This window comes from Micromonospora sp. MH99 (assembly GCF_021442385.1).
GTDB lineage: Bacteria > Actinomycetota > Actinomycetes > Mycobacteriales > Micromonosporaceae > Micromonospora.
Window position 1 is genome coordinate 1 of sequence record NZ_MUZA01000036.1, and the last position, 57,033, is coordinate 57,033.

52 protein-coding genes and 2 pseudogenes (1 of these 54 only partly in view) are annotated in these 57,033 nt (G+C 72.1%); 26 read left to right on the forward strand and 28 right to left on the reverse strand.

Going from position 1 to position 57,033, the window contains the following annotated elements; genetic code table 11:
* The 3 genes from B0E54_RS19100 to B0E54_RS19110 all read left to right on the forward strand — a co-directional run.
* Positions 1-878: phosphatidylinositol 4-kinase (locus B0E54_RS19100; protein ID WP_234586553.1), on the forward strand; the 878-nt coding region annotated here is incomplete at its 5' end.
* Positions 879-910: 32 nt separating this feature from the next.
* Positions 911-1,198 (forward strand): hypothetical protein, encoded by a 288-nt coding sequence (locus B0E54_RS19105; RefSeq protein WP_234586555.1) that lies wholly within the window; start codon positions 911-913, stop codon positions 1,196-1,198.
* A 138-nt stretch (positions 1,199-1,336) separates the two neighbouring features.
* A complete protein-coding gene (locus tag B0E54_RS19110) occupies positions 1,337-2,620 on the forward strand; it encodes a GAF domain-containing protein (RefSeq protein ID WP_234586558.1) in 1,284 nt (427 codons plus the stop codon).
* 41 nt (positions 2,621-2,661) lie between these two features.
* Here the strand turns inward: B0E54_RS19110 and murQ are convergent, their stop codons facing one another.
* Positions 2,662-3,555 (reverse strand): N-acetylmuramic acid 6-phosphate etherase, encoded by an 894-nt coding sequence (gene murQ, locus B0E54_RS19115; protein ID WP_234586562.1) that lies wholly within the window; start codon positions 3,553-3,555, stop codon positions 2,662-2,664.
* Between the two features lie 188 nt (positions 3,556-3,743).
* Here murQ and B0E54_RS19120 point away from each other — a divergent pair, with 188 nt between their 5' ends.
* From B0E54_RS19120 to B0E54_RS19130, 3 genes are read left to right on the forward strand one after another with little or no spacing between them, the layout of a single operon-like run.
* Positions 3,744-5,312, forward strand: coding sequence for a sodium:solute symporter (locus B0E54_RS19120; protein ID WP_234586564.1), 1,569 nt, complete (start codon positions 3,744-3,746; stop codon positions 5,310-5,312).
* Positions 5,313-5,323: 11 nt separating this feature from the next.
* Complete coding sequence (locus tag B0E54_RS19125; protein WP_234586566.1) at positions 5,324-6,496, forward strand: anhydro-N-acetylmuramic acid kinase; 1,173 nt, start codon at positions 5,324-5,326, stop codon at positions 6,494-6,496.
* 25 nt (positions 6,497-6,521) lie between these two features.
* Positions 6,522-9,389, forward strand: coding sequence for an FAD-binding and (Fe-S)-binding domain-containing protein (locus B0E54_RS19130; protein ID WP_234586568.1), 2,868 nt, complete (start codon positions 6,522-6,524; stop codon positions 9,387-9,389).
* Positions 9,390-9,393: 4 nt separating this feature from the next.
* On the opposite strand, the gene B0E54_RS19135 is transcribed toward B0E54_RS19130, so the two are convergent.
* The 3 genes from B0E54_RS19135 to B0E54_RS19145 are packed head-to-tail and all read right to left on the reverse strand — an operon-like array spanning position 9,394 to position 12,862.
* Complete coding sequence (locus tag B0E54_RS19135) at positions 9,394-10,899, reverse strand: MFS transporter (protein WP_234586571.1); 1,506 nt, start codon at positions 10,897-10,899, stop codon at positions 9,394-9,396.
* Positions 10,896-12,155: an MFS transporter gene (locus tag B0E54_RS19140; RefSeq protein ID WP_234586573.1), complete on the reverse strand. Its 1,260-nt coding sequence runs from the start codon at positions 12,153-12,155 to the stop codon at positions 10,896-10,898. Before B0E54_RS19140 ends, B0E54_RS19135 begins: the two co-directional genes overlap by 4 nt.
* Positions 12,152-12,862, reverse strand: a complete 711-nt coding sequence (locus B0E54_RS19145; RefSeq protein WP_234586575.1) for a siderophore-interacting protein — start codon at positions 12,860-12,862, stop codon at positions 12,152-12,154. Before B0E54_RS19145 ends, B0E54_RS19140 begins: the two co-directional genes overlap by 4 nt.
* Positions 12,863-12,991: 129 nt before the next feature.
* Between B0E54_RS19145 and B0E54_RS19150 the strand changes: the two genes are divergently transcribed.
* Positions 12,992-13,552: a GNAT family N-acetyltransferase gene (locus B0E54_RS19150; RefSeq protein WP_234586578.1), complete on the forward strand. Its 561-nt coding sequence runs from the start codon at positions 12,992-12,994 to the stop codon at positions 13,550-13,552.
* A gap of 16 nt (positions 13,553-13,568) precedes the next feature.
* Here the strand turns inward: B0E54_RS19150 and B0E54_RS19155 are convergent, their stop codons facing one another.
* The 3 genes from B0E54_RS19155 to B0E54_RS19165 form a co-directional block, all read right to left on the reverse strand.
* On the reverse strand, positions 13,569-14,186 hold the full coding sequence (locus tag B0E54_RS19155; protein ID WP_234586580.1) for a DUF305 domain-containing protein: 618 nt from the start codon (positions 14,184-14,186) through the stop codon (positions 13,569-13,571).
* Positions 14,183-16,018, reverse strand: coding sequence for a sigma-70 family RNA polymerase sigma factor (locus B0E54_RS19160; protein ID WP_234586582.1), 1,836 nt, complete (start codon positions 16,016-16,018; stop codon positions 14,183-14,185). The genes B0E54_RS19155 and B0E54_RS19160 overlap by 4 nt, the downstream gene beginning before the upstream one ends.
* Before the next feature lie 82 nt (positions 16,019-16,100).
* Positions 16,101-16,283, reverse strand: a complete 183-nt coding sequence (locus tag B0E54_RS19165) for a hypothetical protein (protein ID WP_234586585.1) — start codon at positions 16,281-16,283, stop codon at positions 16,101-16,103.
* Positions 16,284-16,581: 298 nt separating this feature from the next.
* Between B0E54_RS19165 and B0E54_RS19170 the strand changes: the two genes are divergently transcribed.
* From B0E54_RS19170 to B0E54_RS19190, 5 genes are all read left to right on the forward strand, one after another.
* On the forward strand, positions 16,582-17,370 hold the full coding sequence (locus tag B0E54_RS19170; protein ID WP_234586587.1) for a hypothetical protein: 789 nt from the start codon (positions 16,582-16,584) through the stop codon (positions 17,368-17,370).
* 14 nt (positions 17,371-17,384) lie between these two features.
* Positions 17,385-18,074: a class F sortase gene (locus tag B0E54_RS19175; RefSeq protein WP_234586589.1), complete on the forward strand. Its 690-nt coding sequence runs from the start codon at positions 17,385-17,387 to the stop codon at positions 18,072-18,074.
* Positions 18,075-18,138: 64 nt separating this feature from the next.
* On the forward strand, positions 18,139-18,750 hold the full coding sequence (gene sigK, locus B0E54_RS19180) for an ECF RNA polymerase sigma factor SigK (protein WP_234586592.1): 612 nt from the start codon (positions 18,139-18,141) through the stop codon (positions 18,748-18,750).
* Positions 18,747-19,475, forward strand: coding sequence for an anti-sigma factor domain-containing protein (locus B0E54_RS19185; RefSeq protein ID WP_234586594.1), 729 nt, complete (start codon positions 18,747-18,749; stop codon positions 19,473-19,475). Before sigK ends, B0E54_RS19185 begins: the two co-directional genes overlap by 4 nt.
* Positions 19,476-19,575: 100 nt before the next feature.
* A complete protein-coding gene (locus B0E54_RS19190; RefSeq protein WP_234586596.1) occupies positions 19,576-20,376 on the forward strand; it encodes an SDR family NAD(P)-dependent oxidoreductase in 801 nt (266 codons plus the stop codon).
* Positions 20,377-20,384: 8 nt separating this feature from the next.
* Here the strand turns inward: B0E54_RS19190 and B0E54_RS19195 are convergent, their stop codons facing one another.
* Both B0E54_RS19195 and B0E54_RS19200 read right to left on the reverse strand, forming a co-directional pair.
* The gene (locus B0E54_RS19195) at positions 20,385-21,452 is read right to left on the reverse strand and encodes a DUF2855 family protein (RefSeq protein WP_234586598.1); all 1,068 of its coding nucleotides are present in this window, start codon (positions 21,450-21,452) and stop codon (positions 20,385-20,387) included.
* A 68-nt stretch (positions 21,453-21,520) separates the two neighbouring features.
* Entirely contained in the window at positions 21,521-22,735 is a 1,215-nt protein-coding gene (locus B0E54_RS19200; RefSeq protein WP_234586600.1) for a PP2C family protein-serine/threonine phosphatase, read from the reverse strand.
* Between the two features lie 284 nt (positions 22,736-23,019).
* Here B0E54_RS19200 and B0E54_RS19205 point away from each other — a divergent pair, with 284 nt between their 5' ends.
* Entirely contained in the window at positions 23,020-23,817 is a 798-nt protein-coding gene (locus B0E54_RS19205; RefSeq protein WP_234586602.1) for an RNA polymerase sigma factor SigF, read from the forward strand.
* Between the two features lie 65 nt (positions 23,818-23,882).
* Here the strand turns inward: B0E54_RS19205 and B0E54_RS19210 are convergent, their stop codons facing one another.
* The 6 genes from B0E54_RS19210 to B0E54_RS19235 form a co-directional block, all read right to left on the reverse strand.
* Positions 23,883-24,056 (reverse strand): hypothetical protein, encoded by a 174-nt coding sequence (locus tag B0E54_RS19210; protein ID WP_234586605.1) that lies wholly within the window; start codon positions 24,054-24,056, stop codon positions 23,883-23,885.
* A 284-nt stretch (positions 24,057-24,340) separates the two neighbouring features.
* Positions 24,341-25,372 carry a medium chain dehydrogenase/reductase family protein gene (locus B0E54_RS19215; RefSeq protein WP_234586607.1) on the reverse strand — a complete coding sequence of 344 codons (1,032 nt, stop codon included), beginning with the start codon at positions 25,370-25,372 and terminating at the stop codon, positions 24,341-24,343.
* A 95-nt stretch (positions 25,373-25,467) separates the two neighbouring features.
* Complete coding sequence (locus B0E54_RS19220; protein WP_234586611.1) at positions 25,468-26,010, reverse strand: TetR/AcrR family transcriptional regulator; 543 nt, start codon at positions 26,008-26,010, stop codon at positions 25,468-25,470.
* 118 nt (positions 26,011-26,128) lie between these two features.
* On the reverse strand, positions 26,129-26,563 hold the full coding sequence (locus B0E54_RS19225; RefSeq protein ID WP_234586613.1) for a helix-turn-helix domain-containing protein: 435 nt from the start codon (positions 26,561-26,563) through the stop codon (positions 26,129-26,131).
* 112 nt (positions 26,564-26,675) lie between these two features.
* Entirely contained in the window at positions 26,676-27,542 is an 867-nt protein-coding gene (locus B0E54_RS19230) for an aldo/keto reductase family oxidoreductase (RefSeq protein WP_234586616.1), read from the reverse strand.
* Positions 27,543-27,777: 235 nt separating this feature from the next.
* Positions 27,778-28,659 (reverse strand): helix-turn-helix domain-containing protein, encoded by an 882-nt coding sequence (locus B0E54_RS19235; RefSeq protein ID WP_234586618.1) that lies wholly within the window; start codon positions 28,657-28,659, stop codon positions 27,778-27,780.
* A gap of 137 nt (positions 28,660-28,796) precedes the next feature.
* On the opposite strand from B0E54_RS19235, the pseudogene B0E54_RS19240 reads away from it, so the two are divergent.
* Positions 28,797-29,664: pseudogene (locus tag B0E54_RS19240) on the forward strand (oxidoreductase).
* A 35-nt stretch (positions 29,665-29,699) separates the two neighbouring features.
* On the opposite strand, the gene B0E54_RS19245 reads toward B0E54_RS19240, so the two are convergent.
* Positions 29,700-31,241, reverse strand: a complete 1,542-nt coding sequence (locus B0E54_RS19245) for an MFS transporter (protein WP_234586620.1) — start codon at positions 31,239-31,241, stop codon at positions 29,700-29,702.
* 106 nt (positions 31,242-31,347) lie between these two features.
* On the opposite strand from B0E54_RS19245, the gene B0E54_RS19250 reads away from it, so the two are divergent.
* Positions 31,348-31,827, forward strand: a complete 480-nt coding sequence (locus B0E54_RS19250) for a helix-turn-helix domain-containing protein (protein ID WP_234586622.1) — start codon at positions 31,348-31,350, stop codon at positions 31,825-31,827.
* Positions 31,828-31,861: 34 nt separating this feature from the next.
* On the opposite strand, the gene B0E54_RS19255 is transcribed toward B0E54_RS19250, so the two are convergent.
* From B0E54_RS19255 to B0E54_RS19280, 6 genes are all read right to left on the reverse strand, one after another.
* Positions 31,862-32,392 carry a GNAT family N-acetyltransferase gene (locus B0E54_RS19255; RefSeq protein ID WP_234586625.1) on the reverse strand — a complete coding sequence of 177 codons (531 nt, stop codon included), beginning with the start codon at positions 32,390-32,392 and terminating at the stop codon, positions 31,862-31,864.
* A gap of 65 nt (positions 32,393-32,457) precedes the next feature.
* A complete protein-coding gene (locus tag B0E54_RS19260) occupies positions 32,458-34,716 on the reverse strand; it encodes a glycoside hydrolase family 27 protein (protein WP_234586627.1) in 2,259 nt (752 codons plus the stop codon).
* 46 nt (positions 34,717-34,762) lie between these two features.
* Positions 34,763-36,850: an alpha-galactosidase gene (locus tag B0E54_RS19265; protein WP_234586629.1), complete on the reverse strand. Its 2,088-nt coding sequence runs from the start codon at positions 36,848-36,850 to the stop codon at positions 34,763-34,765.
* Positions 36,847-37,668: a carbohydrate ABC transporter permease gene (locus B0E54_RS19270; RefSeq protein WP_234586631.1), complete on the reverse strand. Its 822-nt coding sequence runs from the start codon at positions 37,666-37,668 to the stop codon at positions 36,847-36,849. Before B0E54_RS19270 ends, B0E54_RS19265 begins: the two co-directional genes overlap by 4 nt.
* A complete protein-coding gene (locus tag B0E54_RS19275; protein WP_234586633.1) occupies positions 37,668-38,585 on the reverse strand; it encodes a carbohydrate ABC transporter permease in 918 nt (305 codons plus the stop codon). The genes B0E54_RS19270 and B0E54_RS19275 overlap by 1 nt, the downstream gene beginning before the upstream one ends.
* A 1-nt stretch (position 38,586) precedes the next feature.
* Entirely contained in the window at positions 38,587-39,882 is a 1,296-nt protein-coding gene (locus B0E54_RS19280) for an extracellular solute-binding protein (protein ID WP_234586635.1), read from the reverse strand.
* A 159-nt stretch (positions 39,883-40,041) separates the two neighbouring features.
* Here B0E54_RS19280 and B0E54_RS19285 point away from each other — a divergent pair, with 159 nt between their 5' ends.
* From B0E54_RS19285 to B0E54_RS19325, 9 genes are all read left to right on the forward strand, one after another.
* The gene (locus B0E54_RS19285) at positions 40,042-40,788 is read left to right on the forward strand and encodes an SDR family NAD(P)-dependent oxidoreductase (RefSeq protein ID WP_234586637.1); all 747 of its coding nucleotides are present in this window, start codon (positions 40,042-40,044) and stop codon (positions 40,786-40,788) included.
* Between the two features lie 37 nt (positions 40,789-40,825).
* Positions 40,826-41,536, forward strand: coding sequence for a FadR/GntR family transcriptional regulator (locus B0E54_RS19290; RefSeq protein WP_234586640.1), 711 nt, complete (start codon positions 40,826-40,828; stop codon positions 41,534-41,536).
* On the forward strand, positions 41,533-42,678 hold the full coding sequence (dgoD, locus tag B0E54_RS19295) for a galactonate dehydratase (RefSeq protein WP_234586642.1): 1,146 nt from the start codon (positions 41,533-41,535) through the stop codon (positions 42,676-42,678). The genes B0E54_RS19290 and dgoD overlap by 4 nt, the downstream gene beginning before the upstream one ends.
* Positions 42,672-43,505 carry a hypothetical protein gene (locus B0E54_RS19300; RefSeq protein ID WP_234586644.1) on the forward strand — a complete coding sequence of 278 codons (834 nt, stop codon included), beginning with the start codon at positions 42,672-42,674 and terminating at the stop codon, positions 43,503-43,505. The genes dgoD and B0E54_RS19300 overlap by 7 nt, the downstream gene beginning before the upstream one ends.
* Before the next feature lie 11 nt (positions 43,506-43,516).
* Complete coding sequence (locus tag B0E54_RS19305) at positions 43,517-44,137, forward strand: bifunctional 4-hydroxy-2-oxoglutarate aldolase/2-dehydro-3-deoxy-phosphogluconate aldolase (RefSeq protein WP_234586648.1); 621 nt, start codon at positions 43,517-43,519, stop codon at positions 44,135-44,137.
* On the forward strand, positions 44,134-45,075 hold the full coding sequence (locus tag B0E54_RS19310) for a sugar kinase (protein ID WP_234586650.1): 942 nt from the start codon (positions 44,134-44,136) through the stop codon (positions 45,073-45,075). The genes B0E54_RS19305 and B0E54_RS19310 overlap by 4 nt, the downstream gene beginning before the upstream one ends.
* A gap of 21 nt (positions 45,076-45,096) precedes the next feature.
* On the forward strand, positions 45,097-45,978 hold the full coding sequence (locus B0E54_RS19315) for an SMP-30/gluconolactonase/LRE family protein (RefSeq protein ID WP_234586652.1): 882 nt from the start codon (positions 45,097-45,099) through the stop codon (positions 45,976-45,978).
* A gap of 100 nt (positions 45,979-46,078) precedes the next feature.
* Positions 46,079-47,185: a major royal jelly family protein gene (locus B0E54_RS19320; protein ID WP_234586676.1), complete on the forward strand. Its 1,107-nt coding sequence runs from the start codon at positions 46,079-46,081 to the stop codon at positions 47,183-47,185.
* 33 nt (positions 47,186-47,218) lie between these two features.
* On the forward strand, positions 47,219-47,737 hold the full coding sequence (locus B0E54_RS19325; protein WP_234586654.1) for a DUF421 domain-containing protein: 519 nt from the start codon (positions 47,219-47,221) through the stop codon (positions 47,735-47,737).
* 24 nt (positions 47,738-47,761) lie between these two features.
* On the opposite strand, the gene B0E54_RS19330 is transcribed toward B0E54_RS19325, so the two are convergent.
* A complete protein-coding gene (locus B0E54_RS19330; protein ID WP_234586657.1) occupies positions 47,762-48,517 on the reverse strand; it encodes a dienelactone hydrolase family protein in 756 nt (251 codons plus the stop codon).
* Between the two features lie 152 nt (positions 48,518-48,669).
* Here B0E54_RS19330 and B0E54_RS32630 point away from each other — a divergent pair.
* Positions 48,670-48,948: pseudogene (locus B0E54_RS32630) on the forward strand (SDR family NAD(P)-dependent oxidoreductase); the annotation flags it as partial.
* Between the two features lie 52 nt (positions 48,949-49,000).
* A complete protein-coding gene (locus B0E54_RS19335; protein ID WP_305076139.1) occupies positions 49,001-49,633 on the forward strand; it encodes an SDR family oxidoreductase in 633 nt (210 codons plus the stop codon).
* A 53-nt stretch (positions 49,634-49,686) separates the two neighbouring features.
* Here B0E54_RS19335 and B0E54_RS19340 read toward each other — a convergent pair whose 3' ends face one another.
* From B0E54_RS19340 to kdpA, 5 genes are all read right to left on the reverse strand, one after another.
* Positions 49,687-50,367, reverse strand: coding sequence for a response regulator (locus B0E54_RS19340; protein WP_234586659.1), 681 nt, complete (start codon positions 50,365-50,367; stop codon positions 49,687-49,689).
* Positions 50,364-52,916: a DUF4118 domain-containing protein gene (locus B0E54_RS19345; RefSeq protein ID WP_234586661.1), complete on the reverse strand. Its 2,553-nt coding sequence runs from the start codon at positions 52,914-52,916 to the stop codon at positions 50,364-50,366. The genes B0E54_RS19340 and B0E54_RS19345 overlap by 4 nt, the downstream gene beginning before the upstream one ends.
* Positions 52,917-52,989: 73 nt before the next feature.
* Positions 52,990-53,871 (reverse strand): potassium-transporting ATPase subunit C, encoded by an 882-nt coding sequence (locus tag B0E54_RS19350; RefSeq protein WP_234586664.1) that lies wholly within the window; start codon positions 53,869-53,871, stop codon positions 52,990-52,992.
* Complete coding sequence (kdpB, locus tag B0E54_RS19355; RefSeq protein ID WP_234586666.1) at positions 53,871-56,066, reverse strand: potassium-transporting ATPase subunit KdpB; 2,196 nt, start codon at positions 56,064-56,066, stop codon at positions 53,871-53,873. The genes B0E54_RS19350 and kdpB overlap by 1 nt, the downstream gene beginning before the upstream one ends.
* 20 nt (positions 56,067-56,086) lie before the next feature.
* On the reverse strand, positions 56,087-57,033 hold the 3' portion of the coding sequence (kdpA, locus tag B0E54_RS19360; protein WP_234586669.1) for a potassium-transporting ATPase subunit KdpA. Its footprint extends 709 nt past the window's final position; 947 of the gene's 1,656 nt are visible here — the last part of the coding sequence; the start codon falls outside the window, past its right edge; it ends in the stop codon at positions 56,087-56,089.

Below are 57,033 nucleotides of genomic sequence, written 5' to 3' on the forward strand. Positions count from 1 at the left end.
GCGGCGGCCCGGCGCACGGCGGCCCGCCCGGGCCGGCCGGAGGGCCACCGCACGACGCCGGGCCACCGCACGACGGCGGTACGGCGCACGGCGCCGACGATCCGCCGGACACCGACGGGTCCGACGCGGCGGAGCCCGGGTCCACAGCCGATCCGCTGGTGCCCGATCATGCGAGCGAGGCCGAGTTGCGGCTGCTCGGCAGGGAGGTGCACAGCATGACCGAGCTCGACCCCGGTGGGCACGTCAACGACGCGTACGACGTGACGTTCACCGACGGCACGCACGGTGTCTACAAGCCGAATGTGCCGGAGAACGAGTTCGTCCAGGTGCGCTCCACCATCCCGGAGAATCAACTGGCCGCCCGGGAGGTCGCCGCCTCGCGCCTGGACGAGGATCTGGGCTTCGGCCTGGTGCCCACGACGGCACGGTGGGACGGTCCGCACGGGGCCGGGTCGATGCAGGAGTTCGTGGAGAACGCGAGCCCTGGTCGTCCCGCCGGCGACTACCCCGTCGCGGAGCGCGAGCGGATGGCGGTGCTCGACTACGTCAGCGGCAACACCGACCGGCACATGGGTAACTACCTGACCGGCCCGGACGGCCGCCTGGTCGCCATCGATCACGGCTACTCGTTCCCGGAGTCGAACGGCGAGTCGCTGCGGTCGGACTTCGTTGCGCAGCAGATGAACCAGCCGCTCAGTCCGGACACGATCGCCCGGATCCAGGCCACCGACCCGGCCGTGCTGGCCGACCGGCTGCGCGGCACCGGCCTGAGCGAGCAGGCGCTGTCCGGTGCGATGGACCGTTTCAACGAGATCCGCAGCCGAGGCACGATCACGGGCGAGGCGTGGAACGCGTTCCGTCCGCCGAGCCCGTGGTGAGCGAAGGAGCCGTGGTGAACCAGGAGGCAGGCATGACCGAGCAGGCAGGCATGACCGAGCAGGCGGCGACTCGCGTGGCGCTGTACACGTTCGCCCAGCACACGAACCGGCGGGTGGCCGAGTTCCGTTGGCAGCCGGGCCAGGCGGTGTCGCTGACCATCCTCGACCCCGAGTGGGGTGCGCTCGCACAGGACTTCTACGACAACGGTGTGCCGGTCGGCGCGGAGCGGGTGCCGCCGGAGGCCGGCCCCGACTTCATGCGCGCCCTGCTGCAACGCTTCCGGATGAGCTACTACAAATTCGTGGACGAGAGCGGCTGAGCCGCCACCGCCCCGGTACAGCAGCCATCGGTACGCTGCACGGCGGCCTCGCGGTCTCCCCCGTACTCTGGCGACCGTCAGCGGGCGGTGGACCATGAGCCATCCGACGAAGTCGTACGTGAGAGGGGCGACCACGGCATGACGGCGGTATCGGACCAGCGGTCGACTGCGGTGAGTGCCGGGGAGTCGGCCGAGGAGGACCTGCGGGCGCTGTTCGGGCAGTCCATCGCCGTTTTCGCGTCGCTCGTGGGGCCCACGCACGTGGTGGAGACGGCGAACCCGGCGTTCTTCGCCACCATCGGTGAGGATCGGGCGCGTACCGGGGTCCCGCTCTCCGAGCTGATGCCGGAGTTGGCCGGTCAGGGCTTCGTCGCCCTGCTGGACGAGGTCTACCGCACGGGTGAGCCCTACACCGGTCGGGACGCCCGGATCGTGCTGGGGACCGGCCCGCAGGCGCGGGAGGTGTTCTTCGACTTCACCTACGAGCCCCGCCGTGACGCCAGTGGCACCGTGACCGGGATCCGCGTGATCGGTGTGGAGACCACGCAGGTCAAGCACGCCCAGCGGCTCATGGTCGAGCACCGCGCCATGCTGGAGCAGATCGCCCGCCAGGCGCCCCTGGCCGAGGTGCTCGACGGGATGGCCCGCTGCATCGAGAATCTGGCGCCGGAGCAGGTGCTCGTCTCCGTGCTGCTCGCCGACCCGGACGGCCGGCACCTGCGCCACGGCGCGGCACCGAGCCTGCCCGAGTTCTACAACCAGGCCATCGACGGGATCGCCACCGGCGAGGGTGTCGGCTCGTGCGGCACCGCCGCGCACCGGCGCGAACCGGTGATCGTCACCGACATCGCCACCGACCCGTTCTGGGACGACTTCCGCGACCTGGCCGAGCGGGCCGGGCTCGCCGCCTGCTGGTCGATGCCGGTTCTGGCCCGCGACGGCAGCCTGTTGGGCACCTTCGCCATGTACCACCGCACCCCGCGCGTCCCGCAGGACACCGACCTCGCCCTGGCCCGGGTCTTCGCCGACACCGCGGCCCTGGCCATCGAACGCCACCACGTCGAGCAGGCGAAGATCGCCGCCGAAGCCCGCGCCAAGGCCGCGCACGAGGAGCTGGCCAAGGCGGTACGCGCCGAGCGGCAGCTGCGCGCCGAGGCCGAGCAGCGCGCCGCCGCGGCGGCGGAACTCGCCGACCGGATGCGCGCCGCGGCGGCCGCACAGGCCGCCCGACCGCATCCCGAGCACTGCCAGCTCGGCGGTGCCCAGGGGTGCGCCGCACCGGCGAAGGTCAAGATCGCCGATTCGTGGGGTGACGCGGCGTGGGGCTGTGAGTCCCACGTCGAGGAGGCCATCCTCAACGTGCGGTCGGTGTTCATCGCGAGCGAGGAGCTCGGCGGCCTGGCCGCCTACGTCAACCGCTGACCCACCGGAGCACCGCAGCGTCGACTGGCGGCGCCTCGTGGTCAGGCCGCGACGGCCGCCCGGACGTCGTCGTCGGCGGCGCGCAGCCGGGCGGCGGCCTCCTCGGCGGTGCAGTGGGCCAGCAGCAGCACGATTGCCGTCTTGGCGTGCCCGTGCGCCGCCGCGAGCGCCCGCTCGGCCGTGTCGAGGTCGGTGTCGGCGGCCTCGGCGACGATCCGGCGTGCCCGGTCGACGAGCTTGGCGTTGGTGGCGTTCATGTCCACCATGAGGTTGCCGTAGACCTTGCCGAGCCGGGCCATCGCGGCGGTCGAGAGCATGTTGCAGACGAGCTTCTCGGCGGTGCCGGCCTTGAGCCGGGTGGAGCCGGTGAGCACCTCGGGGCCGGTCGGCACCTCGATGGCGACATCGGCGTGCCGGCTGATCACGGCGTCGGTGTTGCAGGCCACGGAGACGGTCGCCGCGCCGCGCGCGCGGGCGTGATCCAACCCGCCGACCACGTACGGGGTACGGCCGCTGGCGGCGAGCCCGACCACCGTGTCGCGGGCGGTCAGGCCTACCGCGTCGAGGTCGGCGACGGCGCGGTTCGGGTCGTCCTCGGCACCCTCGACGGCGACGCCGAAGGCTCGTGCCCCGCCGGCGAGCAGACCGACGACCCGGTCGGGCGTCGTACCGAAGGTGGGTGGGATCTCGACGGCGTCGAGCATGCCGATCCGACCGCTGGTGCCCGCGCCGACGTAGATCAGCCGTCCGCCCTGGCGGAGCGAGGCCACGATGACGTCGACGGCGGCGGCGATGTCCGGCACGGCTCGACGAACGGCGTCCGCGACGGAGCGGTCCTCGTCGTTCATCGCGAGAAGCAACTCGGTGGGAGACATCCGGTCGAGGTCGCTGGTCTTGTCGTTGCGGGTCTCGGTGCCGAGGGTGCTGAGGTCCATCAGGTGTTCGTTCCTCTCGCTGATGTTCAGCCGCCGAGCGCCGACGGGCGCGTCCTGCTGGGCCGACGCGCCCTCTATCAGCAGGCTGAAACCACAGCGTAACCAGCCCGGACGGGCGCTGGCAAAAAGTTTCGCGTTACTGTGGGCCAACGTCACTTATTGACAACCCGCTGCGTGGGGAGTGAACCGTGCGCCAACTCGACCTTGTCGTGATCGTGCTGTACCTCGTGGTGATCGCCTTCGTCGGTCTACGCCTGTCCGGCAAGCAGAAATCCGCCAAGGACTACTTCGTGGGCGAGGGTCGCCTGCCGTGGTGGACCGTCTCGTTCTCCGTGGTGGCCACCGAGACCAGCGTCCTGACCGTGATCAGCGTGCCCGGTGGCGCCTACAGCGGTCAGGGGTTCGGCAACGTCGAGCTGGCCCTGGGTTACGTCATCGGTCGCGTGGTCGTGGCGACGGTGCTCATCCCGCTCTACAAACGGGGTGGGTTCGTCAGCGCCTACCAGTACCTCGGTGAGCGGTTTGGCCTGAAACTTCAGGGTCTGGCGTCGGTCACGTTCGTCTTCACCCGCCTGCTCGCCGAGGGCGTACGCCTGTTCGCCTCGGCCATCCCCATCAAGCTGCTCCTCGACGAGTTCGGCCTGCACGTCGGCTACCAGGCCATCATCGTGGTCCTCACGCTCATCACCGTGGTCTACACCTACCTCGGTGGCATCAAGGCGGTCATCTGGACCGACGCCATCCAGATGGGGTTGTACCTGGGCGGGGCCATCCTGGCCATCGCGGTGCTCAGCCACGCCGTCGGCTTCGACGGCTACTCGCAGGCGCTGGACGCCGGCAAGTTCCAGCTCTTCGACACCAACTTCGCCCTCGCGCACGTGCTCACCAGCCCGTTCGCCCTGCCGACCGCCATCATCGGTGGTGCGATCTTCGCGATGGCCAGCCACGGCTCGGACCAGCTGATCGTCCAGCGCATCCTGTCCACCCGCACGCTGCGCGACGGGCAGAAGGCGATGATCTCCTCGGGCGTCTTCGTGGTCATCCAGTTCGCCGCGTTCTCCCTGGTCGGCGCGCTGCTGTGGTCGTACAACAAGGGTCAGACCTTCAAGGAACTCGGCCTGGCCAGCAGCGACAACCTCTACCCGAGCTTCATCCTGCACGCCCTGCCGGTCGGCATCTCGGGCCTGCTGGTGGCCGGCATCCTCGGCGCCGCGATGGGTTCGCTGTCGTCGGCGCTGAACTCGATGTCGAACTCCACGGTCGCCGACTTCATCCACAGCTTCTTCCGCAAGGTCCCGTCCGACGACGCGATGCTCCGGCTCGCTCGGGTGATGACCCTGGTCTGGGCGGTGTTGATGGCGGTCTTCGCCTGCGCGTTCAGCTCCAGCACCGGAAACGTCTACCTGACCGGCCTGACCATCGCGGGCTACACCTACGGCGCACTGCTCGGGGCCTTCCTGCTCGGCCGCCTGGTCAAGCGGGCCAACCAGGTCGACGCGTTCATCGCCTTCCTCGTCACCGTGGCGGTGATGACCTACATCGTCCGCTTCGTCAAGATCGACGTGACGACGGCCGGCACCACCACCGCCACCGCCATCGCCGCGCAGTGGCTGGTGCCGATCGGCGTCCTGATCACCCTGGTCGTCGGCGCGGTGTCGAGCCGGTTCCACCCGGCCCCGGAGACGCCGTACGACCATGGACGACGCGACGACGAGATCGACGACGACGCCGCGGCGACGCCCGCCGGCCGGGCGTGAAGGAGAACGCGATGCGCGTGATCGGCCTGATGTCCGGAACCTCCTACGACGGCATCGAAGCCGCCGCAGCCGAGTTCGACAGGAGCGACGACACCCTGCGGATGCGACCGCTGGGCCGGCTCAGCCACCCGTACCCCGAGTGGTTGCGCGCCCGGATCGCCGCGGCCCTGCCACCCGCGGCGACCACCACCGAGGCGATCTGCGTGCTGGACACCGGCATCGGTCAGACCTTCGCCGAGGCGGGCGTGCGGGCCGTCGCGGAACTGTGCGACGGCAACGCCGACCTGGTCGTCTCGCACGGCCAGACGATGCACCACTGGGTCGAGGCGGGTACGGTCCGCGGCACCCTCCAGCTCGGTCAGCCGGCCTGGATCGCGGAGGCCACCGGCCTTCCGGTCGTGGCCGACCTGCGCAGCCGCGACGTCGCCGCCGGTGGCCAGGGCGCTCCCCTGGTCGCCCTGTTCGACGCGCTGCTGCTGCGGGGCCTGCCCGGCGTCCCCGCCGCACTCAACCTGGGCGGCATCGCCAACATCACAGTCGTCGCACCGGACGCGGATCCCCTCGCGTTCGACACCGGGCCGGCCAACGCGCTCCTCGACGCCGCCGTCCGCCACTTCAGCGGTGGCGCCGAGGAGTACGACCGGGACGGGCGCGGCGCGGCGGCCGGGCAGGTCAACCCGACCCTGCTGCGGCGGCTGCTCGACGAGCCGTACTACCGGCAGCCCGGCCCGAAGAGCACCGGCAAGGAGCTGTTCCACCTGCCGTACCTGCTCGCCGCCCTCGCCGACGCCCCCACGCCGGAGCCGAACGACGTGCTGGCCACGCTCACCCGGCTGACGGCGGTCACGGTGGCCGACGCCTGCCGGGCGCACGGCGTCACCCGGCTCGTCGTCTCCGGCGGCGGGGCACACAACCCGACCCTGATGGGCCTGCTCGTCGACGAGCTGCCCGACGTCGACCTGACGTCGAGCGACGAGGTAGGTGTCGCCTCGGACGCCAAGGAGGCGCTGGCCTTCGCGCTGCTGGGCTACCTGACCGTGCACGGGCTGCCGGGCGCCCTGCCCTCGGGCACCGGCGCGCGGCACGCCTCGGTGCTCGGCAGCATCACCCCCGGCCGCCAACCGCTGCGGCTGCCGGCACCTGTCGACACCGCACCCGAGCGGATGCTGATCATCGCCGACTGACCACCTTTCCCGGGAGGATCCGCCCATGAGCACCGTCGTTCCCGCGCCGAACGCCGCAGGCGTCCGTGCCCGCGAGGTGGCCGACCTGCTGCGCCCGCACCTCGACGATCCGACCCGGGTCAGCGCCGAGCTGCCCCGGAGGCTGGCGGCGGCGCACGACGCCTCGCCGTACCTGTTCGAGCCGCAGGCAGTGGTCCGCGCGGCCTCGGCTGCCGAGGTGGGCGCGCTGATGGTCGGCGCCCGGGAGGCCGGCGTGCCGCTGACCCTGCGCGGTGGCGGCACCAGCCTCGCCGGGCAGGCCGGCGGCGCGGGCGTGCTAGTTGACGTCCGCACCGACTGGCGGCACGCCGAGGTGCTCGACGACGGCCGCCGCATCCGGCTCCAGCCGGGACTGACGATCCGGCAGGCCAACGCCCGGCTGGCCCGCTACGGCCGCCGGCTCGGACCGGACCCGGCCAGCGAGGCCGCCTGCACGGTCGGCGGCATGGTGGCCAACAACTCCAGCGGGATGACCTGCGGCACCACCGACAACGCGTACCGCACCATGGAGTCGCTGCGCTTCGTCCTCCCGTCCGGCACCGTCGTCGACTCCGCCGCCCGCGACGCCGACGACCGGCTGCGCGCCACCGAGCCCGAACTGCACGCCGGGCTGCTGCGCCTGCGCGACCGGGTGCGCGCGACGCCGGGGTCGCGCGCAACCATCGAGCGGCTGTTCGCCATGAAGAACACCATGGGGTACGGACTGAACTCGCTGCTCGACCACGACAGCCCGGTCGACATGCTGGCCCACCTGATGATCGGCAGCGAGGGCACGCTCGGGTTCGTGGCCGAGGCCGTCTTCCGGACCGTCGAGATCCACCAACACGCCGCCACCGGCCTGCTGATCCTGCCCGGTCTCAGCGCCGCCACCGACGCGTTGCCGGCCCTGCTCGCCGCCGGCGCGCGTACCGCCGAACTGCTCGACGCCGCCGCGCTGCGGGTCAGCCAGCGCGACCCCGACGCGAGCCCGGCCCTGCGCGGGCTGGCTGTCGTCGGGCACGCCGCGTTGCTTGTGGAGTTCGCCGAGGACAGCGCGGAGCGGCTGGCCGCGACGCTTGCCGACGCCCAGCCCGTGCTCGACCGGCTGCCCGCCGTCGCCGGCACCGAACTGACCCACGACCCGCGCGAGCGGGCCCGGCTCTGGCACCTGCGCAAGGGCCTCTACACGGCGGTCGCCGGCGCCCGCCCGCCCGGCACCACGGCCCTGCTGGAGGACGTCGCCGTGCCGATGCCGCGCCTGACCGGCACCTGCGACGGCCTGATCGGCCTGTTCGAGCGGCACGGCTATCCCGACGCGGTGATCTTCGGACACGCCCGCGACGGCAACCTGCACTTCATGTTGACCCAGTCCTTCGACACACCGGCCGAGATCGACCGCTACGCCCGGTTCACCGAGGACATGGTCGACCTCGTGCTCGCCGAGGGGGGCACACTCAAGGCCGAGCACGGCACCGGTCGCGCCATGGCGCCCTTCGTCCGGCGACAGTACGGCGACGAGCTGTACGACGTGATGCGCGAGCTGAAGCGGCTGTGCGACCCGAGCGAGCTGCTCAACCCCGGCGTGCTGCTCAACGACGACCCGACGGTGCACCTGCGGCAGCTCAAGGCCGTCCCGACCGTCGACGCGGAGCTGGACGCCTGCGTGGAGTGTGGCTACTGCGAGCCGGTCTGCCCCACCGCCGACGTCACCACCACGCCCCGACAGCGCATCGTCCTGCAACGACAGATCGCCCTCGCCACGGCCGCCGGGGACGAGGAACGCCGCCGGGAGCTGACCGCCGACTACGAGTACGCCGCGGTGGACAGCTGCGCCGCCGACAGCCTCTGCGTCACCGCCTGCCCGGTCGGCATCGACACCGGTGCGGCGATGAAGCGGCTGCGCGCCGAGCGGCACAGCCCACTCGCCCAGCGCACCGCCCGCGGTGTCGCCCGGCACTGGAAGGGCGCCGTGGCCGGCGTCCGGGTCGGGCTGAAGGCCGCGCACGCCGTGCCGACACCGCTGACCCGCGCCGCCACCGGGGTGATCCGTTCCCTCGGCGCCACCGAACTCGTACCACAGTGGAGCGACGACATGCCGCGCGGCGGCGGGCCCCGGCCCGAGCGGCGCAGCGCGCCGGACGCCCGGGCGGTGTTCTTCGCGGCGTGCATCGGCAGCGTCTTCGCGCCGGAGGACGGCCCGTCCGGCGGCTCGGCGGCGGCGTTCCTGCGCCTGTGCGAGCTGGCGCGGGTGCCTGTCGTCGTGCCGGCCGGGACCGCGGGCCTGTGCTGCGGGACGCCCTGGCAGTCCAAGGGCTACCCCGCCGGCCACCGGGAGATGGCCGAGCGGACCCTGGCGGCGCTGTGGACGGCCAGCGACCATGGCCGGCTGCCCATCGTGTGCGACGCGTCCTCCTGCACCCACGGGCTGACCCAGCTGACCGCCGCGCTGGCCGAGAAGGACCGGGCACGGTACGACACGCTGCGCTTCGTCGACAGCGTGACCTTCACCGCCGAACACCTCCTGCCGGCGCTGCCCGAACCCCGGCGGCTGGGCTCGCTGGCCCTGCACCCCACGTGCTCCACCGTCCACCTCGACGGCATCGAAGACCTGCACACCGTGGCCCGGGCGGTGGCCGACACCGTGACCGTGCCGGACAGCTGGGGATGCTGCGCGTTCGCCGGTGACCGGGGGCTGCTGCATCCCGAGGTCACCAGCGGCGCCACCGCCGCCCAGGCCGCCGAGGTCAACCAACGCGACCACGACGCGTACGCCTCCTGCAACCGCACCTGCGAGATGGGCATGAGCCGGGCCACCGGGCAGCCGTACCGCCACGTGCTCCAGGTGCTCGTCGAGGCGGTCGAGCCGCCGGCCTAGCCGGTCACCGCCACCCGGCCGAGGGGGTACCAGCGCGGCGCAGCAGCGCGGCGGCGAGCAGACCACCGGCCAGGACCGCGGCGGCGCCCACCAACTGGCCGGTCTCCAGTGCGGAGGCGAAGGCGCTTGTCACGGCCTGCCGTTGCGGCCCCTCGTCGGCGGCGGCGAGGGCTGCGGGGAACGAGTCCGCGCCGGCCAGCCCGGCGGGCAGGAGCGCCGCGAACCGGGCGTTCAACACGGCACCGAGCACCGCGATGCCGAGACTGCTGCCGACCTCGGTCATGGTTCCGTCCACCCCGGCTCCGGCACCTGCCTTCTCGGCCGGGATCGCGCTCATCACCGCCTCGACGATCGCCGGGTTGGCCAGGGCGCAACCAACGCCCATGACGAACAGGCCGCCGAGGAGCACCCCGTACCCGTCGGAGGACAGAAGGGTCACCGCCGCGAGGCCGGCGGCGAGCAGCGCCATGCCGAGGGCGATGGCGGCAGCCAGCCCGATGCGGCGGATCACGGCGGCGGCGACGCCGCTGACGTTGAGCAGCACGATGGACAGGGCGAAGGGCGCCATGCGTAGGCCGGCCTCCCAGGCCGGGTAGCCGCGGACGAACTGCAGGTGCTGGGTCAGCAGGAACAGCGCGCCGGTGGCCCCGAAGGTGATCAGGACGACGCCGGAGACCGCGCCGACGAACCGACGGTCCCGGAAGAAGTGCATGTCCAGCATGGGGTGGCTGATCCGTCGCTCCCAGCTGACGAACATCCCGAGCAGGACCACGCCGACGACGGCCGCGCCGACGACCTCGGCCGAGGCCCAGCCCCGCTCCGGCCCGGCGATGATCGAGAAGACGACCGCGGTGAGCCCGGCGGTGGAGAGCGTGGCGCCCCACACGTCGAGTCGGCCACCGGCCGGACCACGGGACTCCGGCACGAGCGCCCGGCCCACGAGCAGGCAGGCCAGAACGATGGGGACATTCAGCAGGAAGATGGCGCCCCACGGCAGGTGGGCCAGGATGGTGCCGCCGATCGGCGGCCCGACGGCGAAGCCCAACGCGCTGGTGGCCGCCCAGATGCCTATCGCGCGGGACCGTTCGGCGCCGTCGAACACCTGCATCGCCACCGCGAGCGTCGAGGTGACAAGCAGCGCCCCGCCGACGCCCATCCCCGCCCGCGCGGCGATCAACTGACCGCTGGTGCTCGCGAGGCCCGCCACCAGCGAGCCGAGTCCGAACAGGACGAGGCCGGCGAGCAGCATCCGCCGGCGGCCGTACCGGTCGGCGGCGGCACCCGCCGTGAGCAGCAGCCCGGAGAGGACCAGGGCGTACGAGTTGATCATCCACTGCACGTCGGCGGTGCTGGCGTCCAGCTCGGTGGTGAGCACCGGCACCGCGACGGTCAGGATCGTGTTGTCCAGCACGACGACGAGTTGGGCGACGCAGAGCACGGCCAGGATGAGCCAGCGGTGCGGCAGTCGGGCCGCCGCCGCCGGGACGGCGACCGCCCTGACGGCTGTCACACCGCCGCCCGTACGACGTCTGCCGACGAACTCTCGGTGGTCGGCTCGCGGACGGTACCGGGCGTACCGGGGAACCGCCGCTGGTGCGCGAGGCCAAGAGCGACCCCGGCGGCCACCAGCACGATGGCGGCGACCGCGACCGGCGGGTAGCCGAACCGGTCGGCCGCCGCCAGACCCACCGAGGCGGCCACGAACGAGCAGACCAGGCCGAACGACGACAGGACTGTGAAGTCCGTGCCGCCGGTGCCCGGTCGTGAGTAGTCCATGTTGATCGTGTAGAGCACGACGTTGGCGATCGTGTAGGCCACCATGAAGCAGCAGAGCGCGGCGACCGTCCCGCCCAGCGGCGCGCGGCCGTTCAACAACGGCAGCAGCATCGTCGTCGACACCGCGAGGGTCACGCCGCCCACCACGAGCACCCGACCGCGCCCGAACCGCCCGATGCCGACCCCGGCGACCAGACCCGCCACGATGGCCGGCGCGCTGGTCACCACGCCGGTCACCACGCCGATCCGGCCCAGTGACCACCCCGCGTCGACCAGCGCGGGCGTCACCAGGGCGTACGCCATGCCCGCGCCGACGTAGACCAGCGGCACGACGCCGAAGGTCCACCACCGGCAGCCGGGCTGGCCGAACACCGACAGCAGCGCCCGGTAGGCCGTGCCGACGCGGTCCACCCGATCGGTCCGCGCGGGCTCGGAGAACCGCCACACCACCAGCAGCCCGACAGCTGTCAACGCGGCCAGCAGGCCGACCGCCGACGCCCAGCCGAACCTGTCGTAGACCAGCACACAGGCGCCGCCGCCAAGCAGGTTGCCGAGGTAACTCGCCGCGACCTGGATGCCGTTGCCGGTCCCCCGGTCCGCCTCGCCGAGCATCCGCACCGCGATGGCGTCCACGGCGATGTCCTGCGTGGCGGAGAAGAAGACGTACGCGGCGCAGATGGCGATGACCGGGCCGAGCGCGTCGGCCGGACGGGAGAACGGCAGCAGCGCCAGCAGGGCCAGCACCAACGCGCTCTGCAGGATGAGGAGCCAGGATCGGTAGTGGCCGCGACGCTGGGAGCCGTACCTGTCGAGGAGCGGTGCCCAGAGGAACTTGATGGGCCAGATCAGGCCGACGACCTGCAACAGCGCGAGGGTGTCCAGGGACGTACCGCCGTCGCGCAGGATGGCGGCCAACCCGACGGTGATGAAGCCGATGCCGAGGTACTGGGTGACGTACAGCGCGGTCAGGGTGCCGAGTCGGCCTCTCACGGGGCTCTCCAGTAGCCGAGCGAGGTCAGCCGGTCCTTGTCGACGCCCAGCGTCTTGCGGATGTGCCGGGTGATGCCGCGGGTGGTGGCAGCCTCGCAAGCCACCCAGTAGTGGGCCGCGTCGTTGGCCGGCAGGTCGGAGCGGAGGGTGTCGACGAGGTGTTGACCGTCGGCGTCCCGGGGCACCCAGGTGACGTCGTGGTGCGCCCGGGCGCGCGGTGCGAGGGCCTTCTCGCCCTCGTGGGCGTACTCGAGCCAGATGGTTGCCGGGATGTCGGCGCCGGCGTCGAGCAGGCTGTTCACCGCCGGCAGGGACGCCGCGTCGCCGACGAGGTAGAGGTGCTCCGGTGCCGGGTCGGGCAGTTCGAAGGCGCTGCCCTGCACGGTGGCGACGATGGTGTCGCCGACCTGCGCGGTGGTGGCCCAGCGCGCGGCGCAGCCGTCGTGGATGGCGAATTCGAGGCTGAACCGGCCGGCGGCCGGGTCGGGGTCGACGAGTGTGTACGCCCGCTGGTGCGCCCGGCCGTCGTTGTCGAACCACAGTCGGACCCACATCGTGGGGTGGACCCCGCACGCCTCCAGCAGGCCGCCGTCGTCCAGGAGCAGCCGCTGGTAGTGCCCGTCCACCGACTCCGTGGCCCGCACCGTCAACTGAAAGTCCCGGCCTCCCATGGCCTTGAGGACCAGGGCTTCCCAGTTCCGTTTCACGCACCCCTCCAGGTAAGGCAAGCCTTTGTTAGGGGAGGGTAACCTAAGTACCTCGCAGCCGGAACGCGTGTCCTCCTCACGTCACCTCGGGCGCGATCACCCCGACCAGACCAGCAAAGGACCCGCGACATGACATACCAGGAGAAGATCACCGGACTCGGCGAGCTGACGCTGACACCAGTCGTGCCCGACCGGGACGCCGCGCTCCTGCACGGCTGGGTCACCCTGCCCCGCAACTCGTTCTGGGGAATGGGGTCACACACCCCCGACCAGGTTCGCGAGGTCTACACCTTCGTCGACGGCCTGCCCACGCACCACGCGTACCTGATCACGATCGACGAGGAGCCGGTCGGCCTGTTCCAGACCTACCAGCCCGAGGCCGACCCGGTCGGCGAGCGGTACGCCGTGCAGCCCGGCGACATCGGGATGCACCTGCTGCTCAACCCCGCCCGCCACCTCGCCCGCGGCCTGACGAATGCCATCGGCCCTGCCCTCGCCCGTTTCCTGTTCCGCGACCCGGCCGCTCAGCGGATCGTCGTCGAGCCGGACGTCCGCAACCACCTCGCGCTACGTCGACTCCAGATCGAGGGCTTCACCTTCGATGCCGAGATCGACATGCCGGACAAGCGCGCCCAACTGGCCTTCCTCACCCGCTCCCGGTTCGAGTCAGACCACCCGACGCCCGCCTGACCGGGCCCACGCCAGCTCAGTTGGCCGGGGCGCCGGTCCCACCGGGCTGACCTGCCAGAGCGTTCAGCTCGGCAGCCCGCGCCGCCTGGATCCGGCCGGCGAGGGTCTTCACCTCCGTGCTGCCCCCGGCGGTCTGCTCACCCCGGCACAGCACGACCGTCTGCGCGAGGTGCGCCCGGATCAGACCGACCGCGCGGGACCGCACCTCGGCCTCGGGAGCGGCGCGCAGCTCGGCGAGGGCGGCGTCGGTGACCATGCCGGGCATCTGATGCCCCGCGTGGATGTTCTGTTCCGGAATGTTGCCGGCGGCCAGCAGCCTGCGCAGTTCCACCGACTCGGCCCGGTGCGCCGCCCGGATGTCACCGAGGACGGCGCGCAGCGCGGGGTCGGCGGCCGACTGACGATCCTCGACGTCGGCGATCAACGCGAGCGCACCCTCGTTCATCGGGAGCAGCAGCTGGATGAAGGCGTCGTCGGTGCCGTTGAGCAGCACGGACGGAGTCGGCGCGGGAGCGGCTGACGCGGGCGCGGCGGTCTGGTCGGTGCGGCCCGCATCCCGGGTCAGCCCGACGGCCAGCGCCGTCGCGGCCAGTGTCGCGACGACGCCGACGATCCGCCCGACCCGCCCGTTCACCGCGCGGCCTGGAACGCGCGGCCGATCGCTGTCGCCGTGGTGCCGTCGCTGAACAACCCGGATCGGTCCTTGTCCGTGGCCGGGAGGCCGAACCAGGCGTAACGCTGCACATAGGAGAGTTCGCCGAGCATGCCGGCGGCCGCGGTGAGGAAGGCCGCCTGCTGCTCCTGGCTCGGGAACTGCTGACGCCCGCCGTCGTAGCGGATCAGAGCGAACTCGGTCAGCCAGATCGGCTTCTGGTACCGCTGGTGGACGGCCTGCAGGTACTGCCGAAGCTGGTCGACCGCCGCAGCGGTCGTGAAGTCGCCGCCGTACCAGTGCAGGGTGATGAAGTCCACCCGGTGACCCCGGGCCTTCGCGCCGGTCATGAACCGGTCCAGCCAACCCCGCGGGTCCGCGCCGCCCCAGGCGACCGCCGGGCTGCCCAGCTTGCTGCCCGTCGCCATCAGTTGCGGCCACAGGTCCAGTGCCTGCTCGACTGTCATGTTCGCCTGTTCGGGCAGGTCGGGCTCGTTGAAGGTGAGCAGGTGCGGCCCGGCGGCCCGGGCCCGGGCCAGCTCCGCGGCGGTGACGTTCTCCGCGCTGCGGATCATGGGTACGAATGTCGCGCCGCGCGGAGTGCTGATCCCCGGGTGCTGGGTGCCCCAGGTGTAGTACCAACCGGCCTTCGAGCTGGCCAACGCCTGGCTCGCTCCGGCGAAGTTCCACACCCCGACGCCCTTGCGCGCGGAGCTGATCGCCGGTGCGACAGGCGCCTTCGACGTCGGGCGCGCGCTCGGTGACGGCGCGCTGCTCGGGGAGGCGGACGCGGAGGCGATCTTGGTGGGCGCGACGGGCGGCGGGACGGCCCAGGAGGGCTCGGCGGCCGGATCGTCCGGCAGCGCCACCACCAACGTGGTGATCGCGAGGACCGCGGCAACCACTGCGGCGGCCAGGTAGGGAACCACAGCACGGGGCGCGTGCCCCGCGAGCTCGGCGACGCCCGGGGGATGCGGTCCGACGGCCGGCGCGGCGGCGGCCGGGGGCACCGTCGCACTCGGGACGTGGGCGCTGAGGCCGGCCGGCAGCGGCAGCATCGGCATCCCGGCGAGCAGCCTGTCGATCGGCAGGAACGTGGCGCCCGGGCGCCCGCAGAACGCGCAGTCCCGGATGTGTCGGGCCAGCCGCTTGCGCCACAGCGGGCTGGGAGTGCCGTCCCACTCGGCCGCCACCGCGCCCAGGTCCGGGCAGCCGGGGCGGGCATGCAGGGCGCGGACGACGCCCCGGGCGCTCTGGATCTGCTCCTTCATCCGGTGGATGCGCACCGCGACGTGCCCCGGCGACAGGCTCGCGGCCTCGGCGATCTCGGCCCGCGTCAGCTCACCGGTCTCCTCCAGCCACCAGAGCGAGAGCAGTTCCTGGTCGTCCGGGTCGAGCCAGCGGGTCGCTTCGGCGACCTCACGCCGTTGGTCGGTGAGGCCGAGCCGGAGGATCGTCATCCCGGCGAAGTCGGAGGCGGGATCGGGCACGTCGTGGATCGCGTCGAGCCCGGCGTCGCGGTTGAGGGCGACACGGCGACGCTGATCCCAGTCGCGCACCTGGCGGATGGTGATCGCCACGAGCCAGGACCGGTACGCCGTCGGATCGTTGAGCGCGGGCAGGTGCCGGATCACCCGTACCAGGGTCTCCTGGACCACGTCGTCGACGTCGGCATGGCCGCGCAGCGCCCGCCCGACGATGTTGTAGACCAGCGGAAGCGAGGCCGCCACGACGTCGTCGAGAGCGCGCCGGTCGCCCTGTCGAGCCGCGACGACCAGCCCGGGATCGGGTGCTGCCCGACCGGTTGACGACATGGATCCCACTCCTTGTGCGCTCGGTCCGGTCGGCGCGCGTGAGCGCTGACCGCCTCCTGAATCGGAGACGAGCGGCGGCGGGTCAGATTACGGTTTTCTCCTCCGGTCCGTCGGGCCGGTCGGCCGACGCGCCGGCCTCGGTCCCGGCCGCGAACGGAGTACGCAGGCGGGTCATGGACGCGGCGCTGACGTCCGCGGCCGGACTGCGCTCGTCGTCGACGACCCGGCCCCCCTCGATGGTGAAGGGGTTCCGGGCGGAGGTCATATCGGGCACAAGGTGCTCCAGGAGATGTGCACGGCAGCGCTCGACTCAGTCATCGGCAGCTTCGAAGCCGTGGGGAGGCGGAGGGGCGGGCCCGGCGATGGGCCATCGGTGCCCGCACCCACAGCCTAGCGCCCCGGGCGTCGTCAGGGCGCGGCGAAGCGGACCTGCGGTCACCGAGACAGGTCAGAGCTGCGCGGAAACATTTCTGGCCAGCACCAATCCGGCCGGGCGCCGGCGACGAATCCCTCTCGACAGCACCTGAGCATCAACGCCGTTACGGCGGAGACGGAGATCTGTTGTGAGACTGTCCCGAGCCCTGCTCACCGTGCCCGCGGCCGCGCTGGTACTCGCGTTCCCGGGCGTCGCGCACGCCGACGAGAGCGTGCAGGTCCAGTTGCAGGACCTCAACGAGACCGGTGCCACCGGGACCGCGACCCTGACCGCGACCAGCGGCGGTGACCTCAAGGTCATGATCAGGTCCAAGGGCATGACGCCGAACTCGCCGCACGCCCAGCACGTGCACGGCGCGGCCAACGGCATGGACTTCCACTGCCCGGACAAGTCCGCCGACACCAACGGCAACGGCTACGTCAGCACCGAGGAGGGACTGAAGATGTACGGGGACATCTTCATCTCGCTGACCACCACGGGCGACACGACGAAGGCCAGTGGCCTGGCGGTCGACCGGATGCCGAAGGCCGACGCGCAGGGCAACCTCAGCTACGAGCGCACCATCCCCGCCGCCGAGCTGCCCACCGGCACGATCGAGCACCTGAAGGACCTGCACCTGGTGCAGCACGGCATCGACGCGAACGACAACGGCGAGTACGACATGGAGGCGCTCGGCGAGTCGACGTTCGCCAAGTCCGTCGGCGTCAACGGCATCCCGGCCGAGGCCACCGACCCCGCGACGTGCGGCATGGTCAGTGGCGCGGCCGCCGGCTCCGTACCCGCCGGGGGTGTCGCCACCGGGGATGGAAGCACCTCCGGGACGTCCCCGATCGCCCTGTACGCCGTCGGCGGCCTCGCGCTGCTCGGCGCGGCGGGTGCGGTTGTCGCCCGCCGCCGCGTCGCCGGCCAGCGCTGAGCCGGGGCGCAGTCGTGTTGGACACCGGCGACACGCCGCTGCCGGCCGGCCACCGTCGGGGGCGTTTCACGCTCCTGGCGGTGGCCGGCGTCCTCACCGTCACCGCGGCCGTGACGATCGGCGCCGCCGTCGTGGGTCAGCGTTCGCAGCCACCCCGACCGGGTACGTCGGCGGCCGCACCCGCGGCGACGGCCCCCGCGGTGCCGGCCACACAACCGGGTGAGCTGACCACCGGTCCGTTGATGGCCAGCTCACCGCCGGTCCGGGTGTCGATTCCGTCGCTCAGGGCCACCGCGGCGACTGTCGCTCTCGGGCTTGCGCCGGACGGCGCCATGCAGGTGCCCGACAGCGCCACCGACGTCGGCTGGTTCACCCGGGCGCCGGTGCCGGGTGCCCTCGGGCCGGCGGTGCTGGCCGGTCACGTGAACTGGAAAGGCCGCCGGGGCGCGTTCTTCGACCTGGGCAGGTTGACGCCCGGCGCGGGGATAACCGTCGACCGCCAGGACGGCAGCACCGCGATGTTCACCGTGACGAAGGTCGAGCAGTATCCCAAGGACCGGTTCCCCACCGACGAGGTCTACGGGGCCACGGACCACGCGGCGCTGCGCCTCATCACCTGCGGTGGCGAGTTCGACGGCACCACCCGGCACTACCGCGACAATGTCATCGTCTACGCGCGCCTCGCTCACGCTCATCCCGCCTGACGCCCCGTGTACGCCCTCGACGGCACAGCGGACCGTCATCAGCACCCGAGAGGAGCTGCCGAGAATGAGCGACCCGGAGAAGGCGCGACGACTGCGTTCCGTACCTGACGGGACAGGCCCACCGGACGCCGACGAACTGCTGTCCCGAGTGGCGCGCGGCGACGAGACGGCGTTCGCCGCCCTGTACGACACCGTGGCGGGTCGGGTCCACGGGCTGGTCCGCCGGGTGCTCCGGGATCCGGCGCAGGCGGAGGAGGTGACGCAGGAGGTGCTGGTCGAGGTGTGGCGTACCGCCGCCAGGTTCGACGCCGCTCGCGGCTCGGCCTCGGCGTGGATCCTGACCATGGCGCACCGGCGTTCGGTGGACCGGGTGCGTGCCGAGCAGGCCCGCACCAACCGCGCCGCGCAGGTCGCCGCGGCCGAGAACCACGTCCCGTACGACGAGGTGGTCGAGCACGTCACCGCCCGGTTGGAGCGGGAGCAGGTCCGTCGCTGCCTGGGCCGGTTGACGCCGGTGCAGCGGGAGGCGGTGACCCTGGCCTACTACGGCGGCCACACCTACCGTGAGGTCGCGGACCAGCTGGGGACGCCGTTGCCGACGGTGAAGACGCGAATGCGGGACGGGCTGATCCGGATGCGGGACTGCCTGGGCATCGATCTGGAGGGGCGGGCATGAGCGGCGACATCCACACCCTCGCCGGCGCGTACGCCCTCGACGCGGTCGACGAGGTGGAGGGCGCGGCGTTCGAGCGGCACCTCACCGAGTGTGCGGCGTGCAGGTCGGAGGTCGCCGAGTTGCGGGAGACGGCCGCACGCCTCGCTGACGACACCGTGCTCGAGGCGCCCTCCCCCGGGTTGCGGGAGCGGACCCTGGCACAGGCCGCCCGAACGCCTCAACTGCGGCCCGGTGCCGGCGCCGAGGACCGGCCGGCGGCGCGACGGTGGCGGCGGGTGGCAGTGGCGGCGGCCGCGGCCGTCGTCGTGGCCGGCGGCGCGAGTGCGGTGACGTGGTCGGTGGGTAGTGACCGGATCAGCGACGAGCGGGCCGACAGCGACCAGGCCCGGCAGGTGGCCGCGGTGCTGAACGCCCCGGACGCCCGGGTCTTCGACGAGCCGTTGTCGCCAGTTGGCGCCGCGACCGTTGTCGTGTCCCGCGACCGTGACCGAGGCGTGGTGCTGCTGCGTGACCTGCCCGACCCCGGTCCGGGACGGGCCTACCAACTGTGGCTCATCCGGGGTGCCGAGCCGGCCCGCTCGGTGGGCCTGCTGACCGCCGGCGCCCGGGAGTCGACGACGGTCATCGGTCCGGTCGCTGCCGCCGGCACGTTCGGGGTGTCGAACGAACCCGCGGCCGGTTCCTCCGCCCCGACCCGGATCGTGGGACTCGTGACGCTGAGCTGACCGACTCGTCCTGCCGGGTCGGGTCGGCGCGGCTACGGTCGAGGCTGCGGAAGCCGTCCCCCGACCAGGGTTCGGTGTGGTGCGGACGGACAGGACAGACATGACGGTTCAGATCGATCTCGCCGGCAGGACCGCGCTGGTGACCGGCTCGACCCAGGGCATCGGCGCCGCCATCACGGTCGGGCTCGCCCGCGCGGGGGCTCGGGTGGCAGTGAACGGCCGTACCGCCGCCTCGGTCGGGCGCGCGGCCACGGCGCTGCGCGACGAGGTCCCCGGCGCCGAGGTCGTCGAGGTGGACGCCGACGTGTCGACCGACGATGGCACGGCCCGCGCCCTCGACCTCCTGCCCGACGTCGACATCCTGGTCAACAATCTCGGCGTCTTCGGCCCCACCCCGGCGTTGGAGATCTCGGACGACGAGTGGCGTCGCTACTTCGAGGTGAACGTGCTGGCCGGCGTCCGGCTGACCCGCGCCTACCTGCCCGGGATGATGGAACGCGGTTGGGGTCGGGTGCAGTACATCGCCAGTGACTCGGCGGTCGCCATCCCCGCCGAGATGATCCACTATGGCGTCTCGAAGACGGCTCTGCTCGGCGTTTCGCGCGGGTTCGCGAAGGCCGCCGCCGGCACCGGCGTGACAGTCAACTCGGTGCTGGCCGGGCCGACCCACACCGGGGGCGTGGAGGACTTCGTGGCCGAACTCGTCGGCGACAGCCTGCCGTGGGACGAGGCGCAGCGGGAGTTCATGCGGCTGCACCGGCCGCAGTCGCTGCTCCAGCGGCTCATCGAGCCCGAGGAGATCGCCAACATGGTCACCTACCTCGCCTCTCCGCTCGCCTCCGCGACGACGGGCGCGGCGGTCCGGGTCGACGGCGGCTACGTGGACGCGATCGTCCCGTAGCGGCCGGCTCAGAGCTGGACGACGTGACCGACCCGGGGCGGCGTACGACCGGCGAGGACGTCGAGCCACGCGTCCCGCAGGGCCTCGGGACCGTTGCCGACCCGCACGTCGAGCCACCCGCTCGCCGCCGGGACGAACCGCTGCCAGGCTTCGGTGAACCGCCTGTCGAGCCCGTCGCGGCCCCAGTCCCGGCCGCGCTTGCGCATCTGCACCGGCGCGAAGAAGACCTCCCCGGCGGCTTCCGCGTTGGGCGTCTGGTTGGTGAGTCCCACCGCGATGTCCCGGACGAGCCGGTCGCCGAGGTGAGCGCGCAGCGCGGCCCGGGTCGCGGGCGCTCCGGACAGGTCGAGGTACACGGTGGCGACCGCGTCGAGGGCGTCGATGTCGTCGTACGCGACGACGTCGTCGTAGCAGCCGAGTGACCGCGTGAAGGCGACGTTGCCGGGCGAGGTGAGCCCGACCAGCCGCGGGCCACGGCCGTACAGTTCGGACGCGGCGGCGTACGCCGTCTTGCTGGACGCCGACGACAGGACTATCGACCGCGCGCCGTAGAAGTCGTTGTCGACGACCTGGTCGGCCAGCATGAACGAGGTGAAGAACAGCGGCCGGAACAGGATCAGCAGGTCCTCCTGATCGGCCTGGTAGACCGGGTCCCCGGTGATCGACCGGTACGCGTTGTACGGCGAGGGCAGTTCGGCCCGGTGCGGGCTCGCGTCGCGGAAGCCGGACGCGTCCACCCGGTCCGGGCGGACCACCAGGTGGCCGGCGGGCGGCAGGTAACCGTAGACCCGTTGGCCGACCTCGACCCCGGTGACCGTCGAGGCGACCACGTCGGCGAAGCCCCACAGCGGCGGAAGCCCCCACTGCGGCCCGAGCCCTCGGGGGCCGGGCGGGAAGAACTCCCAGTAGCGCATCGCGTCGCCGAGCACCGCGTAGGTCACGTTGTTGGCGGTGAGACCGACGCGGTCGACGCGCAGCAGCGCCGCACCGTCGGGCAGCGCGGGCTCCGCGGAGTCGGCGAGGGTGGTGTGGCGCAGGTCGGCACGGGCCACGGCGAAGGTCCACGAGTCAGCCATGGTGTGACGCTAGACAGCCTCGAATTCTAAAGACAAGTGCACTGGGAGTGCAAAATCCCACTCGACGGTCAGGGCTGGGGCGCGGTGACGTGCCGCAGGTGCCCCAACGGCAGGTGCGGGGGCTGCCACTCCAGGAACAGGGCAGTGGCGTCGTCGTCGAGCTGCTCGTCCTGGTACGCGAGGACGGCGCGCACGAGCCGGCGCATCGTCTCCGGGCTGGGCAGCCTGTCGTTGAGGGCACGGTTGACGAAGTCGACGAGCCGGTCCAGACCGAACCGCTCCCCGTCGATGCTCTTCGCGTCGGTGATGCCGTCGGTGTAGGCGAGGATGCGGTCGCCGGGGTGCAGCTCCTCCTCGTACACCTGGGGTCTTGCCTCGGAAAGGTGACCCAGACCGAGCGGCAGCGCGGTGGGCCCCGGCAGCTCCCGGATGGCCTTGCCGTCGCGCAGCAGCATGGCGCCGGGGTGCCCCGCGTTGATGATCCGGAGCTGACCGGTACGCCGGTCCAGTTCGGCGAGCAGCGCTGTCGCGAAGTAGCTGGGGTGCTCGGAGCGCACCCACCGGTCGATGCTGATGGCCGTGTCGACGAGGTCGAGGCCGGACCGGCGGGCGTTGCGGTACGCGCTGACCACCAGCGAGGCCAGGGTGCTCGCCTTGATGCCGTGCCCGCAGGTGTCGAAGAGCCCGAGGCTGAGCACGTCGCCGTTCAACGCGTAGTCGAAGATGTCGCCGCCGACGTCGTAGCACGGTTCGAGGATCGCGGTGATCACCAGGTCGTCGGTCGCAAAGGTGAGCGGCGGCAGCAGCCCCCACACGATTTCGGCGGCGACCTGCATCGGCAGGCGTCGCCGCATCCGCTCGACGACATCGCCGTAGAGCCGACGGTTCACCAGGACCTGGGCGACGTTGACCGCCAACTCCCAGGCCGGCCCGTCCAACGCCGTGTCGGCGGCCGCCGGCGACACGACCTCCAGCACACCCAGCCGCTCGCAGCCGAGCAGCAGGGGCACCCAGAGCCGGTCCGGATTGTCGGCGGCACGCTGCACGTCGAGGGTGGTGAACGCCCGACCGGCCAGGGTCGTCTCGATCGTCAGCTCGTCCCGGGCGATACCGGCGCCCAGCAGAGGCACGAGACAGGACTGGTTGTAGTCGGCCAGATAGATCACGATCTCGGTGGCGCCGACTGCCGGCGCGGCCCGGGTGACCAGAAGCGACAACTCGTCCGGCCCGCCCCGAGGTGCGTTGAGCTGCAACCAACGCGACGCATCGCCGGCGTCGACCAAGCTCCACCTCCCGTGTCCTGACCACCGTAGAAGCCCGACGGCGAACTGCCAACGTACGAAGGGCGCAGGAGACGAGGGACTCCCCGAATCGCCTCACCGCAGCGCCTTCAGCTGCCTAAGCTCATACTTTCGGCTAGTAATGGCTGGGACTTTCGGGTAACGTGCACACCACACCTGGAACGACATGACGCGGCGGCGAGGCCCGTGGTCGTGGTCCTGTCGACAGCACATCGGAGTCTCTCCGGTCGTCCTGGTCGACGGGCGGACACGGAGAGGACCAGCCCATGCTCACGACTGTCGCACCCACGGTCAGCACCGCTGCCAGCCGACGGAACGCCGGCACCGAGGAACTGATTGTCGAGTTGGCCACCACCGCGGCCGACGACCCGCGCCGACCGGCCCTGCGGGACCGCGCCATCGAGGCATGGATGCCGCTCGCCCGTCATCTGGCACGCCGCTACTCGGGACGCGGCGCCCCCGATGAGGATCTGATGCAGACCGCAATGGTCGGGCTCATCAAGGCCGTCGACCACTTCGACGCCACCCGGGGCGTCGACTTCAGCGGATACGCCATCCCGACGATCGTCGGCGAGATCAAGCGATACTTCCGGGACCGCACCTGGGCGGTGCGGGTGCCGCGCCGCCTTCAGGAACTCCGGCTGTCGATCAGCGCCGCCAACAGCACGCTGACGCACACCCTGGGCCGCTCGCCGACGGTCGCCGACATCGCGAGCTACCTCGACGTCTCCGAGGAGACCGTGCTGGAAGGGCTGGAGGGAGCCCGGGCGTACCGGGCGACCTCACTGTCCACACCCACCGGCATCGACGGGAGCATGGAGCTCGGCGACACCCTCGGGGAGCGGGACCACGAGTTCGAGCTCGTCGACCTCCGCGTCGCCCTCGGCCCGGCGCTCGCCACGCTGCCCGAGCGCGAACGCCAGATCCTCAGCCTGCGGTTCCACGGCAACCTGACCCAGGCCCAGATCGCCGAGCGGATCGGCGTCTCCCAGATGCACGTCTCCCGGCTGATCACCCGATCGTTGGCCACCCTGCGCGGGCACCTCTCCGAGGACTTCGCCTGATCCGCCCGGCCGCCGCGGCCGACCACCTCGTGCCGCCCGGGTCGGGCGGCACGAGTGGCACAGCCCTACGAGGCCGGCGCGTCGGCGAGGTCGGCGGGGTCGAGATTCAGGGTGGCGAGCAGCCCGGAGTGCTTGGCCGGATCGACCCGCTCCGGCAGCTCACGCTCGACCCAGTCGGCTCTGGCCTGCTGGCCCCGGTCGCGTAGCGCGCTGACGATTCGGTGCTTGGCGATCCTCATCTGGTGCTCCCCTGGTTGAGCCGTCCGAATTGCTGGTGGACGGCGGTGCGAAAGCGCGGGTGGGATGCCTGACGCTGTGCGGTGGAATCCGACCGGCGGGGACGTGGCTGGCGACAACGACCAGCACGCCGCAGCAACGGCTCGGGACGTTCGGTAATGCCCGGACGGGCTGGTGGCGGCGACATCCGGCGGCCACCGGGGGCCCCGGGCGACATGCCCAGCGTACGCCCTGGCCAGTGCGGCTGCACGCGCACGGCACCCAGGACCCCTGGCACGCTGCCCGGTCAGGGCTCCAGCACGACCTTGCCCGGCCGGCTGCGGGCCTCGGCGAAGACCAGCGCGGCGGAGACCTCGGTGAGCGGGTAGCGGGCGGCGATCTGCGGCACGATCACGCCCTGACGGAGGAGGTCGAGCACGATGCCGAGGTCGGTACTCAGTCGACGCCGGAACGCCGCGGCCCGGGTGCGACGGCCGGCCCAGAAGTTGTAGAACCGGACCCGGTGACCGTTCGGCAGGGCGTTCCAGGTGTAGAGCCGGGCCAGCAGCTTCACGAAGACCCAGACGATCGAGCGCGCGGAGCCCGTGGCCGAGGCGGTGCCGTAGACGACAAGCGTGCCGCCGGGGGCGAGCAGCCGGTACGAGGTGCGTACGCCCGGGCCGGCGACCGGGTCGAAGACGGCGTCGACGCCTCCGGGGGACAGCGCGCGCACCCGCGCGGCCAAGTCGGGGTCTCGGTAGTCCAGCGGTTCGACGCCGAGTTCGCGCAGCGCCGCGTGGTGTCGCGGAGCTGCGGTGCCGATGACCCGCAGCCCGAGGTGGCGTCCGAGTTGGACGAGCACGGTTCCGACGCCGCCGTTCGCGCCGTGCACCAGGATCGTCTGCCCAGCCCGCAGGCGCGCGCCGTGCAGCATCTGCCAGGCGGTCACCCCGTTGACGACTACTGTCTCGGCCGCGGCCGGGTCCAGACCCGGCGGCACCGGGGTGAGGTCGTCGACGCCCACCACGGCGTGCGTGGTCCAGGCGCCGGTCTTGGTGACCGCCGCGACCCGGGTGCCGACCAGCGAGCCGTCGCCTCCCGGTCCCACCGCCCGGACGGTGCCGACGAGGTCGTAGCCGGGCACGAACGGAAAGGCCGGCTGGCCGGGGTAGAGGTCGCGGAGCATGCTCTGTTCGGCGTACGAGATGCCGGTGGCCTCGACCTCGACGAGCGCCTGATCTGCGGCGGGAACGGGCATCGGGCGTCGGTTGACCTGGAGCCCGTCCGGCTCCACCACGCCGGGCAGGACCACTTCGGTGATCATCCTGTCGGTTGTCATTGCACTCTCCTCTTGTTCGTAAGTGTGCACTCACACACATGTCGGATCGAAAAAGTGGGCCGCCCGGAAGCGGCCCGGTGGTGCGGACGTCGGGATCAGGGGTGACGGATGCCTGCGGTCAGCGCACGGGCCCACGGCTCGGGCACCTGCTCCAATCCGGCGGTCACGATCAGGTGGCAGAGCTGGCCGTACGCGAAGAACTGCTGGACCTGCACGTCGCTGGCGCCGGACCGACTCGCCACGAAGGTGGCGACCCGCCGGTAGCCGGCGCGCACCGCCTCGGCGACCTCCGGGACGTCGGTGACGGCCTGCGCCTGCACCTGGAACAGCAGGAGATCACGGTCGGCGATCAGCTCGGCGTAGGCGTCGCCCATCGCCTCCAGGACCCCCTCCGGGCCGACGTCTCCGGCACGCTCCGCCCCGGCCTCCAGCGCCACGACGATCCGCTCGAAGCACGCCCCGGCGGCGGCCACGAACAACCCGAGCTTTCCGGCGAAGAGCCGGAAGACGTACGCCTCGGAGATGCCGGCGGCGGCTGCCACGGCGGTGACCGGGGTGGCGTGGAAGCCGGTGCGCGCGAACGCCGAAACGGCGGCGTTCAGGACTGTGGCCCGGCGGGCCTCGGCGGTGGATCGCATGTTTGTAAGTGTGCACTCACAAACATTGCTCGTCAACCCCGCTGGGCCGAGCGTGGCCGCGTCTCGCGGCAACGCCCTTGTGGGGCTCGGTGCTCGGCTGCCCCCCGTGCGTCCCTGTTCAGTTCACGGCAGTGGCGTGGTCATATGCCGCGCGACTGGTGTCGACGTCGTCCATGTGTGCTTCCGCCCACACCTTGAGGCCACGCATCATGTGGTGCAGGGAGAGGCCCAGCTCGGTCAGCTCGTAGGAGACCGTGACGGGCACTGTTGGTGTCACGGTGCGGCTGACGAGACCATCGCGTTCGAGGGAGCGCAGGGTCTGGGTGAGCATTTTCTGGCTGACGCCGGCCAGGATGCGAGACAGCTCCGAGTAGCGCATCGGTCTGGGCTCACCGGTGCAGTCGGGGCCGCTGCCGAGTGCGGAGAGGATCAGCGTGACCCATTTGCCGGAGATGCGTTCCAGCATCTTGTGGCTCGGGCAGGCGGCCAGGAAGGCGTTGTAGTTGTCCCTGTTCTGGGTTCGTTGCTGGGCCGCCGTCGTCGGTGCTGCCATCACGCCCTCCTCGGACCGCAGGGTGCGTCACATCCCCTTGTAGTCCTAGCTTCCCATCGGGAAGTTGCCCCTTGATGGAGCGGGTCCCGCGGTCAGCCGGAGACGCTCTTCCTCATCGGTTGATCCGATCCAGTTCGGCGAGGTCCGCGGCGGACAGGGAGAGGCCGGCGCCCGCGACGTTGTCCCGCAGGTGGGCGACCTTCGAGGTGCCCGCGATCAGCAGGATGTTGGGCGATCTCTGCAGCAGCCAGGCGAGCGCGACGGACATGGGCGTGCTCCGCAACCGCTCCGCCACCGCCGAGAGCGCCTCGGACTGCAGCGGCGAGAAGCCGCCCAGCGGGAAGAACGGCACGTATGCGATGTTCTCGGCCGCGAGCCGGTCGATGAGCTCGTCGTCGTGGCGGTGAGCGAGGTTGTACATGTTCTGCACGCCCACGATCGGCGCGATGGCCTGCGCCTCGGCGACCTGCTCGGCGGTGACGTTGCTGACGCCCAAGTGGCGGATCAGGCCTTCCCGCTGCAGTTCGACGAGCGTGCCGAACGCGTCGGCCAGCGATCCGGGCTGGGGGCCTTCGGCGTTGCCCATACGCATGTTCACCAGGTCGAGCGTCTCGACACCGAGGACTTCGAGGTCCTCGTGGACCTGCTTACGGAGGTCTTCGGGCTGCCGGGCGACGGGCCAGCCACCCTGAGCGTCGCGGGTAGCTCCGACCTTGGTGGCGATGAACAGCCCTTCCGGGTAGGGGTGCAACGCCTCCCGGATCAGCTCGTTTGTCACTCGCGGCCCGTAGGCGCCGCTGGTGTCGATGTGGTTGATACCGCGCTCGACCACCTCGCGGAGTACGGCCACAGCGCCGTCATGGTCCGCGGGAGGTCCCATGACCCAGGGGCCGGCCAGCTGCATGGCGCCGTAACCGAATCGGGTCACCGTCGAGTCTCCCAGCTTCCACGTACCACCGGGGAGGGAAGCAGTCGACATGTCGTACCTCGTTCTCGTAAAAAGGCCAGGTGAATCGGCTCCCTGGCCGGGTGTTTCTCTATCGTGGCTCGGTAGCTCTCCGCTGGGAAGTAGGCACCTTGAAGTGCGTAAGTAACCTGCCGACAGCCTGGTCGCGTCGAGTTCCGGGGCCTGTCATCGCGGGGCCACGACACCGCGGAACGCGCAAAGGGCGCCGCCATCCCGCGTGTACACCCTGGCGGCCGTTCGCTGTTCCTCAGGGGCCGGGGTACAGGCGTGCCGGATCGCCGGGCCGCAGGCTGTCCACGCCGTCGTCAGGCGTGCTTGCCGCAACCGAGCCGAGCAGCGCCAACGAACGTGCCGACTCCGTGCCGGGCTCGGCGTGGTAGATCACCAGGAGTTGCCCCTCGGCGCCGGCAACCGCGAGCTTGTCGCAGTACAGGTCGAGATCGCCCACCTCGGGGTGGTGCAGCCGGCTCACCACACCCTCGCGCCGCCGCACCTCGTGCCGGGCCCACAACTGGCGGAAACAGTCGCTCTTGAGCGACAACTCCCCCACCAGCGCCGTCAGTCGCGGGTCGTCGGCGTCCGCGGCCGAGTCGGCGCGCAGCTGCCCCACGACGCTCTGCATCGCCTGCCGCCAGTCGCGGAACAACTCCCGCTCAGCCGCGTCCAGGAACACCGCGCGAAGCCGGTTGGCGCCCGGGGCGAGATTCGGCGACAGCGCCCGCGCCATCCGGTTCGACGCCAGGATGTCCAGATAGCGGTTCTGCACGAAGGCCGGCATCGGGAGCTCCCGCACCAGGTGCAGGACACTGGCCGGCACCCGCTCGACGGCCGGCCGGACCGCCCGGCGCGACCGCGGCCGGGTCAACCCGATCATGTACGCGGTGGCCTCCGGGTCCAGCCGCAGCACCCCGGCGAGCGCGTCGAGGACCTGCACCGAGGGATGCCGCTCACGCCCCTGCTCCAACCGCAGGTAGTAGTCCGCGCTGATGCCGGCCAGCATCGCCACCTCCTCACGCCGCAGCCCGGGCACCCGGCGCAGCCCGACTCCCGGGCCGAGGCCCACGTCCTCGGGTCGGATCCGCTCCCGGCGGGCACGCAGGAACTCGCCGAGCTGGTTGGTGGCGTCCATGCCATCGACGGTAGATCGCCCGGCGACCGGGTGACTGGCTGTGTCACTACCAGGAACACCTCGCCCTACCGGCCGGGCGGAGACCGACGGACAGTCGTGGTGCGCATATTCGCGACGACGATGGATAGAGGAACGACATGAGCGACAACCTTCCTGGCGGCGCCCTGACCCCCGCCGACGGCCTCACCCTGAGCCGGATGGGCTACGGCGCGATGCAGCTCGCCGGCCCGCACGTCTTCGGCCCCCCGCGCGATCGTGCGCAGGCGCTCGCGGTGCTCCGCGAGGCGGTCGACCGGGGGCGTGCGCCACATCGACACCAGCGACTTCTACGGCCCCAAGGTGGTGAACGAGCTGATCCGCGAGGCGCTGCACCCGTACCCCGAGGATCTGCACCTGGTCACCAAGGTCGGCGCGCGCCGCGGCGACGACGCCTCCTGGCTCCCGGCGCTCCAGCCGGACGAGCTGAAGGCCCAGGTCCACGACAACCTCCGGCACCTCGGCCTGGAGGTCCTCGACGTGGTCAACCTGCGGGTCGGCGTGGCGGAGGGCACCGGCGACGATCCCCTCTCCGAGCAGTTCGGCGCCCTCGCGGAGCTGCGGCAGCAGGGACTGATCCGGCATCTCGGGCTCAGCAACGTCACGCTCGACCAGCTCACCGAGGCCCAGGCCATCGCACCGGTGGTCACGGTGCAGAACCTCTACAACCTCGCCAATCGGCAGGACGACGCGCTCGTCGACCGCTGCGCGGCGGAGAACATCGCGTTCGCCGCGTTCTTCCCGCTCGGCGGGTTCACCCCGTTGCAGTCCGACACGCTCAACGCCGTGGCCGCCCGGGTGGGCTCCTCGCCACAGCAGGTCGCCCTGGCCTGGCTGCTGCAACGCTCCCCCACCATGGCGCTGATCCCGGGCACGTCGACGCTGGAACACCTGCGGGAGAACCTCGCCGCGGCCGACCTGACGCTGCCGGCCGACGCGATCGAGGATCTGAACACGATCGGCGCCTGATTACGGAGTCGGACGCTCGCCGGCCCCGGGCCTCGCTAGTGCTGGTGGGGGCGGTTACGGATGAGGGTGAGCGCGAGCACGGCCGTGATCAGGAAGACGATGCCGCTGACCCGCAGACCGGCCTGGACCCCGGAGGTCATCGCCTCGGCGAGCGCCGACCGGACCGGTTCGGGCAGCGGCTGGTCGCCTGTCGCGCCGGAGGCCACCGCCGCCTGCACGGCGCTGCGGGCGGGCTCGCCGACCTGGTGGGCGGCGAGGCGGTCGGGCAGGTCGGCCACCATCGTGGTGGTGAGCAACGTGCCCAGCAGGGACGAGCCCAGCACCGAGCCGACCTGACGGGAGGCGTTGACCGCGCCGGAGGCCATGCCGGCCTGGGCGGGCGCCACGCTGGCCAGCGCCGCCGCCGTCGCGGGGGCCACCACCAGCCCGCTCGCGGCGCCGAACAACGCGAACAACGCCCAGCGGTGCCCGAACGCCGTCGTCGGCCCCTGCGTCGCGAGCCCGAAGCTGGCCACCGCGCCGAGCACCAGACCGACTGTGAGTGGCGCCTTGAACCCGGTGCGCCGGATGGCCCGACCGGCGCCGAAGGCCACGAGCACGTACGCGCCGAAGAGCACCAGCATGCGCCAGCCGGTGTCCAGCGGGCTGAGCGACTGGGCACGCTCGTGGAAGAGGACGAGCAGGATCGCCACGCCGGTGAACCCGAACAGCGACACCGCGGCGACGACCATGACGGCGCTGAACGACGGCGAGCGGAACAGGCGTACGTCCAGCATCGGTGTGCTGGTGCGCAGTTCGACCAGCACGAACGTGACAAGCGCGACGGCCGAGACGACCCACGCGGTCGCCACGACACCGCTGGTGTAGCCGTCGCGCCCGCCCTGGATCATGGCGTAGACGGCGGCGGCGATGGCGACGGTGCCGAGCAGCAGACCGGGCAGGTCGAGCCGTCCGGCGCTGGGCCGGGACTCGGCCACCCCGATCGCGGCGACGACGAGGGTGACCACGCCCAGCACGATCACCGACAGGTAGACGCTGTGCCAGGAGTGCTGGCGCAGCAGCGTACCGGCGATGAGCGGGCCGATCGCCAGCCCGATGCCGGAGGCCGCCGACCAGGCGGTGATGACCTCGGTGCGGCGGTGCGGGTCGGTGAAGGTGGCACCGAGGATCGCCAGGCTGTTCGGCAGGATCAGGGCACCGCCGAGGCCCGCTACCAACTGACCGGCGATCACCCAGGCCACGGTCGGGGCGCTGGCCACCACGGCACCGCCGGCGATCATCGCGACGACTCCGGCGCCGAACATGCGCCTGCGTCCGTACCGGTTGCCGAGCGGGGCGGCGGACATCACCAGGCTCGCCACGACCAGGGTGTAGGCGCTGGGGATCCAGATCACGGTGGTCGGATCGACCCGGAGGTCGGCCTGGATGGTGGTCAGGGCGGAGACCGTCGCGGTGATCTGCAGGAAGGTGATCATCGCGCCCAGGCACATGGCGATCAGGGTCACCGGCCGGGAGCCGCGGACGGACGTACGGGTGGTGACGGCCGGCCCGGTCGGGACCGTGCTGCTGGTGGTCACAAGGTGTCCTCGGGTTGGAGTCCTGCTGACTTGCTTATGCAAAAGTCAGCAGTGTCCCAGTGAATCACCTGGCTAGCTTTGGCGCAAGCCAGGTAGGCTGGGCGGCATGGAGGACCTACGGGACGACCGCGAATCCTGGTCGATGGAGAACTGCTCCGTCGCACGGGCGATGGACATCGTGGGCAGCCGTTCGACGATCCTGATCATGCGCGAGGCACTGCTCGGCACGCGCCGTTTCGACGACTTCGTCCGCCGTGTCGGAGTCGGCGAGCCCGCCATGGCGGCCCGCCTCAAGGAGATGGTCGCCGCCGGTCTGCTCGAACGGATCCCCTACCGGGAGCCGGGGCAGCGCACCCGCCACGAGTACCAACTGACCCGCAAGGGCCAGGAACTGCTGCCGGTCATCACCGCGCTGCGCAACTGGGGCGACACCTGGAGCGCCGACGAAGCCGGCCCTGGCATCCTCGCCACCCACCACGACTGCGGCGAGCCAGTCCGTGCGGTGCTCCGCTGCGCAGCCGGACACGAGGTCGGAAGCGGCGACATCGACATCACCGCCGGGCCGGGCCTGATCCGCCGCGACTGACGCCCCGGCCAGGCCGCCGGCCAGCGGGTACCGGTCAGTCGACCCGTTGGGCCAGCACCTGCCCCGGCCAGTCGCCCGAGCGGAAGGTCTCGGTGCGGGTGAACCCGTGCCGTTCGTAGAAGGCCACCAACTCGCCACCGCCGCCCGCCCAGCAGTCGACCCGCAGCAACCGCACGCCGGCTCGTCGGGTCTCCCGCACGGCGTGTGCCAGCAGGGCCGACCCGAGGTGTCGGCCGGCGAATCGTCGGTCGGAGACCAGGAGACGGACGTACCGCTCGGGCTCCTCGGCGGGCGTGATCGGCGACTGCGCAGGAGGCCCGGAGTCCAACACCAGGGCGCCGGCAGGCGTTCCGTCCAGTTCCGCGATGTACGGAAGGTTCTCGGTCAGGTACCGGTCGACCAGCTCGACCCCGCCGGGCTTCTCCGAGAACGGGGTCGTGCCCCACTGCTCGGTGTTGCCCCGCGCGTTCATCCAGACCACCGCGGAATCGAGCATGGCCAGTAGGGCGGCGGCGTCCGCCGGGCCACCGCGTCTGATCCGTACGCCACGGGTGGTGTCGTCCATGGCGAAACTGTAATCGTGGCCGTAGGAGGTGGCGGGCCGCCGGTCGGCGGCCCGCCACCGTCGGATCAGAGGACGATCTGGTGCACCCGGTCGTCCCCGCCGCGCACCGCCAGCCAGGCGCTGCCGTTGGCGCCCGCGGCGGCCCCCGGGGCGCCCCGGAACGCGTCGGTGGCGAACTCGCCACGACGGAACCAGCCGCCCCACGCCCCGTCGGTCAGGTTGCGCTGCCAGAGCCGGTTGTCGGCGGCCAGCGCGAACAGATAGACCCGCCCGGAGGTGGCGAGCAGCGTCGGGCTGCCGCTGGTGGTGCCGCCGAGGTTGGTCCAGGCCGACCAGGTGGCGCCGGTCCGGCTGCGCCACCACACCTCGTCGGTACGGCTGCGCACGGCCACGTGCAGCACGCCCGCGTCGTCGACGACAGCGCTCGGCCGGCCGTAGACCGGCCGGTCGTCGGGAGCGCCGACGCCGGTCCAGCCGCTGGTCGGGGTACGCGTCCACAGCTTGCCGTCGGCGCCACGGACGACGAGCGTCCACTGTGTCGGGCTGGTCCACGCCACCGTCGGCCCGTCGGTAAGCGTGCCCCCGAGGCTCTGCCACGGCCCCCACGCGCCGCCGACGTAACTACGCTGCCAGGCGGCGTTGTCGGTGCCCCGGACGAACACGTCGATCCGACCGTTCGCCGAAGCGTACGCGGCCGGCTGGCCGAGGATCCGGCCACCGACCGGGCCGCCGAGCGACGTCCACGCGGTCCCCCACGTCGTACCGGAGCGGGTGTTGACGGCCAACGCGCCCTGCGCGTCGCGGACGAAGGCTGTGGCGTGCGTGTCGTCCACCCGCACCAGCGCGGGGCTGGCGCTGGCGGTGCCGCCGAGGTTGGCGCCGGCGACCTGCTCGGTGCCGGTGAGGCCCAGCATGGCCACCCCGTGCGCCGGGACGTCGACGGTGTACGAGCCGGTGAACGGCTGGACGCCAGCGGTGCCGGGCTGGGCGTCCACGTCGGCGCGGGCCCACAGGTCACGGACCCGGACGGCGCCGCCGAGCGCGACATCCGCGAAGGTCACCGTAATCTTCTGGGCGGTGTCGTGCCGGTTGAGCAGCGCGACCGCCCGCTTGCCGGGCCCGGTGAGCACCTTGCTCCACACCTGCGCGTCGGTGCCGGTGTCGGCGACCTTGACGCCCTGTCGGACCAGCGGGTCCTGGTCCACCGCGACGATCTCCGGGTTGGTCAGCGCCGAGATCATCTCGCTCGGCAGACCACGCGGGTCGGAGCCGATCACCAGCGGCGCGGCCATGATGGCCCACATGCCGAGCTGCGTCTTGGACTCCTCCAGGCTCAGCTCGTACCCGCCGTCGGGCAGCGGGCGCATCGGCAGCAGGTAGTCCGGGTCGTTGTAGTGCCCCGGCCCGGTGGCCGCCGGGTGGTACGCGTTGACGTCCATGTTGCGCAGCACCCACGGGAACGCCCACTGCGGCGTCGGGTCGGTGAGCCCCACATCCGTGTACGTCCGCCAGGAGTCGGCGATGGTCGGCGCGTACGTGTAGCTCCAGGTGGAGAGCTGCTCCGGGGTGTAGGGGCCGCCGCCCCAGTCCGAGCTGACCGGGTTGCAGATGTTGAGCAGCATCGGCCGCGGCGACTGGCGTACCGCGTCGGCCAGCTCGCGGAACGTGGCCTCCGGGTCGAGACCAGCGGCCCGGCCACAGAGCCAGTCAGCCTTGAGGGCGTCGAAGCCCCAGCCGGCGAACTGGGCGACGTCGGCCTGGTAGTGGCCGTTGCTGCCGAGCCCACACTGCCCCGGCAGGTACGGCCCGGCGTCGGTGTAGATGCCGGCCTTCATGCCCTTGCTGTGGATGTACGCGGCCAGCGCGGCCATCCCGCCCGGGAAACGGGCCGGGTCGGCGACCAGTTTGCCGGCCTCGTCGCGCGGGGTGGGCGCGGCCCAGTTCCCGTCGATCCAGACGTACGTGTACCCGGCGTCGCGCAGGCCGCTGTTGACCATGTGGTCGGTGACCGACCTGACTTCGGCCTCGGTGGGATCGCCACCGAGGCCGAAGTAGGTGTTCCAGCCCTGGTAGGGCGTCGGGGCGAGCCCACTGTCGAAGAACGTGGGTGCGCCCTGGTCCTCGGTCCCGGCGCTGGCCGGCGTGTGGCCGGGGCGACCGGGACCGTGACCAGCCTGCGGCCGGCCGGCCTGCGAAGGGTCGGCCAGCGGAGAGGTAGCGAGCGAAGAGCCGGCCTGCGGTGGGCCGGCCATGGCCGGCATGGGGCTGGCCAGGCCCAGGCCGAACACGGCCAGGGCCGCGGTCAGCTGTCGGTTCAGGCGCATGGAGGTACTCCTGTCCCTCGGGGGTGGGGGTGGTGGTGCTCCGAGCTCAGTCGCGGGTCAGCACGATGAGGCCGGCGTCGTGGGTCGCGCTCCACTGCACGGGCAGGCCGACCGCGCCGAGGTGGCTGCCCGAGTAGTGCCGCTCGCCGTCGGAATAGCGGGCCGCCGGATCGAGGCCGTGCAGCGGCAGCCGCACCGGGCGCGACGGCAGCAGGCCGGCGCCGTCGAGCCGGCCGGTGTGCCAGGCGAGGACGACCACCCGCCGCTGGTCCGGCGCGGTGTACTGCACGGCGCAGCGGGCCTGGTCGGGGCCGCCGATCAGGTGCACCTCGCCGGTCGTGACGACGTCCCGGATCTCCTTGTAGCGCCTGATCCAGCCGCCCGCCTCGGCCCGCTCGGCGGGGGTCCACGCCCGGATGTCCGCGCCGATGCCGAGCACCCCGGCCATCGCCAGCACGAACCGGAACGCCAGCGTTCGCGGCCGCGGGTCGAACAGGCCGGGCGCGTCGGTGACCCAGGAGCTGAGCAGGTGCGGGGCGTTGGCGTGCAGGAAGCCGTACTGGATGGCCAGCCGGTCGAGTGGGCCGGTGTTGTCGCTGGGCCAGAAGACGTCGGCCCGGGCGGCCATCGCCAGGTCGGTCCGCCCGCCGCCACCGGCGCACGCCTCGATCAGCACGCCGGGATGGTCCCGGCGCAGCCGCTCGTAGATCTGGTGCAGGTTGGCGACGTGCGCGCCGTCCAGGTCGACAGGGCCCACCCCGCCCGGCCGTCCCGGCTCGGTACGCGGACGGTTGAAGTCCCACTTCAGGTAGTCGATGTCGTACCGGCGCAGCAGACCGTCCACCGTGGAGTGCACGAACTCGGCGACCTCCGGCCGGCCCAGGTCGAGCAGGTACTGGTTGCGGACCGGGGTGAGCGGACGACCGTCGACGGCGTACACCCAGTCGGGGTGCTGGGCGTAGAGCGCGGACTTCGGGTTGACGCACTCCGGCTCGACCCAGAGCCCGAAGTTCAGCCCGAGCGCCCGGACCTCGGCGATGAACGCGTCGAACCCGGCCGGGAACTTCGCCGGGTCGGGGGTCCAGTCGCCCAGCCCGGCCGTGTCGTCGTTGCGGCCGACGAACCAGCCGTCGTCCACCACGAACGTCTCCACGCCCAGCTCGACGGCGATCCGGGCGAGCGCCAACTGGCTCTGCGCCTCGACGGCGAAGTAGGTGGCCTCCCACGAGTTGTAGAGCACCGGGCGCGGGGTGAGCCGGTCGGCGGCGAGCAACCGCTGGTGGGTGTGCCAGACCCGGGCCAGCCCGTCCAGGCCGTCCGGGCTGTACGCGCCGGTGACCACCGGCAGCGTCAGCGACTCGCCGGCGGCCAGCTCCAGCGGGCCGTCGACCAGCTGGCGGCCGGCACGCACCCGGGTCAGCCCTCCGGTGTCCCGCTCGGCGCTGATCTCCCACGACCCGGTCCAGGCCAGTGCCATCCCCCAGGCCGGGCCGGCCGACTCGGCGGTGTCCCGCACAGCCAGCCAGGGCACGTGCAGGTGCCCGGGTACGCCCTGGGAGCTGCCGATGGTGAAGGTGCCGTGGCCCAGCTCGACGTGGGAGAGCTGGAACTCCTGCGCCCACTGCCCCCACTGGTGGCTGAGCAGCGCGCCGTGCGGCGTGGGTACGCAGAAGCCGCCCGACCCGGCGCGGATGACCCGCAGCGGGTTGGTGCCGTCGTTGCTCAGCTCGACCCACCGCTGCACCACGTCGGTGCCGGAGGGCACCCGGTAGTGCACCGTGGCGCGCAGCCCGGTGACCGGGTCGGCGAACCCGACGGCCAGCTCCCGCTGGTCGGCGTCGGCCACCGCGTCGGTGTGGCGAAAGCCCACCCGACGAGCCCCGGCGGAGGTCTCCACCACCAGGTCGGCGCCCGTGAACGGGCGGTCGGCGTCGGTGGCGTACTCGATGGCTGCGGCGTCCCCGGCGGTGAGGAACGGCACCGGGCCGTCGTAGGCGACCGGCGACGGGCCGTCGGAGACGCCGTGCGGCCCCCACGCGACAAGCTCCAGCCAACGGCCGTGCGCGGGCACGACGACCGTGTACTCGGTGTGCGCGCCGCGCAGCGTCCAGCGCTGCCCGGTCGCGGCGGTCACTTGACCGCTCCGAGCGCCAGGCCGGACACGAAGTGCCGCTGGAAGCGCAGGAACACCGCGACGGTGGGGACGGCCGCGATGACCGTGCCGGCCGCGATGACGTTCCAGGACGAGACGAACTGGCCCTGGAGGCCGAGCAGCGCCGGGGTGACAGGCATGTTGTCGTCGGTACGCAGCACGGTGATCGCCCAGAGCAGGTCGTTGAAGATCCAGGTGAAGGAGAGCGCGCCGAGAGCTGCCAGCGCGGGCCGCGTCAACGGCAGCATCACCTTCGTGAAGATCTGCGCGGTGCCGGCGCCGTCGATCGTGGCCGCCTCCTGGATCTCGCCCGGCAGGTCGCGCATGAACCCGTGCAGGACGAACGTGTAGAAGCCGAGCCCGAAGCCGACCTGCACCGCGATCAGCGCCCAGAGCGTGTCGTACAGGCCGGTCAGCTCGCTGAACTTGGCCACCGGGATCAGCAGGATCTGCGGTGGCAGCAGGTTGCCGGCGAGCATCAACAGCAGGATCGTCCGCCGGCCGGGGATCCGGAACCGACTCAGCGCGAACGCGGCCATCGCCGCGAGGCCGAGGCTCAACAGCACCGACGGGACGGTGACCACCATGCTGTTGATCAGGGCCCGCAGCTCGCCGCCGTCGGTCCACGCCTGCCGGTAGGTGTCCAGGGTGAACGACCGGGGCAGGCTGCCCACCCCGTGCGCGGCGATGTCGTCGAAGGACCGGGTGGACATCACCACGACCCAGAGCACCGGCCCGAGCCAGAGCAGCGACAGCAGGATCATGCCGGTGTGGAAGGCCCCGGTGCGCAGCTTGTTCATCACGCTTCCTCCCGGAACGCGCGGACCAGGTAGCCGAGGATGACCGCCAGCGCGAGCACGAAGATCACGACGGCGATCGCGGAGGCGTAGCCCAGCCGCAGGCTCTGGAACGCGGTCGAGTACATGTAGGTGCTCAGCAGCTCCGACGAGTGGTACGGGCCGCCCTTGGTGAGCGACCAGACGATGTCGAAGGAACGCAGCGAGTCGATCACGATGACCGAGAGCACCACCGCGTTGACCCCCTTGAGCTGGGGAATTGTCACGTGCCGCAGCCGCTGCCAGGAGTTGGCGCCGTCCATCCGGGCCGCCTCGTGCAGCGCCGGGTCGATGGCCTTGAGCCCGGCCAGGAACAGCACCATGACGTACCCGATCTGCCGCCACAGGGCGGGCAGGATCACCGCGTACAGGGCGGTCTGCGGGTCGGCGAGCCAGGGCCGGATCAGGCTCTCCAGCCCGACGGCCCGCAGCAGCGTGTCGGCGATGCCGTCGGGCTGGTAGAAGACCCGCCAGACCAGCGCGGTCACCACCAGCGAGAACACCACGGGAGTGAACAGCGCGGCCCGGTAGAAGCCGACCCCGCGCCGCTCCTTCTGCAGGACCAGCGCCATGCCGAAGCCGCCGAGCACGGACAGGCCACCGAAGAGCACCAGCCAGATCACCGTGTTGACCAGCGCGCCCCGGAAGGTGGCGTCGCCGGCCAGCTCGACGTAGTTGTCGGTGCCCACGAAGGCGGGCGGCGACATGCCGTCCCAGCGGGTGAGCGAGAACCAGAAGCCCTGGAGCGCCGGCCAGAACACCCAGATGCTCTCGACCAGGAACGGCACCAGGACGAACGCCACCAGCAGCGGCGACAGTCGCGCCGACCGTCGCCGCCGCCGGATGGGGGTGACCGAAGTCGTGGAGATCGTTGCTGTCACGTCAGCCCTTGAAGACCTTCTCGGCGCCGGCCTGCCACTCCCGCAGGATCGCGTCGATCCGGTCCGGCTTGTCGATGAACTTGGTCAGCGCGGTGTCCGCGGTCGGCTGGAGCGCGTCGCTGGAGTCGCGGTTGAAGAACTGGGTCAGCTCCTTGGCCTCGTCGAGCATCGCCTTGCCCTTGACCACAAGCGGCGAGTCGGACGCCTTGGCCTTCGGGTTGGCCGGCAGGACGATGCCGGAGCTGGCCTTGACGTACGCCTCCTGCGCCTCGGTCGAGGCCAGGTAGGTGAGCAGGGCCCTGGTGCCGGTCGGGTTGGCGGTCTTCGCGCTGGCGAAGAAGCCGTCCGTCGGCGCCTCCTCGGCCAGTGGGACCGCCGGGTCGATGATCGGGAACCGGAAGAAGTCCAGGTCGCCGAGGGCGTCCTTGGGGGCGGCGTCGGCGAAGAACGTGCCGATCAGGAACATCCCCGTCTTGCCGGCCAGCAGGGCTGTGGTCGCCTCCTGGAACGGGTACGCCTTGCCCTTGGGGTCGAAGTAGGGCAGGACCTCGCGCCAGCGGGTGAAGACCGCCTTGACCTTCGGGTCGTCGAAGCGCTGCTTGCCGGCGAGCAGCTCACGGTGGAACTGAGCGCCGTTGATGCGGATGTTGAGGTAGTCGAACCAGGCCGAGGCGACCCACGGGGTGTCGCCGAGACCGATGCCGATCGGGGGGACGCCCTTGCTCTTCAACGTCTCGCAGAGAGCCAGGAAATCGGTCCAGGTCTTCGGCTCCTGCACGCCCCACTTGGCGAAGTTGGACTTGCGGTAGAAGAAGCCCCACCAGTAGTTGTTCATCGGCACGAAGATCTGCTTGCCGCTGGCGTCGGTGGAGAGCGTACGCAGCGACTGCGGGTAGTCGCCCAGTGACTTCCAGACGTCGGAGACGTCCAGCAGCAGGTTGCGGCTCGCGTAGTCGTTGGCTACCGAACCGGCGTACCAGGTGTAGAGGTCCGGCGGGTTCGCCGAGGTGAGGTACGTCGGGAGCTGGGTCCGGAAGGTCTCCGAGGCGATCGTGTTGAGGCTCGCCGTGCCCTTGCCCTGCGCGTTGAAGTTCGCAATCAGCTTCTCCATCGCCGCCTTGGCCTGCGGCGAGGAGAGGTTCGACTGGATGGTGACCGCGCCCGAGCCGTTGCCCGCCGCCGGCCCGCTGGCGGAGCTGGCGCACGCGGTGAGGAACGAGCTCGCGCCGAGCGCACCCAGGCCGGCGAGCCCGAGGTGGCCAAGGAATCGCCGGCGACCGGGGTCGAAGTCGCTCACGGTGGTGTCCTTCCTCTACGACACGCAGCGTTACGACGCGATGTGTCGGCCAGGTGAATGTGTGTGACCAGAAGGTTGCATCGGCCGTCGCCGGCTGTCAAGATATCTTCGTAATTAATGATTAGACGAGACCAAGGCGAGGGTCAGGTGGATCAGCCTATGCGCCGGCTTGAGGGCAAGAACGCGCTGGTCACCGGTGCGATGGGTGGGATCGGCGCGGCCATCGCCCGACGGCTCGCCAGCGAGGGGGCGGCCGTCGCACTGCTCGACGTGGCCGACCCGACCCCGCTGGCGGAGGAACTGGCCGCCCGTGGCGACCGCGCACTGTCCGTAGTGGGCGATGTCAGCGACGAGGCCGACTGGGCAGCTGCGGTGACCGCCGTGCGGGCCGACCTCGGCCCGGTCGACATCCTCGTCAGCACCGCCTACGCCGTGCGAGTCGCCCCGGCCCACGAAACCAGCCGGGAGTCCTGGGACCACCAGCTCGGCGTCAGCCTCACCGGCTCGTTCCTCGGCGTCCGCGCCTGCCTGGACGACCTGCGGGAACGCGCGGGCGCGGTGGTGCTGATCTCCTCGGTGCACGCGCTGGTCGGGTTGCCCGGCCGGCCCGCGTACGCCGCCGCCAAGGGTGGCCTGGTCGCGCTCGGCCGCCAGCTCGCCGTCGAGTACGGCCCGCAGGTGCGGGTCAACACGGTGCTGCCCGGCCCGATCCTCACCGCCGCCTGGGCCGACGTGTCCGAAGAGGACCGTGCGCGCAGCGTCGCCGAGACCGTGGCGAAACGCTTCGGCACCCCGGACGAGGTGGCCGCGACCGTCGCCTTCCTCGCCTCGCCGGACGCCGCCTACGTCACCGGCGCGAGCCTCGTGGTGGACGGTGGATGGACTGCGGTGAAAGCCTCGGCCTGAGAGATCGATACCGACCAGCGAGAAGGCCAGGAGAGCATTGGCACAGTACGCACGCCGCGGTGTCCACGGACAGACCGTCGAGGCGATCGCCCGTCGCATCCTCACCGGCGAGATCGCCGCCGGCGCGACCCTGAACATCGTCGCGCTCCAGGAGGAGTTCGACGTCAGCCTGACGGCGCTGCGCGAGGCGCTGAAGGTCCTCTCCGCCAAGGGCATCGTCGACGCCCGACAGAAGCGCGGCACCTTCGTCCGGCCTCGGGCGGACTGGAACCTGCTCGACGGCGACGTGATCCGCTGGCAGTTCGCCGAGGGCGCCGACCAGCGGTTGCTCGACCAGCTCCACGAGGTACGCGCCATCATCGAGCCCGCCGCCGCCCGGCTGGCCGCCAGCCGCGCGACCGAGGACGACGTGGCAGCCCTCGACCAGGCGCTGACCGAGATGGCCGAGGCCGACGGCGACCCCGCCGCCGCCGTCGCCGCCGACCTCGCCTTCCACCGCGCGCTGCTCGCCGCCACCCACAACGAGCTGCTGGAACGCATGGAGGTCGTGATGGAGACGGGTCTCGCCGAACGGGACCGGCTGGTGCACGGCGGCGCCGCGCACGACGACCCGGTGCCGAGTCACCGTGCCGTGGTCGACGCGCTGCGCGAGCGGGACGAGTCGGCGGCCGAGACCGCCATGCGTGAGTTGCTGGACAAGGCCGTCCGCGACGTCGAGAAGGCACGGGGACGAAGGGGCAGTCAGTGAAGATCGAGCGGATCGAGACGTTCCTGGTCGCGCCACGGTGGTTGTTCTGCCGGGTGGAGACCGACGACGGGCTCGTCGGCTGGGGTGAACCCGTCGTCGAGGGCCGCGCCGAGGTGGTGCGCAGCGCGGTCGAGGTGCTCTCCGAATACCTGATCGGTGCGGATCCGCTGCGCATCGAGCAGCACTGGCAGGTGCTCACCAAGGGTGGCTTCTACCGGGGCGGCCCGATCCTCTCCAGCGCGGTCGCCGGCCTCGACCAGGCACTGTGGGACATCGCCGGGCAGGCGTACGGCGCTCCGGTGCACGCCCTGCTCGGCGGCCCCGTCCGGGAGAAGGTGCGGATCTACTCCTGGATCGGCGGGGACGAGCCCGACGAGGTCGCCGACCATGCCGCCGCGCAGGTCGCCGCCGGCCTCACCGGGGTCAAGATGAACGCCTGCGGGCGGCTCTCGGCCATCCCCACCTCCGCCGAGGTCGACGCGATCGTCAACCGGGTCGCCGCCGCCCGGGAGGTGCTCGGCCCGGACCGGGACATCGCGCTCGACTTCCACGGCCGCGCCGGGATGGCCGCCGTACGTCGCGTCCTGCCCGAACTGGCCCCCCTGCGCCCGCTGTTCGTGGAGGAGCCGGTCCTGCCCGACCAGGCCCACCACCTGCGCGACATCGTGGCCGGCACGCCGATCCCGGTGGCCACCGGTGAACGCCTCTACGGCCGATCCGAGTTCCTCACCCCGTTGCAGGCCGGGGTCGCCGTGGTCCAGCCGGACCTGTCGCACGCCGGTGGGATCTCCGAGGTCCGCCGGATCGCCGCGCTGGCCGAGACGTACGGCGCGCTGCTCGCCCCGCACTGTCCGCTCGGTCCGATCTCGCTGGCGGCCAGCCTCCAGGTGGCCTTCGCGACACCGAACTTCCTCATCCAGGAGCAGAGCATCGGCATCCACTACAACGTGGGTTCCGAGCTGCTGGACTACCTCGTCGACCGGGAGCCGTTCCGGTTCGTCGACGGGCACATCGCCCGATTCGACCGGCCCGGCCTGGGCATCACCGTGGACGAGGCGGCGGTCCGCAAGGCCGCGCAGACCCCGCACACCTGGCGCAACCCGGTCTGGCAGCACGCCGACGGATCGTTCGCGGAATGGTGACCCGGCCGGTCCCGCTGCGCGTGGAGTACGACGCCGCGCACGGCGGCCGGTGGACCAGCCTGCGTGGCGGCGACCGGCAGTGGCTGTGGCGGGGCCCGGAGCCGGGCCGCCATGAGGTCCGCCCCGACGACGCGTTCGTCGACGCCGGCGGGCTGGAGGAGTGCCTGCCCACCGTGCGCGGCGAGCCCGACCACGGCGAGGTCTGGTCCCGCCCGTGGCGAACCGTCGGCCCCGACACCGTGGTCATCGAGCGGCCGACGTTCACGCTGAGCCGGCGGCTCACCGACGACGGTGGCGTGGTGGTGGCCGACTACCGCCTGACCGCCGACCCCGGTTACCGCTTCGTGTGGGCCGCGCACGCCCTGCTCGGCCTCTCCCCCGACGCCTACCTCGACGCGCCCGCCGGCACGCCCACCCGGCTGCACCCGGAGGCCGCCGCACTCCTGCCGCCGGGCACCTGGCCCACCGACGCCCCGTGGCTCACCGGGCCGTGGCCCTCCCCCGCCGGCCTGACGCTGGACACCTTCGGCGCGGACGACGGCACGGCCGTCGGCGCGGTGCTGCTCGACTGCCCACGGGTCCAGGTGATCGACGACGACGACCGGCTGAGGATGGAGCTGGAGTGCGACGGCCAGCCCCGCAGCACCGCGCTCTGGCGCAACCTGGGCGGCTGGCCGCAGGACTGCCCCTACCGCAGCATCGGCGTCGAGCCGATGCTCGGCAGCGCCTTGAACCTGGCCGACGCCGGTCCGGCCGACACGGCGGTCGTCCCACCCGCTGGCGAGGTCGCCTGGCGACTCACCATCTCCGCCCACCGCATCCACTGAGGACATTAGCGATGAACCTGCTCGACGAGCTGCGTACCCACCGGTTGCTGGCCATCGTGCGCGGCCCGGACCCGGCCGCGGCGCTGACCGCCGTGCTCACCCTGGCCGAGAGCGGCGTCGCCCTGGTCGAGGTCTCGCTGACCAGCGCCGACGCGCTCGGCATCATCCGACGCGCGCGGGCCGCCCTCGGGCCCGACTTCGGCCTGGGCGCGGGCACCGTGCTCAGCGCGGACGACGCCCGGGCGGCCGTCGAGGCCGGCGCCGGCTTCCTCGTCACCCCTGCGGTGGCACCGAGCGTCACCGAGGCCGCCCGACTCGGGCTGCCGGTGCTCGCCGGGGCGCTCACCCCCACCGAGGTCGTGCAGGCCGACAGCGCCGGCGCCACAGCCGTCAAGCTCTTCCCGGCGTCCCTCGGTGGGCCCGACTACCTGGGCGCGCTGCGCGACCCCTTCCCCGGCACCGCGTTCGTGCCGGTCGGTGGGGTCGACGCGGACGGCGCGCGACGCTACCTCGACCGGGGGGCCGTGGCGGTCGGCGTCGGCTCGCCGCTGCTCGGCGACGCCGTCCGCGGCGGTGACCAGGCGGCGCTGCGTGAGCGCGCCGCCACCTTCCTCGCGGCGGTACGGCAATGACCGACCTGCTCACGCTCGGCGAGACGATGGCGGCCTTTCGCACCACCGGTCCGCTGCGGCTGGGCGGCACCGCCGGGATCTCCGTCGCCGGGAGTGAGTCGACGGTGGCCATCGGGCTGGCCCGGCTCGGTCACCGAGCCGCCTGGATCGGTGTCACCGGCGCCGACGAACCGGGCGAGCTGGTCCGCCGGACGCTGCGCGCCGAGGGCGTCGACCTGACCTGGTCCCGCGTCGACCCGGCCGCGCCGACCGGGCTGATCCTCTTCGAGAACCGGGTCGCCGACATCAACCGGGTCACCTACCACCGCGCCGGCTCGGCCGGCTCCCGGTTGGGCCCCGCCGACGTCACACGCGCCTTCGACGCGCCGGGGCCGCCGCCCCGGCTGCTGCACGTCACCGGCATCACCTGCGCGCTGGGCGCCGGGCCGTACCAGGCGGTGGTGGCGGCCGTACGTCTGGCGCGCGAGGCGGGCAGCACCGTCTGCCTGGACGTCAACCATCGCAGCCGGCTCTGGTCCACAGGGGAGGCCGCGGCGGCGCTGCGACAGCTACTGCCCTCGATCGACCTGGTCGTCGCCTCCGACGACGAACTGCCGGTGCTGACCGACGCGCCCGACCCGGTCCCGGCGCTACTCTCGGCCGGCGTCAGCGAGGTCGTCGTCAAGCACGGCGGCGACGGAGCGACAAGCCACCGCGCGACCGGCTCGATCCACCGGCCGGCCCGGACGGTGCCGGTGGTGGACACCGTCGGCGCGGGCGACGCCTTCGTGGCGGGCCTGCTCTCCGGTTGGCTGGACGGCGCGGACGCCTCGGCCCGGCTGGACCGGGCGGTCACCACCGGCGCGTTCGCGGTCGCCACCCGGGGCGACTGGGAGGGCCTGCCCGACCGGGCCGAGCTGGGGCTGCTCGACCACGGCCCCGGCGGTACGGTCCGCTGACGATCCCCGTAAAGGAGCACCATGGAGCTGACCGAGCCGACCGTCTGGAGCACCGACCGGTTGGAGTTGGGTGAGGGCCTGCGCTGGGTCGACGACCGGCTGGTCCTGGTCGACCTGCTGGCCGGACGACTGTTGGAGACCGACGGCGACGCTCCGACCCCGCTGCGGGAGCTGCGCCGCCTCGACGTGCCGCTCGGCGCGGTCGCCCCGGTTGTCGACCGACCTGGCGAATGGCTGGTCGCCGCCGGGACCGGCGTCACGGTGCTGCCCGCCAGCGGCGACCCCCGACCGGTGGCCGAGCTGGTGGACGACGCGCCCGAGCCGACCCGGATGAACGACGCGGTCGCCGACCCGCACGGCCGCTTCTGGGCCGGGAGCATGTCGTACGCGATGGTGCCCGGCGGTGGCACGTTGTTCCGCCTCACCCCGGGCGCCGCGCCGGTCCCCGCGGTGACCGGGCTGACCATCCCGAACGGGCCGGCGTTCGACGCGGCCGGCACCACCATGTACCTGGCCGACACCCCACGCGGCGAGATCGACAGGTTCACCGTCGACCCGGCCACCGGTGCCCTGCACGGGCGGGAGCCGTTCCTGCGGCTGTCCTCCGCCGACGGCGGCCCGGACGGCATGACGCTCGACGCGGCCGGCCACCTCTGGATCGCGCTGTGGGGCGGCTCGGCGGTACGCCGCTACCGGCCCGACGGCACCCTCGACACGGAGATCCGACTGCCGGCCCGGCAGCCGGCCGGCATCTGCCTGGGCGGCCCCGACCTGCGGCGACTCTTCATCGGCACCGCCCGGGTGGGGCTGGACGCGGCGGGCCCGCAGGACGGCGCGCTGCTCGCGGTGGACGTCGAGGTCCCCGGTCTGCCCGCCGCGAGAGCCGGCGCACCAGTGAGCTGATCGGAGGCATATCGGACGCCCGGGCGGGAAGAACCGCACCCGAGTGCGGTAACAGCCGACGGGTGGGGAGCGAGCCGATGAGCAGCGCTGGGTGGACGTCATGAACGGGCCGGTCGGCGACGAGCCGCTCGGCGAGCTGGAGCTGGTGCACACGTTCACCGGCCCGATGCCGACCGGGGTGAGCGTCTCGCACCGGGGTCGGATCTTCGTCAACTTCCCGAAGTGGGGTGACGAGGTGCCGGCCACCGTCGTCGAGCTGCGCGACGGCCGGGAGGCGCCCTACCCCGACCAGGCGTGGAACGACCCGTCCGGCGACGACGACGCGGGCGCGTTCGTCTCGGTGCAGAGCATCGTGGTGGACCCGGCCGACCGGCTCTGGGTGCTGGACACCGGCAGCCCGATGTTGCAGCCGACCAAGCCGGGCGGGCCGAAGCTGGTCCGGATCGACCTGGACACCGACACGGTCGCCCAGGTGATCACCTTCCCGGCGGACGTGGCGCTGCCGACGACGTACCTCAACGACGTCCGCTTCGACCTGCGCCGGGGCGAGGCGGGGGTCGCCTACATCACCGACTCCGCGTTCGCCGGGCCGAACGGGATCATCGTGGTGGACCTGGCCAGCGGGGCCTCCTGGCGGAGGCTGCACGACCACCCGTCCACCAAGGCCGAGCCGCTGACGTCGTTCCGCCCGGTGGTCGAGGGCCGGCCGTTCCTGGAGCGGCCGGCCGACGGGCCGCCGAAGCCGGTGGGCATGGGCTCCGACGGCATCGCCATCTCCGCCGACGGCACCCGGCTCTACTACTGCCCGTTGGCGTCCCGGCGCCTGCACAGCGTCTCCACCGAGGCGCTGGCCGACCCGAGCGCCACCCAGGAGGCGGTCGCCGCGACCGTTGTCGACGAGGGCGACAAGAGCAGCGGCTCGGACGGCTTGGAGACCGACGACGCGGGGCGGCTCTACCTCACCGCGTACGAGCACAACGCGGTGCTGCGCCGACTGCCGGACGGCGCGTACGAGACGCTGGTGCACGACCCGCGACTGCTCTGGCCGGACACCATGTCGGTGGCCACCGACGGGTACCTCTACGTCACCGCCAACCAGCTGCACCGGCAGCCGCAGTACCAGCGCGGCCAGGACCTGCGACGCAAGCCGTACGCCCTGTTCCGTACCCGCATCGACGCCGGCCCGGTGCTGCTGCGCCGCGGGTAGGCATGCCGGCCCGGGCGGCGGGTAGGCCGCCGGGTGGCCGACTGGCAAGAGGTGTTCGTCCCGGACACCCCGCTGTTGGAGATCGTGGTCCGGGGCAGCGTCATGTACCTCGCGCTGTTCATCCTCCTGCGGGTCATCCTCAAGCGGGAGAGCGGCACGACCGGCGTCACCGATCTGCTGGTCATCGTGCTGCTCGCGGACGCCGCGCAGAACGGCATGTCCGGCGGCTACGACTCGGTCACCGACGGGGTGCTGCTGGTCGGCGTGATCATCGGTTGGTCGTACCTGCTGAACGCCGTCGCCTACCGCTGGCAGGCCGCCGCCCGGCTGATCCGGCCCGGGTCGCTGGTGCTGGTGCGGGACGGGGAGGTGGTCCGCGCCAACATGCGCCGCGAGCTGATCACCAACGAGGAGCTGCACACCCTGCTGCGTGAGCAGGGCGTCGTCGATCTCGCCCACGTCCGCGAGGTGCGGATGGAGCCCGACGGCCGGTTCAGCGTCACGACGCGTACGCCCGGCCGGCCGCGCGACGACCTCGACGGGCGCGGCTGACCGGGGCGCAACGCGACGTCTGCGTCAGCTCGCCGGCAGGGTGCGGTCCAGCAGGTCGAACAGGGCCGCCCAGTGCCGCTCGGTGGCCTGCTCGTCGTACGCCGGGGTGTCGGCCATGGTGTAGCCGTGGTGCGCGCCCGCGTACACCTCGGAGCGGTAGCGCACCCCGGCGGCGTCGAGCGCCTTCTCCAGCGTGGCGATCTGCTCGGGCGTCATCGACTGGTCGGCGTCCGCGTGGCCGAAGTACACCTCGCCGGTGATCGAGCCGACGCCACGGTGGGGGCTGTCCGGCGCGGCGGTGACGATCCACCCGCCGTGGAAGCTGGCGATCGCGGCGATCCGGTCCGGGTGCGCCTCGATGGCCCGCAGCGCGTTGGTGCCGCCCATGCAGTAGCCGGTGATCGCGACCGGGCCCGGCCGGACGTCGTCGCGGGCCGCCAGGAAGTCGAGGTACGCGGCGGTGTCCCGGCCGATCACGTCGGGGGTCAACGCGCCGACCAGCGGCACGATCTTCTCGAAGAGCGCAGCCCGCTGTTCCGCCTCCCCGAGGCGCGACACGTCGAACAGGGGTGCCCGGCCGGCCCGGTAGAACAGGTGGGGCGTCAGCACCAGGTAGCCGCGTTCGGCGATCCGGTCGGCCATCTCCACGAGGCGGGGCCGCGGCCCGAAGGCGTCCATGAACAGCAGCACGGCCGGGAACGGGCCGTCCCCGTCCGGGCGGGTGAGGCTTGCGTCCGCGATCCCGTCGCCGGTCGGGATGTCCACAGCCGTCGTCTGCATCGAGCCTCCTCGTACGCCGATCTTGGTCCGTTCGGAACGTTACTCGGCACGCCGGCGTGCCCGACACCGGTCCGCCAGCCAGGGACCGCCGATCCCTGGACAAGGTCACCCTGGGCGCCGGGCGACGATCGACCCAGGGTTGTGCGTGACCGATGAAGGACACCGTCGACCTGGAGGTTGTCGTGCTCGACGAGACAGTTGGGGACCTGACCGGGAAGCTCGCCGTGGTGACCGGCGGCAGTGACGGGCTGGGCCTCGGCCTGGCCACCCGGCTGGCCCGAGCCGGCGCGGAGGTGGTGCTGCCGGTCCGCAACCCGGCCAAGGGCGACGCCGCACTGGAGGCCGTACGGGCCGCCGTGCCGGACGCCACCGTGTCGACCCGCAAGCTGGACCTCGCCTCACTGGACTCGGTGGCCGCGCTGGCCGACGCGCTGCTCGGCGAGGGGCGGCCGATCCACATTCTGATCAACAACGCGGGGTGTCATGGCGCCGCCCACCCGACACACCACGGCGGACGGCTTCGAGCTGCAGTTCGGCACCAATCATCTCGGCCACTTCGCGTTGACCGGGCGGCTCATGCCGCTGCTGACGGCCGGGCGGGCCCGGGTCACCACCATGTCGAGCAGCGCCGCCCGCTCCGGTCGCCTGGACTGGGACGACCTGCAGAGCACCCACCGTTACGGCGCGGTCCGCTCGTACAACGCCTCCAAGCTGGCCGCGCTGCACTTCGGGCTGGAACTCGACCGTCGCGGTCGAGCCGGCGGCTGGGGCATCGTCAGCAACGTCGCCCACCCCGGCACCACCATGACCAACCTGTACGCGTCCGGCCCCAACCTGGGCCGCAGCAGGCCCTCACCGCACCACGCCGTGATGAAGCGGTTGAACCGTTGGGGTCTCCTGGTGCACTCGGTGGACGCGGGGCTGCGGCCCGCCCTCTACGCGGCGACCAGTCCGCAGGCGCAGGGCGGCCGGTTCTACGGCCCGGACGGCCTGGGGCAGTTCACCGGGGCGCCGACCGAGTTGGCCGTCTACCGCTCGGCGCGCAGCACGCAGGACGCGGCCCGCCTCTGGGCCGTCTCCGAGCAGCTGGTGGGGGTCGCGTTCTCCGGCGACTGAACCGGTCGTCCCCTCAGGCCGACTGCCGCTGCTGACAGAAATTCTTCAACGGGTCAGGGGCGGTAGCGGTAGCCCATCCCCGGCTCGGTGATGAGGTGGCGGGGGCGGGCGGGGTCGTCCTCCAGCTTGCGTCGCAGCTGTGCCAGGTACTGCCGCAGGTAGTTGGTCTCGTTCTGGTATTCGGGCCCCCACACCTCCTGCAGGAGCTGACGTTGGCTGACCAGCTTGCCGGGGTGGCGCAGCAGCTTCTCCAGCACGCTCCACTGCGTCGGGGTCAGCTTGACCTCGGTGTCGTCGTCACGCCAGACGCGGTGGTCGGCCAGGTCGACGGTGTGCCGGCCGATCCGCAGCGCAGGCACGGCCTCGGTGGGGCCGCCGAGCCGGCGGGTCACCGCGCGGATACGGGCCAGCAACTCCTCCACCCCGAACGGCTTGGTGACGTAGTCGTCCGCGCCCGCGTCGAGCGCGGCGACCTTGTCCTCGCTGCCGGCCCGGCCGGAGAGCACGATGATCGGCACGGCGGTCCAGCCGCGCAGGCCGCGGATCACCTCCACGCCGTCGATGTCGGGCAGGCCGAGGTCCAGGACCACCAGGTCGGGCGGGTGGCTGGCGGCGGCCTTCAACGCGGCGGCCCCGGTCGCGGCGACGTCCACGTCGTACCGGCGGGCGCGCAGGTTGATCCGCAGGGCCCGCAGGATCTGCGGTTCGTCGTCGACGACCAGGATGCGGGTCATTCCTGCGGCTCCTCCGGGCTGCTCTGCGCGGCGGCGGGCAGCCGCAGCACCATGGTGAGCCCACCGCCGGGCGTGGTCTCCGGGGTGATGCTGCCACCCATCGCCTCGGCCAACCCCCGGGACAGGGCGAGCCCGAGGCCGACGCCGGTCTGGTTGTCCCGGTCGCCGAGGCGTTGGAACGGCAGGAAGACGTGCTCCCACTGGTCCTCCGGAATGCCCGGCCCCCGGTCGATGACCCGTAGCTCCACCTGGCCTGCGTGCGCGCTCGCGGTGACTGTGGGCGGCTGGTCGGGCGGGCTGTAGCGCAGCGCGTTGGCGATGACGTTGACCAGCACCCGTTCCAACAGGCCCGGGTCGGCGGTGGCCGCGGGCAGGTCGGCGGGGATGTCCGTGGCGACGGTCGCGGCCGTCGGGCCAAGTTCGTCCAACGCCAGGGGTACGGCGTCCTCCAGACCGATCGCGGTCGCGGAGATGCCGAGCACACCGGCCTGGAGGCGGCTCATGTCCAGCAGGTTGCCGACCAGCCGGGCGAGCCGGTCCAGCGACTCCTCGGCGGTCTCCAGCAACTCCTCGCGGTCGGCCTCGTCGAACTCGATGTCGTGGCTGCGCAGGCTGGTCACGGCCGCCTTCGCCGAGGCCAGTGGCGTACGCAGGTCGTGGCTGACCGCGGCGAGCAGCGCGGTGCGCATCCGGTCGGCGGCGGCGAGGGGCCGGGCGGTGGCGGCCTCCTCGGCGAGCCGTTCCTGGCGCAGCGCGACGGCGGCCTGGGCGGCGAACGCCTCCACGATCCGCCGGTCGGCGGCCTCCAGACGCCGGCCGCTGAGCACGACGGTGATCCGGTCGTCGACGGGTACCGCGGTCTCGCCGCCGTCGGGTGTGCAGGCGGGCTGTTCGCCGACGCTCGCCACGACGCACCAGGCGTGCTCCTCGCGGGCCCGGTCGGGGCGGCCGCTGGCCTCCTCGGCCAGCTCCAGCACGCTCACCGCGCGCAGCCCGAAGGTCTCCCGGAGCTGGTCCAGCAGGGCGGGCAGGGGACGTTCGCCGCGCAGCACACCACCGGCGACGGCGGCGAGGGTCTGCGCGTCGGCGGCGGCGCGCGCGGCCTCGCGCGTACGTCGGGCGGCCACGTCGACGATCCAGCTCACGGCGAGCGCCACACCGACGAAGACGGCCAGGGCGAGCAGGTTGTCGGCCTCGGCGATGGTCAGCGTGCGGTACGGCGGGGTGAAGAACCAGTTGAGCAGCAGCGACCCGCCGAGCGCGGCGATCAGCGCCGGCCACACCCCGCCGACCAGCGCGACCCCGACGACCCCGGCGAGGAACAGCAGGATGTCGTTGGTCAGCGTCAGGTCGGGCAGGGTCCTGAGCAGCAGGGTGAGCAGCGGCATGCCGAGCACCGCCAGGCCGAAGCCGAGCAGCCGGCGGCGGCGGGACAGCGCCGCCGGCACGGCCGCCGCCCGGCGTCCCTTGCCGGCCTGCTTGTGGCTGACCAGGTGCACGTCGATCGAGCCGGAGAGCGCGGTGGTGGTCACCCCGACGCCCCGGGCGAAGATCTGCGCGAGGCGGCCCCGCCGGCTGGCCCCGAGCACCAGCTGGGTGGCGTTCACGCCCTGGGCGAAGTCGAGCAGCGCGGCCGGTACGTCGGTGCCGAGCACCTGGTGGTACGTGCCGCCCAGGCTCTCGACGAGCACCCGCTGGCGGGCCAGTTGGGCGGGATCGGCGCCGGCCAGACCGTCGCTGCGGGCCACGTGCACGGCGAGCAGGTCGGCGCCCTTGCTGCGGGCCGCGACCCGGGCCGCCCGGCGGATCAGCGTCTCGCCCTCCGGACCGCCGGTCAGTGCCACCACGACGCGTTCGCGGGCCTCCCAGGTGGCGGCGATGCCCTGCTGGCTGCGGTACCTGTCGAGCTGCTCGTCGACCTTGTCGGCCAGCCAGAGCAGCGCCAGCTCACGCAGGGCGGTGAGGTTGCCGACCCGGAAGTAGTTGCCGAGCGCCGCGTCGATCTTGTCGGGGCGGTAGATGTTGCCGTGCGCCATCCGGCGGCGCAGCGCCTCCGGGGTCATGTCGACGAGCTCGACCTGCTCGGCGGCGCGGACGATCTCGTCCGGCACGGTCTCCCGCTGGGTGGTGCCGGTGATCTGCGCGACGACGTCGTTGACCGACTCCAGGTGCTGCACGTTCACCGTGGACAGCACGTCGATCCCCGCGTCAAGCAGCTCCTGGACGTCCTGCCAGCGCTTGTCGTGCCGGGAACCGGGCACGTTGGTGTGCGCCAGCTCGTCGACCACGGCGATCTCCGGCCGGCGGGCCAGGACGCCGTCCACGTCCATCTCGGTGAACTCGGCGCCCCGGTAGGTCATCGCACGGCGGGGCACCTGCTCCAGGTCGCCGAGCATCGCGGCGGTGTGCTGACGGCCGTGGGTCTCCACGAAGCCGATCACCACGTCGGAGCCCCGCGCGGCCCGCCGCTGGGCCTCCTCCAACATGGCGTACGTCTTGCCGACGCCGGGAGCGGCCCCGAGATAGATGCGCAGTTCTCCGCGTGGCACGGGAACCATCCTCCCTGGTCAGATCGGCGGGCGGGGCCGCGCCCGGTCGGCGCGGCCCCGTCCGTGCGGGTGCTCAGCGTGCGGCGAACTGCTTGTCGAGGGCGAGGTTGAGCTCCAGCACGTTGACGCCGGGCGCACCCATGAAGCCCAACCCACGGCCGTCGGTGTGCTCCTCGACCAGCTTGCGGACCGCCGCCGGGTCCGCGCCGCGCTCCCGCGCGACCCGGTTCACCTGCAGATCGGCGTACGCGGGGCTGATCTGCGGGTCGAGGCCGCTGCCGCTGGCGGTGACCGCGTCGGCGGGCACCGCCGGGTCGGCCGGCGCGTCGCCCCGGATCGGGGTGATGACCCCACCGTCCGCGACGTAGTCCACGCCGGGCTGGGCCAGCTCCACTGTCACCCCCTGGTACGAGGACACGAACGGGGTGGCCGGGGCGACCTGGTTGACGCTTACCACCCGGGTCACCGGGCCGGTCAGACCGTCGGCGCGAAAGACCGCGAGCACGGCGCCCACCCCGTCGTCGGTGCAGTAGGGGCGGCGGCCGTCGACGCCGTTCAGCTCGCCGACGGCCTTGCTGCGCCCACAGACCTGGGTGAGCAGGCTCTCGCTGGACTCTTCCGGGTCGGTGGCGATGGTGTCGACAACGCTCTCCGGGCCGAGGTTGCTGGCCGAGGTGGACGTCGGGTCGTAGCCGTCGCCGGCGGCCGACGGGCGGGACTGGAAGTAACGCGGGACGGGGTTGCCGTCCGCGTCGGTGAAGGACTGGCCGATGAGCGAGCTGCCGACAGTCGTCCCGCCCGAGGTGATCAGCGAGCCGTCGGCCTTGTGGTCGAGGCCGGGCAGGTGACCGAGCGCGACCAGAGCCAGCGGGTAGACCAGCCCGAGCACCACCGTGAAGACGAGCACGGCGCGCAGGGCGGCGAGGTGTTGGGCGATCCAGGTGGGTATGCGCATCACGAAATCCCCGGGATGAACTGGATGAGCAGGTCGATGAGCTTGATCCCGATGAACGGCACGATGATGCCGCCCAGTCCGTACACCAGCAGGTTGCGGCTGAGCAGCTTCGACGCGGCGGCCGGCCGGTACCGCACGCCGCGCAGGGCGAGCGGGATCAGCGCGATGATCACCAGGGCGTTGAAGATGACCGCGGACAGGATCGCCGACTCCGGGCTGGCCAGCCGCATGATGTTCAGGGTGTCCAGGCTCGGGTAGAGGCCGGCGAACATGGCCGGGATGATCGCGAAGTACTTCGCGATGTCGTTCGAGATGCTGAACGTGGTCAGCGCACCGCGGGTGATCAGCAACTGCTTGCCGATCTCCACGATCTCGATCAGCTTGGTCGGGTCGGAGTCGAGGTCGACCATGTTGCCGGCCTCCTTCGCGGCCGACGTGCCGGTGTTCATGGCCACCCCGACGTCGGCCTGGGCGAGCGCCGGCGCGTCGTTGGTGCCGTCACCGGTCATCGCGACCAGCCGGCCACCCTCCTGCTCCCGCTTGATCAGCGCGAGCTTGTCCTCCGGCGTCGCCTCGGCCAGGAAGTCGTCCACCCCGGCCTCGTCGGCGATCGCCTTCGCGGTACGCGGGTTGTCGCCGGTGATCATCACGGTGCGGATGCCCATCCGGCGCATCTCGTCGAACCGCTCCCGCATGCCGGACTTGACGACGTCCTTGAGGTGGATGACGCCCAGGGCGCGGGCGGGCTCACCGTCGACGTGCTCGGCGACGACCAGCGGCGTGCCGCCGGTGCCGCTTATCGCGTCGACGATCTCGCCGACCTGCTCGGTCGGGTGGCCGCCGTTCTCCCGTACCCACTTCATGACCGCTGCGGCGGCGCCCTTGCGGACCCGACGGGCCGTGCCCGACGCGCCGCCGTCGACGCTGGCGTCCGGGGTCAGGTCGACGCCGCTCATCCGGGTCTGCGCGGTGAACGGCACGAAGGTGGCGTGCGGCATCACCCCGGGCTCGCGTTCGCGCAGCCCGAACTCGTTCTTCGCCAGGACGACGACCGAGCGCCCCTCCGGGGTCTCGTCGGCCAGGCTGGAGAGCTGGGCGGCGTCGGCCACTGTCGCGGCGTCGACCCCCTCGACCGGTACGAACTCGGCGGCCTGCCGGTTGCCCAGCGTGATGGTGCCGGTCTTGTCCAGCAGCAGGGTGTTGACGTCGCCGGCCGCCTCGACGGCCCGGCCGCTCATTGCCAGAACGTTGCGCTGCACGAGGCGGTCCATGCCGGCGATGCCGATGGCCGACAGCAGCGCGCCGATGGTGGTGGGGATCAGGCAGACCAGCAGCGAGACCAGTACGACCCCGGTGACACCGGAACCGGTGATCGCCCCGCTATCCGGCGCGGCGGCCTGGTACGCCTTGGAGAAGATCGCCAAGGGCTGGAGGGTGACCACGGCCAGCAGGAAGATGATCGTGAGAGCGGCGAGCAGGATGTTCAGCGCGATCTCGTTCGGCGTCTTCTGCCGGTTGGCGCCCTCGACCAGGGCGATCATCCGGTCGATGAAGCTCTCCCCGGGCTTCTGGGTGATCTTCACGATGATCCGGTCGGAGAGCACCTTGGTGCCGCCGGTTACCGCGCTGCGGTCCCCGCCGGACTCCCGGATGACGGGGGCCGACTCGCCGGTGATTGCCGACTCGTCGACGCTCGCGATGCCCTCCACGATGTCGCCGTCGCCGGGAATGATGCCGCCCGCCTCGACCAGCACGATGTCGCCCTGGCGCAGCTGCGGAGCGGGCACCGCCTCGTCGCGGTAGGTGTTGGCCCGGGCGCCCGGCTTCCAGTCGACCAGCCGGGTGGCGATGGTGTCCTGCTTGGCCTGTCGCAGCGCGGCGGCCTGGGCCTTGCCCCGGCCCTCGGCGACCGCCTCGGCCAGGTTCGCGAAGATCACGGTCAGCCAGAGCCAGATGGTGATCGCCCAGGCGAACACCGACGGCTCGGTCACCGCCAGGACCGTGGTGAACGCCGCGCCGATCTCCACGATCAGCATCACCGGGTTGCGCCACAACGTGGTGGGGTTGAGCTTGCGTACGGCGTCCGGCAGGGATCGGATGAGTTGCTGGGGGTCGAGCAGGCCCCCGCCGACCCGGTTGCCCTGCGTCGCCGGGGTGCCTGGCAGTTGCTCTGTCGGGGCGGACGTGACGGACATGTCCTCGTTCCTCATGATGGTCAGAGCCCTTCTGCCAGCGGGCCGAGCGCGAGCGCGGGCAGGAAGGTCAGCGCGACGAGGACGACAGTGACGCCGACGACCATGCCGATGAACAGCGGTCGGTGGGTCGGCAGGGTGCCCTCGGACGCGGGGGTGGGTGCCTGACGGGCCAGCGAGCCGGCCAGCGCGAGCACGAAGATGAGCGGCAGGAACCGGCCCAGCAGCATGCACAGCCCCAACGCGGTGTCCCACCAGGTGGTGTTCACCGTGATGCCGGCGAAGGCGGAACCGTTGTTGTTGCTGGCCGAGGTGAACGCGTACAGCACCTCGGAGAGGCCGTGCGGGCCGACGTTGAGCGCCGTCGAGTTGTTGCCGGTCGCGAACGCCGCCGCCGTGCCGACCAGCACCAGGATCGGCGTGATCAGGAAGTACAGCGAGGCGAACTTGATCTCCCGCGACCCGATCTTCTTGCCCAGGTACTCGGGGGTGCGGCCGACCATCAGGCCGGCGATGAACACCGTGATCACCGCGAGGATGAGCAGGCCGTAGAGGCCCGAACCGGTGCCGCCCGGCGCGACCTCGCCGAGCATCATGTTGACCATCGTCATCATGCCGCCGAGCGAGGTGAACGAGTCGTGGAAGGAGTTCACCGCGCCGGTCGAGGTGAGCGTGGTGGCGGCGGCGAAGGTGGCCGAGTTCGACACGTCGAACCGCACCTCCTTGCCCTCCATCGCCGCGCCGACCGCCTGCGGGACCGTGCCGTGGCCGGCCAGCTCGAAGATGTTGGTGATGGCGACGCTGAGGAACGCGAGGATGCCCATCACCGCGGCGATGGCGTAACCCTGTCGGTTCTGCCCGACCATCCGGCCGAACACCCGGGGCAGGCTGAACGGGATCAGGAGGATCAGGAAGATCTCCAACCAGTTCGTCCAGGTCGTGGGGTTCTCGAACGGGTGGGCGCTGTTGA

Coding starts and splice junctions, on each gene's coding strand:
- B0E54_RS19235 (WP_234586618.1), bottom strand. CDS start 28,659: ATGGACGCCACCAACCAGCTCGGCGAGTTCCTGCGTGCCCGCCGGGAG.
- B0E54_RS19285 (WP_234586637.1), top strand. CDS start 40,042: ATGCGCCGGCTTGAGGGCAAGAACGCGCTGGTCACCGGTGCGATGGGT.
- murQ (WP_234586562.1), bottom strand. CDS start 3,555: ATGGACCTCAGCACCCTCGGCACCGAGACCCGCAACGACAAGACCAGC.
- B0E54_RS19105 (WP_234586555.1), top strand. CDS start 911: ATGACCGAGCAGGCAGGCATGACCGAGCAGGCGGCGACTCGCGTGGCG.
- B0E54_RS19305 (WP_234586648.1), top strand. CDS start 43,517: ATGAACCTGCTCGACGAGCTGCGTACCCACCGGTTGCTGGCCATCGTG.
- B0E54_RS19330 (WP_234586657.1), bottom strand. CDS start 48,517: ATGCAGACGACGGCTGTGGACATCCCGACCGGCGACGGGATCGCGGAC.
- B0E54_RS19300 (WP_234586644.1), top strand. CDS start 42,672: ATGGTGACCCGGCCGGTCCCGCTGCGCGTGGAGTACGACGCCGCGCAC.
- kdpB (WP_234586666.1), bottom strand. CDS start 56,066: ATGTCCGTCACGTCCGCCCCGACAGAGCAACTGCCAGGCACCCCGGCG.
- B0E54_RS19260 (WP_234586627.1), bottom strand. CDS start 34,716: ATGCGCCTGAACCGACAGCTGACCGCGGCCCTGGCCGTGTTCGGCCTG.
- B0E54_RS19205 (WP_234586602.1), top strand. CDS start 23,020: ATGCTCACGACTGTCGCACCCACGGTCAGCACCGCTGCCAGCCGACGG.
- B0E54_RS19215 (WP_234586607.1), bottom strand. CDS start 25,372: ATGACAACCGACAGGATGATCACCGAAGTGGTCCTGCCCGGCGTGGTG.
- B0E54_RS19335 (WP_305076139.1), top strand. CDS start 49,001: ATGGCGCCGCCCACCCGACACACCACGGCGGACGGCTTCGAGCTGCAG.
- B0E54_RS19340 (WP_234586659.1), bottom strand. CDS start 50,367: ATGACCCGCATCCTGGTCGTCGACGACGAACCGCAGATCCTGCGGGCC.
- B0E54_RS19110 (WP_234586558.1), top strand. CDS start 1,337: ATGACGGCGGTATCGGACCAGCGGTCGACTGCGGTGAGTGCCGGGGAG.
- B0E54_RS19255 (WP_234586625.1), bottom strand. CDS start 32,392: ATGGACGACACCACCCGTGGCGTACGGATCAGACGCGGTGGCCCGGCG.
- B0E54_RS19220 (WP_234586611.1), bottom strand. CDS start 26,010: ATGCGATCCACCGCCGAGGCCCGCCGGGCCACAGTCCTGAACGCCGCC.
- B0E54_RS19230 (WP_234586616.1), bottom strand. CDS start 27,542: ATGTCGACTGCTTCCCTCCCCGGTGGTACGTGGAAGCTGGGAGACTCG.
- B0E54_RS19270 (WP_234586631.1), bottom strand. CDS start 37,668: ATGAACAAGCTGCGCACCGGGGCCTTCCACACCGGCATGATCCTGCTG.
- B0E54_RS19190 (WP_234586596.1), top strand. CDS start 19,576: ATGACGGTTCAGATCGATCTCGCCGGCAGGACCGCGCTGGTGACCGGC.
- sigK (WP_234586592.1), top strand. CDS start 18,139: ATGAGCGACCCGGAGAAGGCGCGACGACTGCGTTCCGTACCTGACGGG.
- B0E54_RS19150 (WP_234586578.1), top strand. CDS start 12,992: ATGACATACCAGGAGAAGATCACCGGACTCGGCGAGCTGACGCTGACA.
- B0E54_RS19210 (WP_234586605.1), bottom strand. CDS start 24,056: ATGAGGATCGCCAAGCACCGAATCGTCAGCGCGCTACGCGACCGGGGC.
- B0E54_RS19165 (WP_234586585.1), bottom strand. CDS start 16,283: ATGACCTCCGCCCGGAACCCCTTCACCATCGAGGGGGGCCGGGTCGTC.
- B0E54_RS19195 (WP_234586598.1), bottom strand. CDS start 21,452: ATGGCTGACTCGTGGACCTTCGCCGTGGCCCGTGCCGACCTGCGCCAC.
- B0E54_RS19160 (WP_234586582.1), bottom strand. CDS start 16,018: ATGTCGTCAACCGGTCGGGCAGCACCCGATCCCGGGCTGGTCGTCGCG.
- B0E54_RS19185 (WP_234586594.1), top strand. CDS start 18,747: ATGAGCGGCGACATCCACACCCTCGCCGGCGCGTACGCCCTCGACGCG.
- B0E54_RS19315 (WP_234586652.1), top strand. CDS start 45,097: ATGGAGCTGACCGAGCCGACCGTCTGGAGCACCGACCGGTTGGAGTTG.
- B0E54_RS19130 (WP_234586568.1), top strand. CDS start 6,522: ATGAGCACCGTCGTTCCCGCGCCGAACGCCGCAGGCGTCCGTGCCCGC.
- B0E54_RS19320 (WP_234586676.1), top strand. CDS start 46,079: ATGAACGGGCCGGTCGGCGACGAGCCGCTCGGCGAGCTGGAGCTGGTG.
- B0E54_RS19310 (WP_234586650.1), top strand. CDS start 44,134: ATGACCGACCTGCTCACGCTCGGCGAGACGATGGCGGCCTTTCGCACC.
- B0E54_RS19125 (WP_234586566.1), top strand. CDS start 5,324: ATGCGCGTGATCGGCCTGATGTCCGGAACCTCCTACGACGGCATCGAA.
- B0E54_RS19350 (WP_234586664.1), bottom strand. CDS start 53,871: ATGCGCATACCCACCTGGATCGCCCAACACCTCGCCGCCCTGCGCGCC.
- B0E54_RS19250 (WP_234586622.1), top strand. CDS start 31,348: ATGGAGGACCTACGGGACGACCGCGAATCCTGGTCGATGGAGAACTGC.
- B0E54_RS19225 (WP_234586613.1), bottom strand. CDS start 26,563: ATGGCAGCACCGACGACGGCGGCCCAGCAACGAACCCAGAACAGGGAC.